General features: G+C 50.1%; 52 protein-coding genes, 2 pseudogenes and 1 riboswitch (1 of these 55 running past the window's edge). Of the genes and pseudogenes, 50 read left to right on the top strand and 4 right to left on the bottom strand.

The genetic code is table 11. From position 1 onward, the window contains the following. The 50 genes and pseudogenes from dxs to BLT15_RS07840 form a co-directional block, all read left to right on the top strand. Positions 1-1,089, top strand: partial view of a 1-deoxy-D-xylulose-5-phosphate synthase gene (gene dxs, locus BLT15_RS08085; RefSeq protein ID WP_089760544.1) — the 3' portion only. The gene continues 801 nt to the left of window position 1, outside the view; 1,089 of the gene's 1,890 nt are visible here — the last part of the coding sequence; its start codon lies beyond the left edge, outside the window; the stop codon is at positions 1,087-1,089. 1 nt (position 1,090) lies between these two features. Continuing rightward, positions 1,091-1,930 (top strand): TlyA family RNA methyltransferase, encoded by an 840-nt coding sequence (locus BLT15_RS08080; protein WP_089760542.1) that lies wholly within the window; start codon positions 1,091-1,093, stop codon positions 1,928-1,930. Next, positions 1,927-2,793, top strand: coding sequence for an NAD(+)/NADH kinase (locus BLT15_RS08075; protein ID WP_143423042.1), 867 nt, complete (start codon positions 1,927-1,929; stop codon positions 2,791-2,793). The genes BLT15_RS08080 and BLT15_RS08075 overlap by 4 nt, the downstream gene beginning before the upstream one ends. 92 nt (positions 2,794-2,885) lie before the next feature. Further along, a complete protein-coding gene (gene recN, locus BLT15_RS08070) occupies positions 2,886-4,595 on the top strand; it encodes a DNA repair protein RecN (protein ID WP_089760538.1) in 1,710 nt (569 codons plus the stop codon). A gap of 73 nt (positions 4,596-4,668) precedes the next feature. Next, on the top strand, positions 4,669-5,472 hold the full coding sequence (spo0A, locus tag BLT15_RS08065; RefSeq protein WP_089760536.1) for a sporulation transcription factor Spo0A: 804 nt from the start codon (positions 4,669-4,671) through the stop codon (positions 5,470-5,472). A gap of 60 nt (positions 5,473-5,532) precedes the next feature. After that, positions 5,533-6,354: a TrmB family transcriptional regulator gene (locus BLT15_RS08060; protein WP_089760535.1), complete on the top strand. Its 822-nt coding sequence runs from the start codon at positions 5,533-5,535 to the stop codon at positions 6,352-6,354. Between the two features lie 65 nt (positions 6,355-6,419). Beyond that, positions 6,420-7,655: an arginine deiminase gene (gene arcA, locus BLT15_RS08055; protein WP_089760533.1), complete on the top strand. Its 1,236-nt coding sequence runs from the start codon at positions 6,420-6,422 to the stop codon at positions 7,653-7,655. Positions 7,656-7,763: 108 nt separating this feature from the next. After that, on the top strand, positions 7,764-8,756 hold the full coding sequence (argF, locus tag BLT15_RS08050; protein WP_089760531.1) for an ornithine carbamoyltransferase: 993 nt from the start codon (positions 7,764-7,766) through the stop codon (positions 8,754-8,756). 225 nt (positions 8,757-8,981) lie between these two features. Further along, positions 8,982-10,751, top strand: coding sequence for a sigma-54 interaction domain-containing protein (locus BLT15_RS08045; RefSeq protein WP_089760528.1), 1,770 nt, complete (start codon positions 8,982-8,984; stop codon positions 10,749-10,751). 442 nt (positions 10,752-11,193) lie between these two features. Further along, on the top strand, positions 11,194-12,279 hold the full coding sequence (locus BLT15_RS08040; protein WP_089760579.1) for a Leu/Phe/Val dehydrogenase: 1,086 nt from the start codon (positions 11,194-11,196) through the stop codon (positions 12,277-12,279). A gap of 19 nt (positions 12,280-12,298) precedes the next feature. Further along, on the top strand, positions 12,299-13,252 hold the full coding sequence (locus BLT15_RS08035; RefSeq protein WP_089760527.1) for a bifunctional enoyl-CoA hydratase/phosphate acetyltransferase: 954 nt from the start codon (positions 12,299-12,301) through the stop codon (positions 13,250-13,252). Positions 13,253-13,310: 58 nt separating this feature from the next. Further along, a complete protein-coding gene (locus BLT15_RS08030) occupies positions 13,311-14,375 on the top strand; it encodes a Glu/Leu/Phe/Val family dehydrogenase (protein ID WP_089760525.1) in 1,065 nt (354 codons plus the stop codon). A 14-nt stretch (positions 14,376-14,389) separates the two neighbouring features. Further along, on the top strand, positions 14,390-15,478 hold the full coding sequence (gene buk / locus BLT15_RS08025; RefSeq protein ID WP_089760522.1) for a butyrate kinase: 1,089 nt from the start codon (positions 14,390-14,392) through the stop codon (positions 15,476-15,478). A 26-nt stretch (positions 15,479-15,504) separates the two neighbouring features. Further along, a complete protein-coding gene (locus tag BLT15_RS08020) occupies positions 15,505-15,726 on the top strand; it encodes a 4Fe-4S dicluster domain-containing protein (RefSeq protein ID WP_089760520.1) in 222 nt (73 codons plus the stop codon). Between the two features lie 48 nt (positions 15,727-15,774). Next, positions 15,775-16,836 carry a 3-methyl-2-oxobutanoate dehydrogenase subunit VorB gene (locus BLT15_RS08015; RefSeq protein ID WP_089760519.1) on the top strand — a complete coding sequence of 354 codons (1,062 nt, stop codon included), beginning with the start codon at positions 15,775-15,777 and terminating at the stop codon, positions 16,834-16,836. Position 16,837: 1 nt separating this feature from the next. Next, positions 16,838-17,584: a thiamine pyrophosphate-dependent enzyme gene (locus tag BLT15_RS08010; protein ID WP_089760517.1), complete on the top strand. Its 747-nt coding sequence runs from the start codon at positions 16,838-16,840 to the stop codon at positions 17,582-17,584. After that, on the top strand, positions 17,585-18,121 hold the full coding sequence (locus BLT15_RS08005) for a 2-oxoacid:ferredoxin oxidoreductase subunit gamma family protein (RefSeq protein WP_234985557.1): 537 nt from the start codon (positions 17,585-17,587) through the stop codon (positions 18,119-18,121). A 138-nt stretch (positions 18,122-18,259) separates the two neighbouring features. Further along, positions 18,260-19,336 (top strand): M20/M25/M40 family metallo-hydrolase, encoded by a 1,077-nt coding sequence (locus tag BLT15_RS08000; protein WP_089760515.1) that lies wholly within the window; start codon positions 18,260-18,262, stop codon positions 19,334-19,336. 6 nt (positions 19,337-19,342) lie between these two features. Further along, complete coding sequence (locus BLT15_RS07995; RefSeq protein WP_089760513.1) at positions 19,343-19,885, top strand: NUDIX domain-containing protein; 543 nt, start codon at positions 19,343-19,345, stop codon at positions 19,883-19,885. 230 nt (positions 19,886-20,115) lie between these two features. Beyond that, a complete protein-coding gene (locus BLT15_RS07990; protein WP_089760512.1) occupies positions 20,116-20,385 on the top strand; it encodes a DUF2089 domain-containing protein in 270 nt (89 codons plus the stop codon). Between the two features lie 193 nt (positions 20,386-20,578). After that, complete coding sequence (locus BLT15_RS07985) at positions 20,579-21,748, top strand: phosphopentomutase (protein WP_089760574.1); 1,170 nt, start codon at positions 20,579-20,581, stop codon at positions 21,746-21,748. Between the two features lie 40 nt (positions 21,749-21,788). After that, entirely contained in the window at positions 21,789-22,619 is an 831-nt protein-coding gene (locus tag BLT15_RS07980) for a purine-nucleoside phosphorylase (RefSeq protein WP_345788692.1), read from the top strand. After that, complete coding sequence (locus BLT15_RS07975) at positions 22,606-23,910, top strand: thymidine phosphorylase (protein ID WP_089760508.1); 1,305 nt, start codon at positions 22,606-22,608, stop codon at positions 23,908-23,910. The genes BLT15_RS07980 and BLT15_RS07975 overlap by 14 nt, the downstream gene beginning before the upstream one ends. Before the next feature lie 37 nt (positions 23,911-23,947). Continuing rightward, on the top strand, positions 23,948-26,563 hold the full coding sequence (locus BLT15_RS07970; RefSeq protein WP_089760506.1) for a CBS domain-containing protein: 2,616 nt from the start codon (positions 23,948-23,950) through the stop codon (positions 26,561-26,563). 5 nt (positions 26,564-26,568) lie between these two features. Continuing rightward, complete coding sequence (locus BLT15_RS07965) at positions 26,569-27,216, top strand: site-2 protease family protein (RefSeq protein WP_089760505.1); 648 nt, start codon at positions 26,569-26,571, stop codon at positions 27,214-27,216. A 21-nt stretch (positions 27,217-27,237) separates the two neighbouring features. Beyond that, complete coding sequence (locus tag BLT15_RS07960) at positions 27,238-27,972, top strand: segregation and condensation protein A (protein ID WP_159429871.1); 735 nt, start codon at positions 27,238-27,240, stop codon at positions 27,970-27,972. Then, positions 27,965-28,540, top strand: a complete 576-nt coding sequence (gene scpB, locus BLT15_RS07955) for an SMC-Scp complex subunit ScpB (RefSeq protein WP_089760501.1) — start codon at positions 27,965-27,967, stop codon at positions 28,538-28,540. Before BLT15_RS07960 ends, scpB begins: the two co-directional genes overlap by 8 nt. 7 nt (positions 28,541-28,547) lie before the next feature. Next, a complete protein-coding gene (locus tag BLT15_RS07950; RefSeq protein WP_089760572.1) occupies positions 28,548-29,309 on the top strand; it encodes a pseudouridine synthase in 762 nt (253 codons plus the stop codon). 78 nt (positions 29,310-29,387) lie between these two features. After that, positions 29,388-32,924, top strand: coding sequence for a chromosome segregation protein SMC (smc, locus tag BLT15_RS07945; protein ID WP_089760499.1), 3,537 nt, complete (start codon positions 29,388-29,390; stop codon positions 32,922-32,924). A gap of 13 nt (positions 32,925-32,937) precedes the next feature. Beyond that, positions 32,938-33,960, top strand: coding sequence for a signal recognition particle-docking protein FtsY (ftsY, locus tag BLT15_RS07940; protein WP_089760497.1), 1,023 nt, complete (start codon positions 32,938-32,940; stop codon positions 33,958-33,960). An 81-nt stretch (positions 33,961-34,041) separates the two neighbouring features. Further along, positions 34,042-34,434 (top strand): thioesterase family protein, encoded by a 393-nt coding sequence (locus tag BLT15_RS07935; protein ID WP_089760495.1) that lies wholly within the window; start codon positions 34,042-34,044, stop codon positions 34,432-34,434. 105 nt (positions 34,435-34,539) lie between these two features. Further along, on the top strand, positions 34,540-34,893 hold the full coding sequence (gene ylxM, locus BLT15_RS07930; protein WP_089760494.1) for a YlxM family DNA-binding protein: 354 nt from the start codon (positions 34,540-34,542) through the stop codon (positions 34,891-34,893). Positions 34,894-34,904: 11 nt separating this feature from the next. Further along, complete coding sequence (ffh, locus tag BLT15_RS07925; protein WP_089760492.1) at positions 34,905-36,254, top strand: signal recognition particle protein; 1,350 nt, start codon at positions 34,905-34,907, stop codon at positions 36,252-36,254. 35 nt (positions 36,255-36,289) lie between these two features. Next, a complete protein-coding gene (rpsP, locus tag BLT15_RS07920) occupies positions 36,290-36,556 on the top strand; it encodes a 30S ribosomal protein S16 (protein WP_089760490.1) in 267 nt (88 codons plus the stop codon). Between the two features lie 17 nt (positions 36,557-36,573). Then, on the top strand, positions 36,574-36,801 hold the full coding sequence (locus BLT15_RS07915) for a KH domain-containing protein (RefSeq protein ID WP_089760488.1): 228 nt from the start codon (positions 36,574-36,576) through the stop codon (positions 36,799-36,801). 30 nt (positions 36,802-36,831) lie between these two features. After that, positions 36,832-37,347: a ribosome maturation factor RimM gene (gene rimM / locus BLT15_RS07910; RefSeq protein WP_089760486.1), complete on the top strand. Its 516-nt coding sequence runs from the start codon at positions 36,832-36,834 to the stop codon at positions 37,345-37,347. Positions 37,348-37,375: 28 nt separating this feature from the next. Next, positions 37,376-38,161 carry a tRNA (guanosine(37)-N1)-methyltransferase TrmD gene (gene trmD / locus BLT15_RS07905; protein ID WP_089760484.1) on the top strand — a complete coding sequence of 262 codons (786 nt, stop codon included), beginning with the start codon at positions 37,376-37,378 and terminating at the stop codon, positions 38,159-38,161. Next, positions 38,142-38,738 (top strand): RNA methyltransferase, encoded by a 597-nt coding sequence (locus BLT15_RS07900; RefSeq protein ID WP_345788690.1) that lies wholly within the window; start codon positions 38,142-38,144, stop codon positions 38,736-38,738. Before trmD ends, BLT15_RS07900 begins: the two co-directional genes overlap by 20 nt. A 37-nt stretch (positions 38,739-38,775) precedes the next feature. Beyond that, positions 38,776-39,111 (top strand): annotated as a pseudogene (rplS, locus tag BLT15_RS07895) (50S ribosomal protein L19); the annotation flags it as partial. Between the two features lie 249 nt (positions 39,112-39,360). Further along, on the top strand, positions 39,361-40,233 hold the full coding sequence (gene ylqF / locus BLT15_RS07890; protein ID WP_089760480.1) for a ribosome biogenesis GTPase YlqF: 873 nt from the start codon (positions 39,361-39,363) through the stop codon (positions 40,231-40,233). Then, positions 40,223-41,083, top strand: a complete 861-nt coding sequence (locus tag BLT15_RS07885; protein ID WP_089760478.1) for a ribonuclease HII — start codon at positions 40,223-40,225, stop codon at positions 41,081-41,083. The genes ylqF and BLT15_RS07885 overlap by 11 nt, the downstream gene beginning before the upstream one ends. Before the next feature lie 174 nt (positions 41,084-41,257). After that, on the top strand, positions 41,258-42,229 hold the full coding sequence (locus BLT15_RS07880) for a threonine ammonia-lyase (RefSeq protein WP_089760476.1): 972 nt from the start codon (positions 41,258-41,260) through the stop codon (positions 42,227-42,229). Between the two features lie 97 nt (positions 42,230-42,326). Beyond that, the gene (locus tag BLT15_RS07875) at positions 42,327-42,683 is read left to right on the top strand and encodes a YraN family protein (protein WP_089760475.1); all 357 of its coding nucleotides are present in this window, start codon (positions 42,327-42,329) and stop codon (positions 42,681-42,683) included. A 9-nt stretch (positions 42,684-42,692) separates the two neighbouring features. Then, a complete protein-coding gene (locus BLT15_RS07870) occupies positions 42,693-44,225 on the top strand; it encodes a YifB family Mg chelatase-like AAA ATPase (RefSeq protein WP_089760473.1) in 1,533 nt (510 codons plus the stop codon). 45 nt (positions 44,226-44,270) lie between these two features. Beyond that, the gene (locus BLT15_RS07865; protein ID WP_089760472.1) at positions 44,271-46,067 is read left to right on the top strand and encodes an SLC13 family permease; all 1,797 of its coding nucleotides are present in this window, start codon (positions 44,271-44,273) and stop codon (positions 46,065-46,067) included. 260 nt (positions 46,068-46,327) lie between these two features. Continuing rightward, positions 46,328-48,049, top strand: a complete 1,722-nt coding sequence (locus BLT15_RS07860; protein WP_089760470.1) for a SulP family inorganic anion transporter — start codon at positions 46,328-46,330, stop codon at positions 48,047-48,049. A 113-nt stretch (positions 48,050-48,162) separates the two neighbouring features. Further along, entirely contained in the window at positions 48,163-48,636 is a 474-nt protein-coding gene (locus BLT15_RS07855) for a SulP family inorganic anion transporter (RefSeq protein WP_143423041.1), read from the top strand. 440 nt (positions 48,637-49,076) lie between these two features. Beyond that, the gene (locus tag BLT15_RS07850) at positions 49,077-50,936 is read left to right on the top strand and encodes an SLC13 family permease (RefSeq protein WP_089760568.1); all 1,860 of its coding nucleotides are present in this window, start codon (positions 49,077-49,079) and stop codon (positions 50,934-50,936) included. A 147-nt stretch (positions 50,937-51,083) separates the two neighbouring features. Further along, on the top strand, positions 51,084-52,205 hold the full coding sequence (gene hisC, locus BLT15_RS07845) for a histidinol-phosphate transaminase (RefSeq protein WP_159429870.1): 1,122 nt from the start codon (positions 51,084-51,086) through the stop codon (positions 52,203-52,205). A 6-nt stretch (positions 52,206-52,211) separates the two neighbouring features. Next, complete coding sequence (locus BLT15_RS07840) at positions 52,212-52,643, top strand: DUF3842 family protein (RefSeq protein ID WP_089760465.1); 432 nt, start codon at positions 52,212-52,214, stop codon at positions 52,641-52,643. Between the two features lie 557 nt (positions 52,644-53,200). On the opposite strand, the gene BLT15_RS07835 is transcribed toward BLT15_RS07840, so the two are convergent. The 4 genes and pseudogenes from BLT15_RS07835 to BLT15_RS07820 form a co-directional block, all read right to left on the bottom strand. Beyond that, complete coding sequence (locus BLT15_RS07835; protein ID WP_089760463.1) at positions 53,201-54,640, bottom strand: sodium/glutamate symporter; 1,440 nt, start codon at positions 54,638-54,640, stop codon at positions 53,201-53,203. Between the two features lie 61 nt (positions 54,641-54,701). Then, a pseudogene (locus BLT15_RS07830) lies at positions 54,702-55,208 on the bottom strand (tyrosine-type recombinase/integrase); the annotation flags it as partial. A 444-nt stretch (positions 55,209-55,652) separates the two neighbouring features. Further along, positions 55,653-56,141, bottom strand: a complete 489-nt coding sequence (locus BLT15_RS07825) for a type II secretion system protein (protein ID WP_200769718.1) — start codon at positions 56,139-56,141, stop codon at positions 55,653-55,655. A 19-nt stretch (positions 56,142-56,160) separates the two neighbouring features. Continuing rightward, a riboswitch (cyclic di-GMP riboswitch) is annotated at positions 56,161-56,248 on the bottom strand. A 487-nt stretch (positions 56,249-56,735) separates the two neighbouring features. Then, positions 56,736-57,671: transposase (locus tag BLT15_RS07820; protein WP_089760459.1), on the bottom strand; the 936-nt coding region annotated here is incomplete at its 5' end.

Below are 57,671 nucleotides of genomic sequence, written 5' to 3'. Positions count from 1 at the left end.
GATAAAATATCCGGTCCTGTTTTGATCCATGCAGCCACGGTCAAGGGTAAGGGTTATTGTCCGGCTGAAGATGAGCCCTGTGATTATCACGGTGTGAGTTCTTTCGAAATAGAGAGCGGAAGCCAGAATCGTTCGCGCGAAAACCCCACCTATAGCGATGTCTTTGGGGAAACCCTGTCCGAAATGGGCGAGACCGATATCAGAATAGTCGGAATTACAGCTGCAATGCCGGCCGGGACCGGGCTGGAAAAATTCGCCGACCGCTTTCCCAACCGCTTTTACGATGTCGGAATCGCCGAGCAGCATGCGCTCACTTTCGGTGCCGGACTGGCCCGGGGAGGAATGCGGCCGGTGGTTTCAATTTATTCCACTTTTCTACAGCGCGGATACGATCAGGTGATCCATGATATCTGCCTGCAGGAGCTGCCGGTTATAATCGGCATAGATCGCGCCGGCATTGTCGGGGGAGATGGAGAAACTCACCAGGGTCAATTCGATATCTCCTTTCTCCGGGCCATCCCCAATTTGACGATGATGGCTCCCAGAGATGAAGCCGAGCTTGCCCGCATGATGTGGACTGCTTATAAGCTGGAAAAGCCTGCGGCTATCAGGTATCCCCGGGGTGAGGGTGAAGGTGTCGATATTCCTGAAAGCCCGGATACGATCCCGACAGGAGAAGGAGAAAGACTGCGGGAGGGTGAAGATGTAGAGATAATAGCTCTGGGCTCTATGGTTTATCCCGCGCTGGCGGCTGCCGAACTCCTCGAAGAACAGGGAATATCTGCCGGTGTTTTCGACGCCAGATTTATCCAGCCGCTGGACGATAAAATTCTGGAAATCGTCTCCCAATCCAGTCTCCTGGTGACTGCCGAGGAAAATGCGGTGAGCGGTGGCTTTGGCAGCTTGATAGTCGAAAAGGCGGGCCAGGCCGATATAAATCTTCCCGATAGCTTCATAAATATCGGGCTGCCGGACGAATTCATCCCTCATGGAGACCAGCAAAAGATGCGGAGAAAATATGGGCTGGATGCTGAATCGATAGCCGGGAGAATATCCTCCCGGATAAAGGGAGATGGAGGGAGGATTTGAGATGAGCCAGAAAAAAGAGCGGCTTGATCTGCTGCTGGCCGAAAAAGGATATTTTTCCTCGCGCAGCAAAGCAAAAAGAGCTATCATGGCAGGAGAAGTATTAGTCAACCAAGAATTAATTGATAAGGCAGGCGAAAAAGTTCCCGTCGACGCCAAAATAGAGGTAGAATCAAAGCAGAGATTCGTCAGCCGCGGCGGCAGGAAGCTTCTCAGAGCTCTGGAATACTTTCAGGTCGATCCAGCCGGCAAAAAAGCTCTCGACATCGGGTCTTCGACCGGGGGATTTACCGATTGTCTTTTACAGCAGGGAGCCCGCAAAGTTTGTGCGGTCGACTCAGGCACCAATCAACTGGCCTGGAAGCTCAGGGATGACGACAGGGTCGAGGTGAGAGAGCAGACGAACTTCAGATATCTGTCTCCCCGGGATCTGGGGGCCAGGTTTGAACTGGTAGTGGTAGATGTATCTTTTATTTCTCTGACTCTCATACTTCCCGTCGCCGTCAGATTTATGGAGGACGGCGCCGAACTGATATCGCTGGTTAAACCTCAGTTTGAAGCCGGTCCGGAAAATGTCGAAACCGGGGGTGTGGTGCGGGATCCGAAAGTTCACAGAGAAGTCATAGAAAGAGTACAATCCTGCGCAGCCGAGCATAATATAAAAGTAGAGGGTTTAATCCATTCGCCGATAACCGGCGGTAAATCAAGCAACATTGAATATTTGCTCTACGGCAGGTACAGAGCTGATTTAGCGGAAGAAAAATCCGGTCAGGTGAATAAACTTTCCGGTGAAAAAATAGTTGAAGCCATCGACTCCGCGCACAGAGAATTAAAAGGGAGTTGATTTATATTCCTACTATCGGCATCATGGTCAATACGGGCAAGAAAAAAGCCATAGAACTGGGAAACCGTTTTCTGGAATTTCTCCAGGACAGATCCCTTCCCTATCTGGTTGAACCCGGATCTGCCGGCTGTTATAAAGGAGTCAACCGGGCTGGATCTTTCGAGGAAGTTCAAGAAAAAGTAGATTATCTATTTATTTTCGGAGGAGACGGTACTCTGCTCAGAGCCGCGGGCAAATTCTGCGGAACAGGCATTCCTCTTCTCGGCATAAACGTCGGCAGTCTGGGTTTTATGACTGTCATCGAAGCAGATTTTTTATATGAGGCAGCCGAAGAACTGCTCGCGGGTAATTTTACCATAACCAGCAGAATGATGATAGCCAGCAGCGTATATAGAGACGGAGAGAAGATTTACTGCAGCCACGGTCTCAACGATGCCGTCATTTCTCGGGGCGATAATCAAAATTTGCTGAGGCTAAATTTTTATATAGACGAAGAATTTATCGCCGAATATCAGGGTGATGGTATGATCGCCGCTACCCCTACCGGTTCGACAGCTTATTCTCTCTCGGCTGGTGGTCCGATAATCAATCCCGGTCTCGATGTCATGCTTCTGACACCGATTTGTCCTCACAATCTTTATATCCGCCCCATGGTGATCCGCAGCGATGAGCAGGTCAGAATCAAACCCCGCACCAAATCCGGCGGCATGAGGATAAGCACCGACGGGCGCAGCACCTGTAGTCTATCAAATAATGATGAGATCATCGTGGAAAGATCCGATAATGAAGTCAAAATGATCCATTTCCCCGATCGCAATTTTTATCGCATCCTGCGGGACAAGATGAAGCTGGGGAAGTTTTAACCCGGCTTCAGGTCTGTAAATCCGCTGCTCGTTTTCATTCTTCCGGTTTAAGGATAATTTTTATCCAAAATTCTCTGCAGAGGAGAGAGATTATGCTTGGGGATCTGGTGTTGAAGAATTTTGCCATTATTGAAGAGGCAAATATATCATTCTGTCAGGGTTTAAATATACTCACCGGTGAAACAGGGGCCGGCAAATCGATAATTATTAGGGCGCTAGAGATGCTTTTTGGAGGCAGAGCCGATTCTTCTGTTATCAAGGACGGAAAAAATGCTGCCTTCATCGAAGCCAATTATTTTACCCGCGATTCCGAAAAGATTGACAGTATAATTTCGGAGGCGGGAGTGGAGCCGGAGGATGAAGGGCTGATTATCTCCCGCGAGATCAGGCGCAGCGGCAGAAATCGCTGCCGGATCAACGGTCAGCTGGTCCCGCTCTGGCTTATCAGAGAAGTCGGCAGTAAGCTGGTAGATATACACGGTCAGCACGAACATCAAAGTCTGATCAGAAGCTCAAATCACCGCGATATCCTTGATCAATTTCTATCTGATGAGGGTTTTGAGCTGCGCCGGGAAATAGCTGACGGGTATGCAGAATTGAAAGATCTCACCGACCGTCGGGAGGAGCTCTCCCATCAGGCCAGCGACCGGGAGAGAAGACTTGATATAATAGATTATCAGCTGGAGGAGATCGATTCGGCAAACCTCGAGGAGGGCGAACTGGAAGAAGTCAAACAGGAGCTTTCACGTCTGAACCATCAGGAGGAGATACATTCTATCACGGGGGAAGCCGGTGAGCTGGTCAACGGCAGCGAATATGAGGAAGGAGCCCTGCTTGACAGCATGGGTGATCTTAAGGCAAAACTAAACAGCATCGCCGAATATGACAGCGAGCTGGCTGAACTTTCAGAGCTGGCCGAGGAAATATATTATTCTCTGCAGGATCTGGGCTATAGACTCAGGGATTATCATGAAGATCAGGTATTTGATCCTGGCCGGGTGCGCGAGCTGGAAGAGAGGCTTGATACCATCAACACCCTCAAAAGAAAATACGGGGAGAGCATAGAGGAAATTATCGCCTACCGGCAGGAGCTCGAGGAGGAAAGGCAGGAGCTGGAACAGCTGGAAGAGAGGTTAAAAGAGGTTGATTCGAGGATGGAAAATCTCAGAAAAAAGCTGATGGATAAAGCTCAGAAGCTTTCCCTTTTGAGGGAAAAGGCGGCTGAAAACCTGGAAAAAGAGATCGAGAACCAGCTGGAGGATCTGGCTCTCTCCGAAGCCAGGTTCAGCATCGAACTTCATTCACGGGAGGAGTTGAATAGCGCCGGTCTCGATGATGTACAGTTCAAAATAGCCGTCAATCCGGGTACCGAGTTGAAAAGGCTGGACAGAGTTGCTTCCGGCGGAGAATTGTCCCGGATAATGCTGGCCTTCAAAACTATCACAGCCGAAACTGAGAGTGTGGAGACGATCATATTTGACGAAATCGACGCCGGCGTGGGAGGGAAAACAGCCCTCAGGGTGGCCGATAAACTGGCTGCATTGAGCTTAAGACATCAGGTCATCAGCATAACCCATCTGCCTCAGCTGGCCAGCATGGCCGACAGGCATTTTTACATCGAAAAAGAGACTGACAGTGAAAAAGAGACAGTGGCCACAGAGGTCGAATCGCTGGACAAAGAGGAGAGAAAGACAGAGCTATCGAGGATGTTAAGCGGCAGAGAAGAGAGCAGCACCGGTTTCGAACACGCCGAGGAGATGCTTGCCAGGGCGGAGAGGATAAAAAGCGACAGAGGTGCTTAATTTTTTATTAAACAGATCGATTCGGATCAGTCCAGACGGATCTTTGCATAAGGTATAAGGGGGCAGCTTAAATATGAACGAAGTGATCGATATGCTGATGGTTGAGGACAACAGGAGGCTATGTCAGGTTTTTCAGGATTATTTTACCGACAGGGATGAGTTTAATGTGGTTGGTGTTGCTCACGACGGGGAAAAAGGGCTAAATATGATCAGAGAAAACAGCATTGATGTGCTTATTCTCGATCTTATTTTACCTCACATTGATGGTATCGGAGTTATGGAAAGACTGGACGCTGCCGAATTGAAAGATGATCTGACCGTTATCGTGGTCTCAGCTTTCATGAAGGAAAATGTAGCCGCCAGGCTCAGTCAGCTGGGGGTTGATTATTATGTTTTAAAGCCTTTTTCTTTTTCTGACCTGAAAAAAAGAATAAAAGAAATGGTGCAGTTGAATAATCAACAGGTGGAAAAAAAGCTGGCTGTTATCGATCTGAATGATGGTCAGCAGGATAACGATGAGAACGAGATTAATCTCGAGAAAAAGATCAGCGAAGTTCTTCATAATCTCGGTGTTCCGGCTCATATCAAAGGATATCTCTATTTAAAAGAGGCTATCGGTCTCGTGATTGAGGAAGTCGAGCTTTTGGGGGCTGTGACCAAAAAGTTATATCCACAGGTGGCCGAGGAATTCGACACCACCTCCAGCAGAGTTGAAAGAGCCATAAGACATGCCGTCGATGTCGTCTGGGAAAATGGCAACAGGGAGGAGCTGGAAAAATACTTTGCCAACAAACACGATGCGAGCGGAGATTGTCCCCCCAACTCTCAATTCATAGCCGAAATAGCCGAGAGGATGAGGTTTGAAGTAGATCAATAATTTAAATCATTTTAAAGCCAGACAATATCTGCGTTCGACAAACTGGAAGGAGAAGTTTTCATGACGGCCAGCAGCAGCGAAGAATTGATACTGGAAAAAATGTCCGAACTCGGCTTCAATAAATATGAGGCCAAAACTTATATGACACTTATCGAACATCAGGAGATAAGCGCCTATGAGATAAGCAAAAGATCAGGCGTCCCGCAGTCCAAAATTTACGAAACCGTCAATCGCCTGGTCGAGGAAGGGTTTGTCATATCCCAGGGGGAAAATCCCGTTTTATATTCAGCCCTGCCGCTGACCGAATTTATAAACCGGCACCGCACCCGCATCGAAAGCTCGCTCACGGTGCTGGAAGAAGAGCTCAAAAAGCAGCAGGAACAGCCGGAAGTGGATTATATGTGGCATTTAAAGGGGCGGCAGAGCTGCTTTGAAAAGGTGAGAGAGGTCATTGACGGAGCCGAAAAGAGGCTTTTAATCGAGGTCTGGGAGGAAGAACTGGACGAAATTTTTCCGCTTCTAAACTCGGCTGCTGAGAGCGGGGTCAATATTCTGCAGGTATATTATGGTGAAAGGGAGCAGCTGCCGGGCAGGGTATACCATCACCGCATGGAAGGGATGCAGGAAGAAGCCCGGGAAAAAGGCAGGTGGTTGACCGCCGTAGCCGACAGGCAGGAGGCTTTTTTCGGTTCTTTTGGCCAGCAGAAACCTGAAGCTGTCTGGACGCAAAACCAGGCTTTTATGATGATGGCTGAAAATTTCATAACCCATGATATTTTTATAGCAGAAATATATAACAGCATTCCCGAGCGTATCCAGGAGTTATTCGGCCCCAACCTGGAAAAACTCAGGGAGGAACTGGATATCTGGCCCTCCGTTTGATCGGTTTTTTGACGGCTGAGCGAAAAATTTTAACAGCGTCAGATATCCAGCTGGGGGGTTAGTCCATGAATTTTAGTCCGCTCGAGGTTTATTCGGAGATCGGTCCGCTCGAGAAAGTTCTCCTGCACAGACCCGGCCCGGAGCTGGAAAAATTAACTCCGGAAATGCTGGAGAGGCTTTTATTCGATGATATTCCTTTTCTCAGGGTAGCCCGGCGGGAACACGACGAGTTTGCCGGAGTTTTATCCCGCAGCGGCGTTGAGGTTTGTTATCTGGAGCAGCTTATGGCTGAATCGCTGATTGATTCCCGGGTTAGACAGAGATTTTTGGAACATTTTCTTGACGAAGCGGGAATTGTCAATCTCAGCCGCCGGGAAATGCTGCTGGATTTTTTGCAGGATTTCGATGATCTGGAACTGATAAAAACTCTTATGGCCGGTGTCCGCAAAGAGGAAATAGCGGGGTTAAAAAACAGATCTTTAGCCGATATGGTCGAGGCAGACCATCCTTTTCTGCTCGAGCCCATGCCCAATCTTTATTTTACCCGCGATCCCTTTGCCGTAATCGGCAGCGGTATAAGTTTAAATCGGATGAAATTTGCGACCCGCAACCGCGAAACCATATTTGCCGAGTACATATTCAACTTCCATCCTGATTTTCGTGAGCTCGATATTCCCCGCTGGTACAGCCGTTATGAGGAATCCACTCTGGAAGGCGGCGATCTTCTTGTTTTAAATGAAGAAGTGCTGGCCGCGGGTATTTCCGAGAGATCGAGTCCGGAGGCCATCGAAAAGTTTTCGCGCCGGGTTTTAAAATACGAGCGCTTCACAACAGTGCTGGCTTTTAAAATTCCCGCACGCCGGGCCTTTATGCACCTCGATACCGTCTTTACGATGGTCGATCACGATATTTTTACAATTCATGCCGAAATAGAAGGTCCTCTGCAGGTATATTCGCTGAGAATAGCAGAGGACGATGAGCTGAGAATAAGCGAGGAGAGGGCGGAACTTGAGGAAATTCTCAAAAATTATCTGGACCTCGAGGAGATAAAGCTTATCAGATGCGCCGATGGAGATCCCATAAACGGCAGGCGGGAGCAGTGGAATGATGGTTCCAATACCCTGGCGGTAGCGCCGGGTAAAGTGGTGGTATATTCTCGCAACTATGTCACCAACAGGCTTTTGAAGGAGAGCGGAGTTGAGGTTGAGGTTATTCCCAGTTCGGAACTTTCCCGCGGCCGGGGCGGACCCAGGTGCATGACGATGCCTCTTATCAGGGAAAATATCGAGTCCTGTCGCTAGATAAATTGTTCGCAGGTAATAGCTCAGGTCCAGGCAGCCAGGCGAAAAGAAATTATCCACAGCCAAAAATGTTCTTTTACATAAATTATATATTCTGGAGTGATTTTGATGCCAAAAAATTTAACCGGACGCAACTTTCTCAAACTGCTCGATTTCACCCCTGCTGAGATCGAATATCTTCTCGATTTATCCCGGGATCTCAAACGCAAAAAGCGGGCAGGTATAATGGGCAGGCAGCTCGAAGGTACAAACATAGCCCTGCTTTTTGAGAAACCATCCACCCGCACCCGCTGCTCATTTGCGGTGGCCGCCAGCGACGAGGGGGCCAGCACCGAGTTTCTGGGCAAAAACGATATCCAGCTGGGAAAAAAGGAGACCGTGGCCGATACAGCCAGGGTGCTGGGACGATATTTTGACGGAATTCAGTTTCGAGGATTCGAACACGAAAGCGTCGAAATTCTGGGCAGTGAGGCGGGAGTGCCGGTCTGGAATGGACTCACCGACAAATTCCATCCAACCCAGGTACTGGCAGATCTGATGACTCTGAGGGAAAACTTCGGCCGACTGAGAGACTTAAAACTTGTTTTCGCCGGTGATGGCCGCAACAACATGGCCAACTCACTCATGGTCGGTTCGGCGCTGATGGGCGTTGATTATGCGATCACTTCTCCTGAAGAACTCTGGCCGGATGATGAGCTGGTGGAGGAATGTCGGGAGATTGCCGAAGGTTCCGGGGCTGAAATCAGCATCGGAGATGAACCGGCAGAGGATGTGACCGGCGCCGATGCCATCTACACGGACGTCTGGATATCGATGGGCGAAGAGGCCCGCATGCGGGAAAGAATCGAGCTTTTAAGCCCCTATCAGGTCGATAGAGAGATGCTCGAGCAGACCGAAAACGACGATATCATCTTCCTTCACTGTCTGCCGGCCTATCACAATACCGATACCGAGATCGGACAGAAAGTTTACGAGGAATACGGACTGGAGGAGATGGAAGTCACCGATGAAGTTTTTGAAAGCAGGCATGCCAGAGTTTTTGACCAGGCCGAAAATAGAATGCATACCATCAAAGCTGTTATGGTAGCAACCATGACCTGATTGGAGAAGTTATATTCTAGCTTTTTCGATAATGGCCGCCCTCCGGGGCGGCTTTTATCGCTTAATCTGTGTGCTTCGTTGATGCCTGCAACCTTCTTGATGCTCTCGATCAGCAGATGCTCAAGAGTCTGTAAACTCATTAATTTTACTATACATCATCCTTATGATATCATAAAATCGGAAAATTCAGGCCTTAAAACCGCTCCGGTTGACAGGGGGTAAATTATGGCCGAATCCAAAAAAATCCTGAATCTCCAGGAAGAACTCGAGAGGTTGAGGAGAGAAAATTTAAAAAAAGATGTTATCATCAATTCCACCCATGATGGCATGATAGCTATCGACAGCGATTATCGGGTGGAGTTGTACAATCAGGCTGCTGAGAAAATTCTGCAGATCCCCCGCCAGGAAGTGCTCAACAGACATGTCAGAGATGTCATTCCCAACACCCGCCTCCATATTATCCTGGAAAGCGGCAGGGCTGAGCTGCAGAAAACCCAGGAAGTGGGCGATATAACCATAGTGACCAACAGAGTTCCGGTTAGAGATCAAAATGGCGAGATAATCGGAGCGGCGGCAGTTTTCCGCGACAAAACCGAGGTGGTGGAACTGGCCGAGGAGATCACCGACTTAAAGGAAGTCAGGAGCATGCTGAAAGCCATAATCAACTCCACTCAGGACGCCATCTCGGTGGTTGACAGTGATGGCCAGGGCATACTGATAAATCCGGCCTATACACGACTTACAGGTCTTACCGAGGAGGATGTGATCGGCAAACCGGCCGATGTAGATATTGCCGAGGGCGAGAGTATGCACTATCAGGTGCTGGAAACCGAAGAACCCGTGAGGGGAGAAAGGCTTAAGGTGGGGCCGCAGAAAAAAGAGGTCATAGTCGATGTAGCCCCTATAAAAGTTGATGGCGAACTCAAGGGAAGCGTGGGAGTAATTCACGATGTTTCCCAGATAAAACGGCTGACGAGGGAGCTGGACGAAGCCAAAAGGAAGCTGAGAGAACTCCAGGCCCGGTACAGTTTTGAGGATATCGTCGGCAGCAGCGACACCATGCGGGCTGTCATAAACAGGGCCAAAAAAGCCTCGCGCACTCCGGCCACCGTGCTTTTGCGAGGAGAAAGCGGCACGGGCAAAGAATTATTCGCCCACGCCATCCACAACAGGAGCGATCGCGGCGATTATAAATTTGTCAGGGTTAACTGCAATTCGCTGGCCGATAATCTTCTGGAAAGCGAACTTTTTGGCTATGAGGAAGGAGCTTTTACCGGAGCAAAAGAGGGTGGCAAAAAAGGACTGTTTGAGGAAGCTGACGGCGGAACAATATTTCTGGATGAGATCGGCAAGATCAGCAAAAACCTGCAGATCAAACTCCTCAGGGTTCTGCAGGAAAAGGAGATAATCCGGGTCGGCGGCACTCATCCACTCAACGTCGATGTGCGGATGATTATGGCCACCAATGTGAATCTGGAAAGAGCTGTACAGAAGGGCGAATTCAGAGAAGATCTCTACTACAGGCTCAATGTCTTTCCTCTGACCATCCCACCTCTGCGGGAAAGAAAGGAAGATATTCCCCCGCTGGTTCACAATATCATCAGAAAGTTCAATCAGGAGTACGGCCGGGCGGTTGAGGATTGCACATCTGAGGTGATCGAAAAGCTTACCGAATATCACTGGCCGGGTAATGTCAGAGAGCTGGAAAATGTTATCGGCCAGGCCATGATTCATATGCAGATGGAAGAAGAGATTATCAGGCCGGAACATCTGCCCGGACTGGAAATAAGAGATCAACCCCCGGAAGCAGCCACCGATAGAATTCCCTCCTCGCTGGAGGATCGCTCCCTCAAAGAAATTATGGACGAGACCGAGAAAAATTTAATCATCGAAGCTTTGAACAGCACCGAGGGCAGCCGCAAAAAAGCAGCCGAGAAACTCGGCATATCCGTTCGCAGTCTCTATTATAAGATGGATAAATACGGTATCGATTGACCGGGTTATCAGCCAGCCCATAATTTATAATTGAAAACCTGAAAGAACATGCCTGCAAGGATTTTCAGGTCTGCACATCTTTTCAGGTTTAATTACCGTTTATTCAGGCTTTTTCAGGCTTAAATACAGCCGATCGGAAGAACTTTGTCCCCTGTGATGGATTTTTGTAACAAAATTTTCCCTTCTCCAGCTTTTAACTCCCTTATGTCTGGACTTTTTTCCTGTTGTCCAGCAAATTTACCTCTGAAAGCTTATGGGTATTTTCTTTCCGGCCTTTTGGCATGAAGCTTGCATGCTAATTAAATGAGCAGCATCCAGGTCGACTTTTCCCGCGCAATTTTTTAAACACCTATTTGCCAGCTGAAGACAGGAAGATCCAATATTTATGGTCTTTCTCCATATTTTCAAGAATAAAAAATGTTTTTCATCCGGGGGGATTGCTGTGGGTATTTTTGAGAAGATGGAAGAAAATGACCAGGAACAGCTGATATTCGTGCAGGAGAACGAAAATGATCTGAAGGGAATTATAGGCATCAATAACACAATTTTGGGGCCAGCTCTGGGCGGCTGCAGAATGCTGGATTATGAAAGCGAGGAGCAGGCTGTTGAAGATGTGATCAGGTTGTCCCGGGGTATGACCTATAAGTCGGCTGTAGCCGGCGAGGACTTCGGCGGCGGCAAGACAGTTATCTGGGGCGATCCCGAAACACACCGCACCGAAGGTCTTTTTCGCGCCCTGGGCCGTTATATCGATGCTTTGAACGGTCGTTATATCACCGGGACCGATGTGGGCACTCAACCTGAAGACTTTGTCCTGATGAGAAAGGAGACCCCCTATGTGGGGGCGCTGCCGGAAGAGTACGGCGGCGGTGGAGACTCCTCTGTTCCCACAGCTTACGGGACATATCTCGGTCTCAAGGCCTGCTGTCAGTACCTTTATGGAGAGAAAAGCCTGGAGGGAAAGAAGATTGCAGTTCAGGGCCTGGGGAAGGTCGGTTTCAAACTGATTAAGCATCTGCAGGATGAAGGAGCAGAAGTTATCGGCACTGATGTCTCCAGCGAGAGGATAAAAAGAGCCTCGGGGCTGGGCGTCGAGATCGTCGAACCGGAGGAGATTTATGATGTTGACTGCGATATTTTCTCGCCCAATGCATTAGGGGCGGTGGTCAATGAGGATACCATCGAGAGGTTTAAGTGCGATATCATAGCGGGAGCTGCCAACAATGTCCTGGCTGAAGAGAATTTTGGCCATAAGTTGAGGGAAAAAGATATTCTCTACGCTCCCGATTTTGTCATCAATGCCGGCGGTATGATACTTGTCTGCGATGAGCTCGAACCCGACGGCTTTGATCAGGAGAGAATGATGAAAAAGACAGAGCGCATCTATGATCAGCTTTTGAATATCTTCGAACTGGCTGATGAAAGAGACATACCCACCGATCAGGCCGCCCGCAGGCTGGCCGAAAATAGGATGGAAAAAATTAAGGTTACCAGGACGATAGGCAAAGGAGAGCTAAACTTGGACTGATAAAAACAGGAGGTCATCAATGTCCGGGAATAACAAAAGCCAGATAAGGGATAAAATGTACGAGGATATGAATGAACTGATTCAGGAGGCAGCGGAGAAACCGGCAGCCCGCATGACAGTAGCGGCCGCCGGCGATAAAGTTGTGCTCGAAGCTGTGCTGAGAGCGGCCGAGAAAGGGATCATAGAACCGGTGCTAATCGGCGATGAGGAGAAGATTGCCGCGTTTTTGAGAGAGCTGGGAGCGGAACCCGGCTCCTTTGAGATCATCGGCGTCGACAGCAAAAAAAAGGCAGCCGATAATGCGGTTGAACGCGTGGCCCGGGGTGAGGCGGACTTCCCCATGAAGGGTCTTCTCGGCACCAGCCTGATTTTGAGATCTTTCCTCGACAGTCGATACGGTTTCAAAACGGACCGGCTTTTAAGCCTGGTGACGCTTATGGAGCTGAATAAATTCGGTCGAAAAATGGTGTTTTTATCCGATGCCGGCATGAATATATCGCCTTCGCTGGCTGAAAAAGCCGACATAATCAGAAACTCGGTCGAACTGGCCCGCAGAGCCGGGCTGGAAAACCCGCGGGTGGCTCCGCTGGCAGCGGTGGAAAAAGTCAATGATAATATGCCGGTTACCGAAGAAGCCGCTATTTTGAGCAAAATGTCCGATAGAGGTCAGCTGGCCGATTGTACTGTCGATGGACCTCTGGCCCTCGATAATGCAATTTCTAAAGAAGCCGCCGAACACAAAGGTATCGAGAGTCCGGTGGCGGGCAGGGCTGACATTTTATTAGTTCCCAATATCGAGGTCGGCAATGTGCTCTACAAAGCCCTGATTTATTACGGTGAAGTCAGAGCGGCCAGCGTGGTCATGGGGGCTGAGGTTCCGGCGGTCGTGTCCTCCCGGGCAGATTCAGCCGAAACAAAATTCAACTCTATCGCTCTGGCCAAGCTGGTGGCTCAAACTGAGGTCAAAAATTAGGCTCTTCCCCGAAACAGCTGATATGGAGAAGACCCAATAATTAAAGGAGGGGTCAAAAATGTCTCAGGTTTTCAACTGGATGGAAGAAAAAGATTATGAGCAGCTGGTCTTTAACTACGATAAAACCTCCGGCCTGAAGGCGATCATCTGCATACATGATACAACTCTGGGGCCGGCTTTAGGCGGCACCAGAATGCTGCAGTATGATACCGAGGATGAAGCCATAAAAGATGTCATGCGGCTGGCAGAGGGAATGACCTATAAAGCTGCCGCGGCTGGCCTGAATCTGGGCGGCGGTAAGGCTGTCATAATCGGTGATGCCGGAGAGGATAAAAGCGAGGAGCTCTGGAGGGCTTTTGGGCGCTATGTCCAGAGCCTGCAGGGAAGATATATCACCGCCGTGGATGTCAACACCAGCGTCGACGACATGGCCATTGTCAATCAGGAGACCGATCATGTGGTGGGACTTCCCAGCATCAGCGGCGACCCATCTCCGGTAACCGCCTTTGGAGTCATCCAGGCCATGAAGGCCAGCGCCGAGGAGGTTTACGGCAGCACCGATTTATCCGGTAAAACTGTGGCCGTTCAGGGCGTGGGCAGCGTCGGTTATTATCTCTGTCAGAACCTCTTTGAGGCCGGAGCAGAGCTGGTTGTTACCGATATCGATGAAGATAAGGCCAAAAAAGTCCAGGAGGAATTTCAGGCTGAGGCGGTCGATCCGGAAGAAATTTATGGAGTGGACTGCGATATATTCTCTCCCTCCGCGCTGGGCGGGGTTATAAACGATGAGACCATTCCGGAACTCAGATGTGATATAGTCTGTGGCGGGGCCAACAATATACTGGCAGAGGATCGCCACAGCAGCATACTCGATGATAAGGATATACTCTATGCTCCTGATTATGTCAGCAATGCCGGCGGTCTCATCAACGTCTACCATGAAATGAAAGGTTATGATCGAGAAGAAGCTCTGGATACGGCGGCCGGGATATATGATAGAATGCGCAAAATATTTAAGATCAGCAGTCGCGATAATATACCAACCCATAAAGCTGCGGACATCATGGCCGAAGAAAGAATCGAAAGAATAAAAAATGTCCGCTGCAATCACATCACCAGATAAAGGCAGGGATTGTTATGAACGACGAGCAAAAAATTCTGGCAGTAAACCCCGGTTCGACATCCAGCAAGATAGCTTTTTTTGCTGGTGACAGTTCCGGCGTGCGGGAGATTATGAGCCGAACTATCGAGCATGATAGTCAGGAACTGGAAAGTTTTGACTCGGTGGTAGAGCAAAAAGATCTGCGGCTTGAATACATCACAGATTTTATCGAAGAATCGGAGATAGAGCTCGAAAACCTCGCTGCAGTCGTCGGTCGGGGAGGGCTTTTGAAGCCGATACCCGGCGGCACCTATGCAGTCAACGAGGCCATGCTTTCCGACTTGAAATCCGGTCGACAGGGAGAACACGCCAGCAATCTGGGCGGCATTCTCGCCTATGAGCTGGCCGAAAAATCCGGGGCAGAACCCTATATTGTCGATCCCGTGGTTGTGGACGAGATGAAGCCTGTAGCCCGTATTTCAGGCATGCCCGAACTGGAAAGACGCAGCATTTTTCACGCCCTAAATCAGAAAGCGGTGGCCAGAAAGTATGCAGCCGAAAAGAACAAAAATTATGATGAGATCACTATCATCGCAGCCCATCTGGGCGGAGGTATTTCGGTCGGGCTGCACGAAAAGGGGAAGGTCACAGACGTGAACAACGCTCTGGCCGGCGAAGGCCCCTTCACCCCCAACAGAGCCGGGACGCTTCCGGCGCTGGATCTGGCCATGTTCTGCCTTTCCAGCGGGCTCGATGAAACGGAAATGAAGCAGAAGCTGACCGGAGAATCCGGAGTGATGGGTTATCTGGGCACCAACGACATGAAAGAGGTTGAAAAAAGAGCAGCCGAAGGAGATGATGAGGCAAAGCTGGTATTTGATGCCATGGTTTATCAGGTGGCCAAGGAGATAGCTTCGCTGGCCCCGGCTGCCGAAGAGCCGGTCGAAGCAATTTTGCTCACCGGCGGCATAGCTCATTCTTCAGATTTTGTCAGCGGGGTCGAAGAACGGGTTGAATTTATAGCTCCCGTTCACCTTTATCCCGGAGAAGAGGAGATGAAATCGCTGGCTGAAGGAGCCAATCGGGTGTTAATGGGACAGGAATCCGCCCGCCAGTACGAATAAATAATCCTTCGAGGAGGAATTTAGCCGTGGAGAATAAAAAAGTTGTGATCGATGATGAATGCTGTAAAGGCTGTGAGCTCTGCACAGATGTCTGTCCGGTCGAAATTATCAGCATGGCCGAAGACCGCATCAACAACCAGGGTTATCATCCCGCGGAAGTCGATGATGAAGATCAGGAGGATTGCACCAGCTGCACTCTCTGCTACCAGATATGTCCCGATGTCTGCATTGAAATTTATAAGGAATAACAGCAGTTAAGCTAAAAAGAATTTATAGAATATGAGGGAGGGTAAAAAATGTCAGAAAAGCTTTTGATGAAAGGAAACGAAGCTGTAGCCGAAGCGGCGATCAAGGCCGGCTGTCGATATTTTTTCGGTTATCCGATAACTCCTCAAAATGACATACCTGAATACATGTCCCGCCGGATGCCCGAGGTAGGCGGCGAATATCTGCAGGCCGAGAGCGAAGTGGCGGCCATCAACATGGTTCACGGAGCGGCAGGTGCCGGTGCCCGGGTGATGACCTCCTCATCCAGCCCCGGTATAAGTTTAAAAGCTGAGGGAATTTCTTACCTGGTGGGCTCGCAGCTGCCGTCGGTGATAGTGAATATGATGCGGGGTGGTCCCGGATTGGGCGGCATACAGCCCTCGCAGTCCGATTATTTTCAGGCCACCAAAGGACTGGCCCACGGCGATATAAAGCTGGGGGTGCTGGCTCCTTATTCAGTGCAGGAGCTGGTCGATTTAACCTATGTCGCCTTCGAGATGGCCGATAAATATCGCAATCCCATGATGATTTTAGGAGATGGAATGATAGGACAGATGATGGAGCCGGTGGAATTCGAGGAAGAAATTGATCCGGATAATCTGCCCAGAAAGGAATGGGCGACCGATGGAACCTCCGGCCGTGATCGCAACAAAATAACCTCGCTCTCGCTCGATGCTTCGGTGCTTGAGGATCTCAATATTAAAATTCAGGAAAAGTACAGCCGGATGCGCGAAGAAGAGGTCCGCTACGACGAGTATAAAACCGAAGATGCCGATATTATTCTGGTGGCCTTTGGCACAACCGCCCGCATCTGTATCAGCGCCATCGATAAGGTGCGGGAAGAAGAAGGCATCAGGGCCGGATTATTTCGCCCTGTAACGCTTTTCCCCTATCCCGAGGATAGGCTCGAAGAGCTCAGCCACGATGCTGAAGAATTTCTAACCGTAGAGATGAACGCAGGTCAGATGTTAGAAGATGTGAAAAGAATCGCCGGGAAGCGCAGGCCGGTTGAATTTTACGGCCGCTGCGGAGGCGTAATTCCTGGAATCGAAGAGATCGCCGATAAGATAAAGGAAATGAGGGGTGAATAATATGGAAAAAGTAGCAGGCAGACCTGAATCTCTTACCGATGAGAATTTTCATTACTGTCCGGGCTGCACTCACGGTATAACCCATCGCCTGGTGGCCGAAGTTCTGGACGAGTTCGATGTCAGAGAGGAGACCATCGGCATAGCCCCGGTCGGTTGTTCCGTTCTGGCCTATGATTATTTTGATTGTGATTTCCAGGTTGCGGCCCACGGACGGGCGCCGGCGGTGGCCACCGGTGTAAAAAGAGTTCATCCCGATAAAACTGTCTTCACCTATCAGGGAGATGGTGATCTGGCTTCTATAGGTACAGCCGAAACAGTGCATGCTGCCAATCGGGGCGAGAACATCACCATAATCTTTATCAACAACGCTATTTACGGTATGACCGGTGGACAGATGGCCCCTACCACGCTGGAAAATCAGAAGACGACCACAACTCAGACCGGCCGCAATAAGGAAAAAACCGGCAATCCCATCAGGATGACCGAAATGCTGGCCGAACTGGATGGGCCGGCCTATCTAGCCCGCGTATCGATGCATGATTCCAAAAATATAAGAAAATCCAGAAAAGCCATCAAAAAAGCCTTCCGTCTGCAGCACGAGAAAAAAGGGTTTACCATGGTGGAAGTTCTCTCCACCTGCCCCACCAACTGGGGAGCAGACCCCAAAAAGGCCATGAAGTGGCTGGAAGAAAATATGCTGCCCAAATATGAACTGGGCATCTTCAAAGATATCGAGGAGGTGGAGTAATTGAAAGAGGAAATCGTAATGGCCGGTTTTGGCGGTCAGGGTGTTATGACCATCGGCCAGCTTCTCTCCTATTCCGGCATGAAGGAGGATAAAGAGGTTTCCTGGATGCCTTCATACGGTCCGGAGATGAGGGGAGGAACGGCCAACTGCACAGTCATAGTCAGCGATGAGATGATTCCCTCCCCCCTGACCGACCATCCCGATTCCGTGATCGTGATGAATCTTCCCTCTCAGAATAAATTTGCTCCCCGGGTCAGGGAAAATGGCCTGGTGGTCACCAACTCCTCCCTTATAGAAAAGGAAGTCGAGAGAGATGAACTCAACGTGATCAAAGTTCCGGCCAACGAGATAGCAGACGATATCGGCAGCGGCAAAATAGCCAATATGGTCATGCTGGGGGCCTATATAGCCGAAAAAGAAATCGTCTCGCTCGCCACTATAAAGGAAAATCTGGAGGACGTTTTTCCCGAGAGATATCATGATCTCATCCCCTTGAATCAGGAAGCTCTAGATCGGGGTTATAATTTGAAAGGTTAAGCTTATTTCCGCGGAAAATTATTCAGTTTTCCCCCGCCCTGCTCAGGGCGGGATTTTTTATCTCATGACCCGGGGGTTACAGGCAGGATATTGCCGACAAGTCGATAATCTATAATTATAGCAGAGGTGAACTAAGCCATGCAAAAAGGTAATGCTGAAAAAATTTTCAAAGAATTGACCGCCCGCAGGTGTGCCCCCCGCCGGGAAGGCGAGCTGGCCCAAAAAATCGTTTCCGAGCTGAACGATCTAAACCTGGAAGTCAAAACTGATGGCGCCGGTGAAAAGATCGGCGGCACCACGGACAATCTGATCATAGAGACCGACACCCGGGCGCCCAAAGATACCCTGCTGGTTGCTCATATCGACGCGGTAAAATCGAAAAAGACAGAACCCATCAGAAGCGACGGTTTTATCAAAAATAGAGCTGAAGGGGCGCTGGGAGCCGATGATCTGGTCGGAGTTTCGGTTATTCTGGCTTTGCTGCGGGCCAGCGGAGGTCATCTGCCTTCCGATCTGGGAATAATTTTTACCGTGGCCGAGGAAATCGGTCTTCTGGGAGCTTCGCTGCTGCCCGGGGAATACGTTAAAAGATACGATCACGCCATAGTTATGGACGGCGAGGCCCCGGCCGGAACCATCTTCTATGAAGAGCCTGCAGCCGGTTTTTTTGCCTTCACGCTCACCAAAAGAAATGGTGGAGAAGAGATGACCGCCCGGCAGAAGATGCTTCTGCGCAGGATCAGGCATTACTGGGAAAAAAATGATCTCTGCGTTGTTTCGCACCTGATCTCCGGCCCCCTGCCGGTCTGGGAGTTTTTTCAGGAGGAAATTCTGATCGTCGGCATCCGGGGAGAAGAGATTTCCCGGATAAATTCGCTCTGGCAGAGAAGGATCAAGGAGCTTCAGCGTCATTTCGGCATCAAAAGATCCGATTTCGTCTCTCGTGTCCTCCATTTTTGCTCCGGTTATAACTTTGAGAGCATACCTCCCTGGCTTTCCAGCCTGAAAAGCTCTCTTCAGAGCACCGGTCTGGATGTCGAATTTCAAAAAAGCAGTCATATCAGCGAGGCCAATAAGATGAGCCAGTTTGGACTGGAGTCGGTCAACCTGGGAATGGGTTACAGTCACGGTCATACATCCCGGGAGAAGCTGGATATCTCTTCGTTAAAGGCTCTGGAAAAAGCGCTGTATTTTTATACGAAAGGAAGTGAATGATATATTATGGATGAAAATAAACTGGAAGAAAAGGGAATTGTCAGTCAGATGGAGTTCGACGGCAGCATCATGAAAGTAAAAAAAGATGAGGTCGAGCTGCCGGACGGCAGCAGGTCAAAGCGGGAGATAGTGGAACATCCCGGCGGCGTTACCATCCTGCCCATAACACCTGCGGGCAATATCTCCTTGATCGAGCAGTATCGCTATGCCGCCGGCGAGGTTCTTCTGGAACTGCCGGCCGGACGATTGGAGCCCGGCGAAGACCCTGAAGAATGCGGCCGGCGCGAGCTCAAAGAGGAGACGGGATATATAGCTGAAAATCTCGAACATCTTTTTTCTTTTTACACCACCCCCGGTTACAGCACCGAATGCCTGCATCTTTTCCTGGCCGAGAATCTGCAGAAGGGAGAACAGGAGCTGGATGAGGGAGAATTTGTCAGGATGGCCGAAGTCGAACCGGATAAGATCAAAGATCTTGTTTTTTCCGGCAGGATTAAGGACAGCAAAACAGCTGTCGGTCTTCTGGCCTTTTTGCAGCTGCAGGATTGATCTGACCTGCCTTTTTTGTTTTCGAAAGTTCGATATACTCTAGATGAATAAATTCAAATATATGATTAAATATATTAACCACAAACTTGACATTTTTCATATAATATAATATAATTTTCATCAAAGAGCATAAGAAAAGACATAATAAGCATCGGAATAAAAAAGAGACAGATGGGATATCAGCTCCTGTAAATTAATATAGCATCTCAAGTCAGCGGGGTGTAAAGATTATGATCGGAAATTGTCCGGTTTGTGGAAAAGAGATGAATGTAACCGCACTCGATTGCAGTAACTGCGATACCACCATCACGGGCAGCTTTTCGCGGGACAAATTCTCCCGATTGAACGAAAAACAGCTGAAATTTGTCGAGGTTTTTATCAAATCGCGGGGCAACATCAAGGAAGTCGAGAGGGAGATGGGGATCTCCTATCCCACCGTCCGCAGTCGGCTGGATGAGGTTGTCGATGTCCTGCAGGACGGGTCCGGGGAAAGCTCCTGAGGCTAAAAATTTTTTCGCCGGCGCAAATTTCAGCAGCATCAGATCAAAGGCCCCTTTTCCTCAGGGAAAGGGCTTTTTATTATGAGTTTCTTTTTATTATGAGTTTAAGGTTTTTCCCTTTCTATAAAAAGCCTTATTCTGATAATAAAAAAATCGGCAGTAAAAAACAGGAGGTTTATATGTGGCTGAAAAAATAGACAGAACCATCATCATAGTGCTCGACAGCGTCGGTATCGGCGCGCTGCCCGATGCCGACCAGTACGGCGATGCCGGAGCTGACACCCTGGGCAATCTGGCCCGGGCTGTGGGCGGCCTCGATCTTCCCGGTCTGAGCCAACTGGGGCTGGGCAGGGTCAAGCCGGTTCCCTATCTGGATGATAATATTTCGGCCCGGGGAGTTTTTGGCAGGATGGCCGAAGCTTCGGTGGGCAAGGACACCACCACCGGCCACTGGGAGCTGGCAGGATTGATCTCGGAAAGACCTTTTCCCACCTATCCCGATGGCTTTCCCGAAGAGGTGATAAAACTTTTCAAGGAGGCTATCGGACGCGATATTCTCGGCAACAAACCCGCTTCAGGCACCGTCATCATCGAGGAGCTGGCCGAAGAACATCTGGCCACGGGTCGGCCTATAGTTTATACTTCGGCTGACAGCGTTTTTCAGATAGCAGCCCACGAGGATATCATTCCCGTGGAAAAGCTTTATGAGATGTGCGAAAAAGCTCGCGAGATTCTCACCGGCGAACATGGAGTTGCCCGGGTGATCGCCCGGCCTTTCGTGGGCGAACCGGGAGAGCTGGAAAGAACCGATCGCCGCAAGGATTTTTCGCTGCCGCCCCCGGGTAAAACGCTTTTAAACAGCTTTGTCCAGGCCCATAAGGAGGTTGTGGGTATCGGCAAGATCATCGATATCTTTGCCGGCGACGGCGTAACAGAATCCGATCACACCATAAATAATATCAAATGCACCGAAGCGGTAATCGATTACATGGATGAGGTTGATTCCGGGCTGATCTTCGCCAATCTGGTCGAATTTGACATGCTTTACGGTCACCGCCGGGATCCGGAGGGTTATTATCAGGCCCTGAAGGATTTCGACGAGAGACTTCCCGATATTTTAGCCAGGCTGAAAAGCAATGATATGCTGGTCATTACCGCCGATCACGGCTGTGATCCCACCTATGAGGGTACCGATCACACGCGAGAATTTTTGCCGCTTTTGCTGGCAGGTGAAAAACTCAAAGCAAATTATGACCTGGGTACCCGCAGCAGCTTTGCCGATATGGCTGCCACCATAGCCGATCTGCACGGCCTTCCCGCCCCTGAAGACGGACGCAGTTTTGCCGGAGAAATTTTGAGCTGAACTATTAAAAAATCAGGAGGTAGTATATATGTCCGCAGAAATCATGGATCAAATCGATGAAGCCGTAAAAGCAGTGGAAAAAGATCTGGAAGAAGAACCGGAGTTTGCCCTGATTCTCGGTTCCGGACTGGGTGTTCTGGCCGATGAGATAGAAGATCCCGTCGTTGTTTCCTACGAAGATATACCTAATTTTCCTGTCTCCACCGTCGAGGGCCACGCCGGCCAGCTCGTCTGCGGCACTCTCGAGGGCCGGCAGGTTGTCACCATGCAGGGCAGATTTCACTATTATGAAGGTTACAGCATGCAGGAGATAGCTCTGCCGGTCAGAGTGATGTCCGAACTGGGCTGTGAGGGTCTGATAGTGACCAATGCCGCCGGTGGGATCAATCGCGATTATGATGCGGGAGATTTTATGGTCATCAGCGATCATATCAACATGACCGGCGATAACCCGCTTCGCGGAGAAAATCCCGACGAGCTCGGCCCCCGTTTTCCCGATATGACACAGGCCTATGATTCTACCTGGCAGGATCTGGCCGAAGATGTTGCCAGCGAGCAGGGAATTAAAACCCGCCGGGGCGTATATGCCGGCATGGTCGGTCCCAGCTACGAAACACCGGCAGAGATCAGAATGCTCGAAACAATGGGAGCAGATGCGGTCGGCATGTCCACCGTTCCCGAGGTTATCACGGCCAATCATATAGGTCTCAGAGTTTTGGGAATATCCTGCATAACCAACATGGCGGCCGGCATTCTCCCCAAACCTCTGAGTCATGAAGATGTTGTCGAGATAGCCGATCAGGTCAGGCCGGATTTCATCAAACTCGTGCGTGCTATTCTGCAGGAGTTCGGTAAACATGAAGATGTATGACATAATCCATAATAAAAGAGAGGGCAAAAAACACTCCGCTGAAGAAATATCCCATCTTATCGAGGGCTATGTCAGTGAGGAGATTCCCGATTATCAGGTTTCGGCCTGGGCTATGGCCGTTTATTTCCAGGGAATGGACGCTGAAGAGACAGCTTTTCTCACCGAAGCGGTTGTCAACTCCGGGGATAGGATAGATCTTTCCCCTCTTTCCGGTACCACAGTCGATAAGCACAGCACCGGCGGTGTCGGCGATACCACCACCCTGGTGCTGGTTCCCCTGGTCGCTGCCGCTGGAGTTCCCGTCCCCAAAATGTCCGGAAGAGGGCTGGGACACACCGGCGGAACCATAGACAAACTGGAGTCGATCCCCGGTCTGGAAGTTGAGATGAGCCGCCGGGAATTCCTGGACCAGGTGGAAAAAGTGGGAGCGGCAGTAGTTGGTCAGACTGCCAACCTCACTCCGGCCGATAAGAAGCTTTACTCGCTTCGCGATGTCACGGCCACAGTGGATTCTCCCCCCCTTATAGCCAGCAGCATCATGGGCAAGAAAATAGCTGGCGGAGCAGACAGCATCGTGCTCGATGTCAAAACCGGCAGCGGCGCCTTTATGCAGAAAATCGAGGCGGCGCGAAAGCTGGCCGAGCTCATGGTCGGCATAGGTAAAGAGCTGGACCGAAAGACGCTGGCCCTGCTCACCGATATGAGCCAGCCTTTAGGCCGGATGGTCGGCAATTCACTCGAGGTAAAAGAAGCCATAAAGACCCTCTCCGGCGAAGGACCGGAGGATTTAGAAAAACTTTGCCTTGAACTGGGAGCTGCCATGCTCAAAGCCGGTGGATACAGCCCCGATCTGGATGAGGCTCAAAGCCGGCTTCAAGACCAGCTCAACTCAGGAAATGCCCGCCAAAAGCTGGCCGAGATTATCGCAGCTCAGGGGGGCGAGGCCGGGGTGGTCGAAGATACCGGGCTTCTGCCTTCAGCGGAAAATGTAGAAAGCTATCGCTCTCCTGCGGGAGGATATATCGCAGACATCGATGCCCGCCGGATAGGCAGGGCAGCCATGCTTTTGGGCGCGGGCAGAGAAACCAAAGAGGACGAGATAGATTATTCAGCCGGTATAGAACTCATGGTCAGCCGGGGCGATCCTGTAGATGAAGATCAAATGCTGGCCAGATTGCATCACGGCAAAAAAGCCGATCTAGAGGAAGCTGAAAAACTTCTCAAAGGCGCTTTTTCGATCAGCGGTCAGCCGCCGGCGAACTTTGATTTTATCATCGATCTGATCGAGTGAGAATGCGGGCGGGGCCAACCGGGAGGCAGCAGAGAATATGGAGATAATAGTTTCGCATGATCATACTGATCTCGATGGACTGGCTGCCATGATAGCAGCCCGCTCGCTATATAGCAGGGCAAAGCCTGTGCTTGTAGGTCGTCTGAGCTCGCTGGCCCGCGATCTTATGGCCCTCTATCGGGGTGCGCTCGAAGTTTATGAGCTTGCGGATATCGATCCTGATGAGGTGACGAGGGTTATAGTCGTGGATACCGCCGACATAAACAGGCTGGGGGATCTCGGCGATCATATAGATCTAAATAAGGTAGAGGTGATCGTCTACGACCATCATCCCCATGACAGCAGCAGTTCGGACTGGATAGATCTGGACATGAGCGAGAATGTGGGTTCTTCCACCACAATTATTGTCAACCGGCTCATCCGCGAGGGAAAAGAGCCGAATCCGGTCGAGGCCACTCTTTTCGCTCTGGGAATTTACGCTGATACCGGCAATTTCACCCATATGAGCACCACTGCCGCCGATCTCAAAGCAGCGGCCCATCTTCTGGATTCTGGAGCCAGAACCAGAATTATCAATCAGTTTTTGGAGGAAAGACTGGACGAAGAACAGCAGCGGGCTTTAGAAAAGCTGCTCAAAGGTCGGCAGGAGCTGAATATAAACGGCACCGGTGTGTCGATTTTTTCCGCCGATTTTTCCCGTTATATAATGGGGCTTAACAAGGTTACCCGCCGCATAAAAAACCTCTACGATCTGGCCAGCATATTTGTGGTGGCCGGCGGCGAGGATAAGGTCGATCTTATCGGCCGCAGCAGCGATGAAGCAGTCGACATCGGACAGATATGCAGCCATTTTCAGGGCGGCGGCCACCCGGGAGCCGGTTCGGCCCGGCTGGATATGTCGCTGGATAGAGCAAAACAGGAACTGATAGAAGTACTGCAGACAGAGATAACCCGCATGAACTGCGTGAGATCGATCATGTCCTCGCCTGTCCGCACCATAAATTCTGAAGCCACCGTGGCTGAAGCCGGCGAGATGATGGAAAAGTACGGTCACAGCGGTCTTATAGTCGTGGATGAAGAGGATGAAGTTGTCGGCATTTTTTCCCGGCGCGATCTGGAAAAGATCATGGAGCATGATCTCATGAATGCTCCGGTCAGGGGGTATATGTCCGATGACGTCGTAACTATCTCGCCTGAGGCAACCATCCGCGATGCCCAGGAACTGATGGTCAAATACGATATCGGCAGGCTGCCGGTCATGGAAGATGAGAAGATGGTCGGCATTGTCACCAGAACCGACGTGCTGGCCTCCTATTACGAAGATGCTTCTCCTCACCATTTCCAGAACCGTTACGGCACCAGCATGGTGGAAATATCCGAGCGCCGGGAGAATGCTGCCAATCTTTTGGATGGGCTTCCCGCCGGGATTCAGAAAATACTGCAGACCTGTTCTCTGCTTTCCGAAAAACTCGATATTCCCGTATATCTGGTCGGGGGCATGGTCCGGGATATGCTCCTGGGCAGGGAAAATCGCGATATAGATCTGGTGATCGAAGGCGAGATCAAATCTTTTCTTCAGGAGCTGGCCGATGAGTTAGAGGCGGAATATCAGTTTCACGAGCGCTTTCAGACCGGCACCCTCACTTTAAGCGGGGAATACAACCTCGATTTAGCCCGGGCCCGTTCCGAGTTTTATCCCAGCCCCGGTGCCCGTCCTCAGGTCGAACAGGCCGGTCTTTTGGAGGATCTTTTCCGCCGTGATTTTACCATAAATGCCATGGCAGTTGAGCTATCCCGGGAGAAATACGGCCTTCTATATGATTTTTTTGGAGCCTGTGCTGATCTCGACAGAAAATATATCAGAGCTTTGCACAGGTTCAGTTTTCTCGATGATCCCACCCGCATAATACGCGGTTTGAAGTACGCTCTCGAGCTCGATTTTCATATCGAAGAGGAGACAGAAAAGTTGATGGATGAAGCTTTAAAGCGAGGAGATTTCTCCCGGCTTAAGCTAAACCGCGTATTCCAGGAGCTCAAGGATTTAGTCCGAAGTTATCATAATCATCAGCGTTTTGCCGCGCTCATGCACAGGCTGCCGGCTTTCAAGCTTCTGGCCTACGATTTCGAGTTTGACCGGGAAAGATGGGAAAGCTGGGAGGATCTCAGCGAAAGTCTTGAATATTTGTGCTCCAGAGACTATAATATAAAGGAATGGGGAGTAAAACTTGCTTTTTTGCTCGAAAATATGCCGTTCGCCTACCGGGACAGGCTTTCCCTATCCGAGGAGGTAGCAGACCTGCTCGATTTTTTGGCCGGGATCGACGATTTTATCGCGGAGCTTGAGCGCGATGATGATCCCGTCTCGCTCAATGAAAATCTCTCCAGACTGTCCCCGGAAAAGCTGGCCCTGCTTTATTTTTTGGCTCCCGACCAAAAATTTCGGGAGACTCTCGAATACTTCGTAGAGGAGCTGGCCGGTGCCGGTCTATCAATAGATGGCAACGATATGCTTGAGCTGGGTCTGGACCCAGGCCCTGCTGTCCAGGAAGTTCTCGATCAGGTCTGGGCCGAATATCTGCAGGGAGGAGTTGCAGGCCGGGAGGAACAGCTCAAGCTGGCTGCCAGGCTTATCCGCGAACGGAATGGAGGTTAAGAAAGTTGAACATGATATTTGAGCTGATTCTGGTGATTCCTATATTGCTCCTGTCGCTTTCGATACATGAATTCAGTCACGGAATGGCTTCATATAAAAAAGGTGATCCCACGCCCAAAATGCAGGGAAGGTTGACCTTAAATCCGCTCTCTCACCTCGATCCTATGGGAGCTTTGGTTCTGCTTTTAACCCGCAGGTTCGGCTGGGCCAAACCGGTCCCGATCAACCCCCGTTATTACAGCAATCCCCGCCGCGATATGATGGTAGTCAGCGTGGCCGGTCCGGCTTCGAACTTCGCTCTGGCACTGATCTTTGCTCTCGCCCTTAATCTTGTCGGCATTTTCGCTTCCGGCCCGCTGGCCATGAGAATGTACGGTCAGTCCGGCGGTCTTTTGATGATAACGGTGCAGTTTCTCTATCTGGCCGTGATAATAAACGTCAGCCTGGGTATATTCAATCTGCTGCCGGTGCCGCCTCTGGACGGCTCGAAAATCCTGCGCGGGGTGCTGCCGCCTTCCTACGATCGATATCTGAATCAGCTGGAGGGCCCTCTGGGCATGATGCTTCTGCTGGTTTTAGCCTTCACCGGCATTCTGGGAGCCATCATCGGACCGATAGTCCAGATGGTTTTGGGGTTGATGGTGTTTGTATAGAGAAAAGCAGGGGGTATGGCCATGGCTTATGAGGTCGAAACCGATAATTTCAGCGGTCCTCTGGATCTGCTTTACCGTCTGATCAAGGATAAGGAGATCGAGATCAATGAGATATCCCTGGCCAGGGTGGCCGATCAGTATCTGGCCTATCTGCGCGCCAGCGATGAGTTCGATCTGGAGGAAGCCAGCCATTTTACCCGGATAGGGGCAGAACTTCTGGAGATAAAAGCCAGAAGTCTGCTTCCTTCCCGATCCTCCGGGGAAAAAGAGGAAGAAAACCCCCTGGTGGCCCGGCTGAAGGAACACAGGCTGGTCAAAGAATTGGCCGGTGAGCTCGATGAATTGAGATCCGGCAGCGGTGTCTACTTCTCCCGTCATCTCAAAGGAGATATCCGGGAGAACCTGCAGCTGCATATCGAATCCGGGCCGCAGGAGCTGTATGAACTGGTTGATGTGGCCTTAAAATCATTCGCCCGCCGCCGGCGGGAGAGAAGAAAAAAGAATAAACTCGTCAATCTGACCCGGGAGAGCATCACCGTTCAGGAAAAAATCAATGAGATGCTCGAAATCATGGAGAAAAGCGATGAGAAATATTTTCTATCCGATTTTGTCACCGGAGGAAGAATGGAAGCCGCGGTAGCGCTTCTGGCTCTGCTCGAGCTCTCATTCAGGGACGCTGTAAAACTGAAACAGAAGCGCAGGTTCGGCAGAATTGCTGTAATTCCCAGGGAAGGTGATCATAAGAAGTATGGATAATAAACTGCAGCCTCTGATAGAAGCAGTGCTTTTTTCCGCCCGTGAACCGATATCGGCCGATCGCATAGCCGAAGAGTTAAACCTGGACAAAAACAGGGTGCTGGAGGAGATCGACTCGCTCGCCGAACATTATCGCCGGGAAGAACACGGTTTGCGGGTGCAAGAATTTTCCGGAGGTTATCTTTTGAGCACCAGCGAGGAGCTCACCGGCAGACTGGAGGAGGTGCTGACCCGGCAGAGACGGGTCAGCCTGAGCGAGGCAGCCCGGGAGACGCTGGCCATAATCGCCTATTTTCAGCCGATTACCCGCTCAGAAATCGAGGAGATCCGGGGAGTGAGCGCCGAGGCCACACTCAATACCCTGCAGAAGCATGATCTGATCTCCGAGCAGGGCAGAAGAGAAAGCCCCGGCCGCCCGATAGAGTACGGCACCACCGACAGTTTTCTTTACTATTTCGGCATCAGCGATCTCTCCCGGCTGCCCCGGCGCGAAGAGGTAAGGGAGAAGATGCTCGAGCCGGGAGAAAAATCTGATCCGACTTCAGAACAGCAGCAGGAGGGAAGCTGAAGTGAAGATGAGGCTGCAGAAATTTATGGCCCGATCCGGTGTCGCCTCCCGGCGGCGTTCGGAGGAGATCATAGCCGCGGGCCGGGTCGAGGTAAACGGCGAGACCGTGACCGAGATGGGGGTCAAAATCGATCCAACCACCGATACTGTCCGGGTGGATGGAGAGAAGCTCAGCCGGGAGGAGCTAAAGTATATCAAGCTCAACAAGCCGACCGGCGTCATTTCCTCGGCCGATGATCCCCGCGGCCGCAAAACCGTTGTCGATTATGTCGATCATCTGCCCCAGAGGCTTTATCCCGTCGGAAGGCTTGATTATGATTCCCGGGGCCTTATTCTCCTCACCAATGACGGTGATCTGACCCATATCCTGACCCATCCTTCCTTCACCGTGACCAAAGTATATCGGGTTGAGATCGCGGGTATATTGACCAGCGAGAGTCTGACCAGGCTGGAGACAGGGATCGAACTGGAGGATGGCCCGACCGCGCCCGCCCGCCTGAGCCAGGTGAAATATAAAGGTGGCAGCACCGTCTTCAAACTCGCTCTGCACGAGGGCAGAAACCGGCAGATCAGGAGGATGTGTAAAGCAGTCGGCCACGAAGTTCAGGATCTGGTCCGATTGAGGATTGGTCCGCTGGCTTTGAAGGATTTGGCCGGGGGCAGCTGGCGTGAGCTCTCTGCTGAGGAAATAAATGAGCTGAATAATCTGAAAAAAGAAAAGCTGGCAGAAGCAGAGAGAGATAAAAATTCCCAGGAAGATGAGCTGTAAAGAAGCTGTAAATCGACCGCCTATCCCGGGATTATCAGGGATGGGTTTTTGTTCTGTTTTGAGGCAGGAGGTATATTTATGCTCGATAAGCTTTATCTGCGTGGTTTTAAATCCTTTGCCGAACCGGTAACGGTGGATTTTTCTGACAGCAGAATAACCACGATCGTGGGTCCCAACGGCAGCGGCAAGAGCAATATTGTCGATGCCATCCGCTGGGTCATGGGCGAACAAAGCCCCAGCGCCCTGCGCGGAAGCAGGATGTCCGATGTTATATTTTCCGGCACCGATGAAAGGCAGGCCCGTTCGGAGGCTGAAGTCAGAATCGTGCTCAATAACGAGTTCGGCAGGCTCGACATAGATGAAGATCAGGTCACACTTTCCCGCCTTGTCGACCAGGAGGGCAGGAGCGATTATTACATAAACGGCGAAGCTTCCCGGCTCAGGGATTTTCAGGAGCTTTTAGACGATACCGGCCTCAATCAGGAGCCCTATTCGGTGGTGGGTCAAAACCGGGTCGAGGCCATTCTGGGCAGCAGTCCGGAAAAACTGCGCGGCATGTTCGAGGAGGCGGCCGGAATAAGCCGCCACCGCCGGCGCAAAGAGGAGGCTGAAAGGCGTCTTGAGAGGACCGAGCAGGATTTGACCAGGGTGGAAGATCTGATCAACGAGCTTAAAACCCGCCTTAAACCTCTGGAAAAGGAAGCGGAAAAAGCCCGGGAATATAAGAGGATTTACAGCCGCATGAAAAATCTCGAAGCCTCCTATCTGGCCGCTACCTACCGGAAAAACAGAAAGCAGCTGGAAGCTCTCGAGGAAAAAAGCATAAAACATAATGAGAAAAAACAGGAGATCGGCTCCCGGCTGGAACAGTTCAAAGATACGAGAGAGGAAATCAAGGTCGAAAAGGAGAAACTCGAGGATGAGCGAGAGGAGCTGGCGGGCGAGATCTTTCAGACCAAAAGCAGAATCCAGGAGATAGATAACAACCTGGAGATTCTCGATGAACGGGAGAAAAATTTAGCAGAACGGCTGAAGGCGGTAAAACGGCGTCTGGACGGGACCGAAAGACGAAAAAAAGAGCAGCGCCGGGAGCTGGAAGAGCTGAGGGAACGTCAAAAAAAGCTCAAAGAAGAGCTGGCCGAAGAAAGTCATCGACAGCAGGAAATTTTGGCCGCCCGGGATAGACTGCTGCGGGAAAAAAGCTTTGTAAAGGCCCGCCTGGAAAAGGATATAAAATTATCAGCTCCGAAAAGAAAAGAAGATCTGGGTCAGAGCAGGGCTGTCTGCAGGGAAAGAATCCGGACCATCGAGGAGCGCATCCGTTCTCTGGAAAGAAAGCTGAACAGCAGTGAGAAAAAAGCCCAAAAACTTTTGCAGGAAATCGGTGAACTCGATCCCCGCCTTACAGCCCTGCGTCGCCGGTATCTTCAGGTCAAAAAGATCGAAGTGGGGCTGGCAGAAAGGCTGGAGAATCTCCGCAGGAGAAAAGATGATCTGACCGGTGAGCTGGAAAAATTGAGATCGGATTATGCCCGCTGCCGCTCACGCTGGCAGGCCCGGCGCCGGGTGGAGAGGAAAGCTGAAGGCTATTACCGCGGCGTGCGCGAGGTGATAAAGGCCGATCTTAAGGGTATTATCGGTCCTGTGGCCAGGCTGATCGAGGCCCCGGCTGAATATGAAAAAGCCCTTACCGTCGGCCTGGGCAGCCGCATGCAGCAGGTGGTGGTAGAAGATACAGATGTCGCCAGAAAAGCCATCGCCTATCTCAGGAAAAATGAATCCGGTCGGGCTACTTTTCTGCCCCTGGACAGAATCGAAGGCCGGTCAATTTTTCCCGAAGAGCTAGGCCTGGCTGGCTTTGAGGGTCTGACAGCGGCAGCTCACCAGGTGGTCGATTATCCCGAATACCTGGAAGATATAGTTCATTATCTTCTCGGACGGGTTTTTATAGCGGACAATATGAAGGCTGCTGTCAACATCTCCCGCCGGACAAATTCGGGGCTGCGGGTAGTAACGCTTAAAGGCAGCATCGTCAATCCCGGAGGCAGCATGACCGGAGGAACCCAGCAGCAGCAGAAAAGTCATCTGCTCAGCCGCTCCCGGGAAAAAAGAGAACTGGCCCGAAAAGCGGCCGCCCTGCGCCAGAAGATGAAAGAAAAACGGTCTGAGATTGAAATAACAGAGGAAAATATAGCTGATATTGCCGGGTTTCGAAGAGGGCGAGAGAAGCTAGCTGCGGCTTTAAAGGAAAAGGGCGAAAAAATTAAAGCAGAGCTTCGCTCCTGCCGACAGGAACATACCGGCCTTAAAGAGGAGATAGAAGAGCTTTTCAAGGAGCGCCTCTTTTTGGGAGCCGACCGCATAAGTCTCAATAACCGGCTGGAGCTCATCGGAGCCAGAATGGAACGCGCCCGCTCCCGCCAGAGGAGAAGGAAAAACATCCGCAATACCTTTAAGTCCCGCCGCGATCACCTGCAGCAAAAACGAGAAGAGATAGATAATCTTCAGCAAAAAACGGAGCTGAAGCTGGCTGGATATCGCGAAAAAATTGCCTCGCTTGCAGAGCAGGGCGATGAAAAAGCTGAAAAAATTGAGGATCTCGATGAGAGGCTGGCCGGGCTTAAAGAAGAGCTGCAGGAATTAAAAGAGAGCGAGGAGGATATCGAAGCGCGAAGAGAGAAGCTGAAAAATAAGCGGAAAAATTCGGCTTCCAGCCTCCAGTCCTGCCAGAAGCGGCAGGAGGAGCTGGAAAAAAATCTGCAGGAACACCGACAGAATTTGAGCCGGCTGGAAAAGAGGATCGAAAATTTTCAGCAGGAGAAAGAGGAGATAGAGGAGAAAATCAACTCGCTCAAGCTGAAGCGGGGAAAGATAGAATCCCAGCAGGAACGCATCCGCGGCCGTCTGGAAGATAAATACGAGCTGGAAGTTGAGAAAGCTTTAAAGGAATTTTCTACCGGTCAGGACTGCGAGGCCCCCCGGGCTGAGATCAAGGAACTGGAAAGCCGGCTCAAAGAGTTGGGCGAGGTCAATACCGGGGCCATCGAGGAATACGAGCGTTTGAGCGAGCGCTGTGAATTTCTCGAGGAGGAGCGTCAGGACCTGCAGGAAGCCCGCAGCTCGATCAAAGGGGTCATCTCCAGTCTGGAAGAGGAGATGGGCGAGCTGTTTCTGACCACCTTTGCCGAGGTAAACGAAGAGTTCGAAAAAATATTCCCCCGGCTTTTCGGCGGCGGAGAGGCTGCCCTGCAGCTCACCGATCGGAATAATCCCCTGACCACCGGTGTCAGCATCAAAGCCCGTCCGCCCGGGAAAAATCTTTCCAGCCTTTCGCTGCTCTCCGGAGGGGAAAAAGCGCTCACAGCTATAGCTCTGATCTTCGCCTTTCTGGAGGTTGAGCCCAGCCCTGTTTATGTGCTGGACGAGATCGATTCCTCTCTGGACGATGCCAATCTCGACATGTTCGCCGGTTATATCAGGGATTATTCCCGCGAAAGTCAGTTTATAACCGTCACCCATCGCAAGAGATTGATGACGGCAGCGGATACGGTTTACGGTATAACCATGGAAGAGGACGGAGTTTCACAGCTGGTATCGCTTCAATATGATGAATAGGAGGTAATCTGTCATGTTCAATTTTTTCGGCAGCGATGATGAAGAGGATAAAACGGAAGAGAGCGAGCAGAATTCAGCAGAGGTCGAGGATGACATTCTCCAGGAAGAGGAGGATGAGCGCAGCCTTTTCGGGCGGCTTAAGGATGGCCTGAAAAAATCCCGCCGGGGTTTTGTCGATAAACTCGGCAGTATCTTCACCGGCCGCAGCGCCATAGATGAGGAACTGTATGAAGAGCTGGAGGAGACCCTGATCAGAGCCGATGTGGGAGTACAGACGACGATGGATCTCATCTCGGAGCTTAAAGATTATCAAAAGGAAGAAGAAATCGAGGAGCCGGAAGAGCTTTACGAGGTTTTTCAGGATCGCATCAGGGAGATACTCCAGGGCGGAGATGATATACTTGTGCCCTGGGACGGGCTTGAGGTTTTGATGGTGGTCGGCGTCAACGGTTCCGGAAAGACCACCACCATAGCCAAACTGGCCAACAGATATAAAAACAAGGGCAATGAGGTGCTTTTAGCGGCCGGCGACACCTTCAGAGCCGGTGCTATCGAACAGATAGAAACCTGGGGCAGGCGCCTGGGCATAGATGTCATCTCCCAGCAGGAGGGCGCTGATGCAGCAGCTGTGGCTTACGATGCCGTTCAGGCAGCCCGTTCGCGTGAGACCGATCTTCTGATAGTCGATACCGCCGGGCGGCTTCATACCCAGAAAAACCTCATGCAGGAACTGGAGAAGGTGCGCAGAGTAATCGGTCGGGAGGCCGGCGAAGAGAACGTGGAGGTTCTTCTGGTGCTCGATGCCACCACCGGTCAGAATGCGCTGCACCAGGCCGAAAAATTCGATGAAGCCGTCGATGTCGACGGGATAGCCCTGACCAAGCTCGACGGCACGGCCAGCGGCGGGATAGTAGTGGCCGTCAGAAATGAACTGGGGCTGCCGATCAGATTTATCGGAGTGGGAGAGCAGGCGGCTGATCTGCAGAATTTTGATCCTGACTCCTTCGTGGAGGCACTTTTTACCGAGGAGGACTGAAAGCTGGGGCAGATAATCCGAGCGAAAGCCTGATTCAGCTCGAAAAACCAGGAAAAAATCAATAACCAGGAGGAGAAAACGATGGAATTTGAACTCGAAGCTGGCAGCAAAAACAAAATCACCCGGAAAGTGGCTGAAGAGATGACGGCCGATAATTTCGGCAGCGGCGGAGTTGAAGTGCTGGCCACTCCGGTCATGGTGGGCTTTATGGAAAACGCCGCTTTAGGCGCGGTCGATTCTCATCTGCCCGAAGGTTATGCCACAGTCGGCTATCACCTCGATATAAAACATCTGTCTCCGACTCCGGTGGGCATGGAGGTTGAAGTTGCCGCCGAACTTGTCGAGGTCGATGATCGTCAGCTAACCTTTGAGGTCAAAGCCAAAGATGAAAGCGATATCATCGGCGAGGGCCGACATATTCGCATGGTTATAGAGAAAGAGAAGTTTATGGAGCAGGCCGGACAAAAAACTTAACACTCATGATTACTACAACGGTGGAAAATAGCCCTTGACAGAGATGCTCTCATACCTTATACTATTCCTGTGTGGCTGGTGTAAAGCTAAACTACTTGACAGCAGGTGATTGCAGTGCTGGAAAAGACGGTAACATTGAGTCAGCTCTTCGATTTTTACGGTGGGCTTTTAACCCCGCGTCAGCAGGAGATCATGAGATATTATTTCTATGATGATTTTTCATTGGGGGAGATAGCCGAAAATCTGGATATCAGCCGTCAGGGAGTACATGATCATCTGCAGAGAGCTGAAAAGCAGCTGCGCGAATTTGAAGAAATTTTAGGGCTTTTGGAGAGCTATCACGATCTGCAGGAGGAGACCGATTATCTTCTGGAGAAATTAAAAGGCGAAAAGCCCATCGTTAGGGAAGAACGCCGAGACCTGATAGAGGCAGTAAAAAGGATTAAAAACTGCCTATAGGGGGATTAAATATGGTTTTTGAAGGACTGGCAGAAAAACTTCAGGATACTTTTGACAAACTGAGAGGCAAGGGCAAACTTTCCGAGGAGGACGTAAAATCGGCCTTAAAGGAAGTGCGCATGTCCCTGCTCGAAGCTGATGTCAACTACAGGGTTGTTAAGGATTTCATCAACAATATCGAGGAGAGAGCAGTTGGCGAAGAGGTGATGGAAAGTCTGACGCCGGCCCAGCAGGTCATAAAGATCGTCAAAGAAGAGCTCACTGAACTTATGGGCGGCGAACATCAGGAGATAACATTTGCCGACAGCCCGCCAACGGTCATCATGCTGGTCGGACTGCAGGGTTCAGGTAAGACGACTTCGGCCGGTAAACTGGCCAATCACTTCAAAAAGGAAGGCAAAAGTCCGCTTTTGGTGGCAGCCGATGTCTATCGACCGGCCGCCATAGACCAGCTGGAACAGCTGGGCAAACAGCTGGACGTCGATGTCTTCCAGATGGGAGATGAAAACGATCCGGTCGATATAGTCAAGGGAGCTGTCTCTTCGGCCAGATCTCATGATAACGATATAGTTATCGTGGACACAGCCGGACGTCTGCATATAGACGAGGAGCTCATGGATGAATTAAGCCGGATCAAGGGGGCTGTCGATCCCGAGGAGATCATGCTGGTCGTCGATGCCATGACCGGTCAGGATGCGGTAAATGTGGCCGAAAGATTCACCGAACAGCTCGATATAGACGGTATGTTCATGACCAAGCTCGACGGCGATGCGCGCGGTGGAGCAGCCCTCTCTATTCGAGAAGTTACCGGTCGTCCGATAAAATATGCGGGAGTCGGCGAAAAGCTCAATCAGCTGGAAACATTTCATCCCGACCGCATGGCTTCGCGCATACTGGGCATGGGAGATATGCTCAGTCTGATAGAAAGAGCGGAGGAATCCTTCGATGAGGAGCAGGCTAAAGAACTCGAGGAGAAACTGCGCGAGGATGAATTCACCCTGGAAGATTTTCTCGATCAGATGGACCAGGTGAGAAACATGGGGCCCATCGACGAGATTATGGGTATGATACCCGGCATGGGAGCTGCCAATAAGCTCAAAGATATTCAGGTAGAAGAGGAGCAGCTCGATAAAATTCAGGCCATTATTCAGTCCATGACCGAGGAAGAAAGAAGAGATCCTGATATCATTGACGGCAGCCGCCGGCGGCGGATTGCCAGCGGCAGCGGCACCGAAATTCAGGATGTAAACCGCCTGCTCAAACAGTTCCGTCAGACCAGAAAGATGATGAAGCAGCTCAATAAGAAAAAAGATAAGCTCTCGGGCGGCGGTCTGCCTGGAGGCTTAAATCTACCATTTTAGTAATTATATAGTAATTGGATGGAGGTGAAATTACTATGTCAGTAAAAATCAGATTGAAAAGAATAGGCAAAAAACGTCAGGCTTCTTTCCGGGTGGTGGTCTCTGATTCCAGCAATGCCCCCACCGGCAGTTTTCTGGAGGAGCTGGGCACGTATGACCCCAGACAGCAGCCTTCGCAGGTAGAGATAGACGAGGACAAAGCGCTGGAATGGCTGGAAAATGGAGCCAAACCCTCCAACACAGTCCGCAGCCTGCTTAAGGATACCGGTGTCTGGGCTGAGTTCATCGGCGAAGAAAATTAATCGAAGGAGGGCTGCCAGTGAAAGAGATGCTCGAGATTATCGCCCGCAGCATTGTCGATAACCCCGATGAGGTCGCGGTCGAGGAAAAATCGGGAAAAAAAAGCATCCGCCTCAAACTGCGTGTGGCCGAGGAGGATGTCGGCAAGGTAATCGGCAAACAGGGTCGGATAGCCCGGGCCATCCGCAGGGTTATCAACGCCGCGGCCACCAAAGCCGATAAGAAGGTAAAGGTGGATATTAATTGATCAACCGATATACTGGAGGATTTTTCTTAAATGGATGACGAATTGATACTCCTGGGACAGATTGTGCGCTATCAGGGCAACAAAGGTCATGTCCGGGTAGAACCTCTGACCAACAATATCGATAGGTTCTTTCAGTTAGAGGATGTTGTGGTGGAAAAATCTCCCGGCAACAGCCGGTACGAGATAGAATCCACCCGCACTCAGAACGATTTTGTCGTGCTCAAGCTGGCCGGAGTTGATGATATAGAGGCAGCCGAGGAGCTCAAAGGCAGCTATATCAGCATTTACGAGTCGGAGCTGCCCCGGCTTTCCGAAGATGAATATTATATTTACCGGCTCGAAGGTTTTACCGTCGTCACCAGCGGCGGCCGCAAGCTCGGGGAACTGATGGAGGTCTGGACTGACAGCGGCACGGATGTCTTCGTTGTCAGGAACGATGACCGGGAGGAATATTTGATTCCCGCCGCCCGGGAGATTATCAGCGAGATAGACCAGGAAAAAAGAAGGATTACGGTCGAACCGATCCCCGGGCTTTTAGAGCTTTGAGCAGAGTTTTTTGGAAGGAGCTTAAAGGATGTACTTCGATATTCTGACGATTTTCCCCGACCTTTTTCCGGGACCTCTGGCCGAAAGCATCACCGGTCGGGCCCTGAAAGAGGAGCTGATTGACATAAATCCTGTGGATATCCGCGATTTTACTCAGGACAAACACGGCAATGTCGATGATTATCCCTACGGCGGCGGAGCCGGCATGGTCATGAAACCGGAGCCCATCTACCGGGCCCATAGAGCCTGTGCGGCGCTGAGAGGTGAGCTGCCGGAGACGGTGATGCTCACACCGCAGGGTGAGACCTTTGATCAGGATATGGCCCTTGAGCTCAGTCAGCTGGAGGGGCTGGTTTTGATCTGTGGGCATTACGAAGGCATCGATGAAAGGGTGCGGGAGCTTGTTGTCGATCGGGAAATATCTCTGGGAGATTATGTTCTCACCGGCGGCGAACTGCCGGCCATGATAGTTATAGATGCTATAGCCAGGATGATTCCCGGGGTGGTAGGCGATGAACGCTCACCACGTCAGGATTCTTTTTATCAGGACAGACTGGATTATCCCCAGTACACCCGGCCGCGGGAGTTCAAGGATCTGCGCGTCCCTGAAGTCTTATTGAGCGGCCATCATTCCCGCATCGAGCGCTGGCGCAAAAAGAAAGCTCTGAAAAGAACGCTGGCGCGCCGGCCGGATCTTCTGGAAGATGCCGATCTGATCGAGGAAGAACAGGAGCTTTTAGAGGAGATCAAAGAGGAAAACGCCGCCAGCATGAAAGAAGAAGGCGGCGGGGTCGGTGATAATATTGACCGCTGAAGCTGCCGATGTATATATCTCTCTGATTCACCATCCAGTTTACAACAAAAATGGCCAAAAAATAACTACGACAGTTACCAATCTCGATCTGCACGATATATCAAGGGCTGCCCGGACCTATCAGGTCAAAAAATATTACGTCGTCAATCGCGTCAAATCACAGCGCGATCTGGTCCGGCGTATGCGCGATTACTGGACCAGCGATCACGGCTCCGATTACAATCCGAGTCGTCATGAAGCTTTTCAGGTGCTCGATATTGTAGAAAGCTTCGAAGAAGTACTAAAGGATATCGAAAATGAGGCGGGCGAAAGACCCATAACCGTCACCACTTCAGCTCAGGAGCACGAGGAGGGCGATTCTCTGAGCTTTGCCCGGCTGCGATCGCGCCTGAAGGAGGACAGCCGGCCCTACCTGCTGCTTTTTGGCACCGGCTGGGGGCTCACCGAAGAGATAATATCCGGCTGCGATTTTCTGCTGGAGCCGGTGGAAGGTCCCGGTGATTTCAACCATCTTTCCGTCCGCACCGCAGCCGCCATCATTATGGATAGATTGCTGGGAGAACGCTGGTGGAAATGATGAGAAAAATTTTTACAGAGGAAAGGAGGAAAAAAACATGGATATTTTTGAGCACATAGATCAGGAGGAAAAACGCGACGATGTTCCCGATTTTTCACCCGGCGACACCGTCAAATTACTGATCAAATCCGGAGATTCCAGCCGCAGAGCCCAGCCCTTTGAGGGCATTGTTATCAGCCGAAGGGGCAGCGGCAGTCAGGAGACTTTCACCGTGCGCAAAATCTCACACGGAGTTGGCGTGGAAAGAACCTTCCCGGTTCATTCCCCCAGCCTGGAAAAAATAGAGGTCTTAAAGCGCGGTGATGTCAACAGAGCCAAGCTCTTTTACCTCAGAGAGAGAAAAGGTAAAAAAGCCCGGGTCAGAGAAAAAAGAGGACCTCGACCATTGCAGGGTGAAGAGCTCAGCGAAGAGCCGGCCGGATCAGCCGAGGAGATCGAGGAGTCAGCCGCAGTCACTGAAGAAGCAGAGGAAACAGGCGCGGAGCCGGCGGAAGACTCCGAGTAGGATAATAAAGTCTCTTCAATATTTAAAAATTAGGGGTGGAGGAGAGATCCTCTCGCCCTTTTTTAATTTTTCTTTATCCAATTTTTCATCAAAGCCGGCAGAATAGAGGTGATAGTTATGTCCAGAAAGATAAACTGGTATCCCGGGCATATGGAAAAGGCCCGTCGTAAAATAAGGGAAAAGCTCAAACTGGTCGACCTGGTTTTAGAGATCCGGGATGCCCGCATACCGGCTGCCAGCGGCAATCCTCAGCTGGTTGATCTGCTGGAGAAACAGGAGCAGCTGGTGGTCTTAAACAAAAAAGATCTGGCCGATGAGGCCGCCAGCGAGCGCTGGATTGAGGTGCTTTCCGATAAATATCCGGCCGCCCTGGCCTGCAGCGCAAAAACAGGTGATAATCTGGGGTTGATAGACAAAAAGCTGGATGAGGTCCATCAGAAGCTGCGGCAAAAAAGCCGGCAGAAAGGACGGGAGGGCCGGGAGCTTAGGGCCATGGTTCTGGGGATTCCCAACAGCGGCAAATCGACGATCATCAACAGGCTTTCCAGCCGGGGCAGCGCCGGCACCGGCAAAAAGCCCGGCGTCACCCGGGGACAGAGCTGGATTAATATAGCCGGGGATAAAAAACTTATGGACACTCCCGGGCTTCTCTGGCCCGATATCGAGGACCGTGAACAGGGATTGAAGCTGGCCATATGCGGGTCGGTGCGAATGAAAGTGGTCGACAGCGAGCTTCTGGCCTGTCGGCTTCTGGATTACCTGCGAGAGCTAAATCCGGCCGGACTCGAGAGCAGGTACGATGTGGAGATAAGTCCCCATCAGCACAGTTACGATCTTCTGGCCGAGATAGGCCGGCAGCGGGGATGTCTGCAAAGCGGAGGCAAAGTCGACAGAAATCGGGCCGCGGAGATAGTGGTGCGCGAATTTCAGGAGGCCAGGCTGGGCCGGGTTACCCTGGAAAAGCAGGGGGATTACAGCGATGAAGCTTGAACCGGAGGATTATACTATAAAGCAGTTGAAAGATAAGCTGGCCGATGTCGAGCCTGAGGCCGAGCTGATAAAAATTCTGCGTCAGGACAGCAGAACCGGGGTCAGGGATCTGGCTGCAAAAATGTCCCGGCAGATCGAAAAGCAGGAGCAGCTGAAAAATCTCTGGCATGAGCGGAGCAGAATCGCCGGCGAGCTCAGAGACCGGGGCTTTGAAGCTATATGCGGCCTGGATGAAGCCGGCCGGGGAGCGCTGGCCGGGCCGGTAGCAGCAGCTGCGGTGATCCTGCCCGAGGACTGTTATATCGCCGGACTCGATGACTCCAAACAGTTAAAGCCGGAGCGGAGGATCGAGCTGGCGGCCGAGATCAGGGTCAGCGCCCGGGCCTGGGCGGTCGGTATGGTAAGCCCTGAAGTGATAGACGAGATCGGTATTCTGCCCTCTGTAAAGCGGGCCATGATCAATGCTTTAAAGAAGCTGGATTTAGAACCGGATTATCTGCTCATCGACGGGAGAATATCTCTCAAAGAACTAAAGACCCACCAGAAGGCGCTGGAGAAGGGCGATGGACGGGTGAATTGCATAGCCGCCGCTTCGATCCTGGCCAAGGTCATGCGCGATGCCGTCATGAAGTCTCTTGACGATATATATTCCGGCTATAAGTTTGCCGGCAATATGGGATATGGCACCTCCCATCACCGCCGGGCAATTGAGTGTCTGGGACCCAGCCGCCTGCACCGCCGATCCTTCGGCGGTGTTAGAAGAGATGAGGCCGAAAATCCGAAAAAGCCCAAAAGACAAAAACTTCCCTTTTCCGATTCTCCTGCATCCGGGCAGGAATCTGGCCGCTGAGCGGAGAAATATATATTACACCCTTATCCACCCTGATTTATAATCATCGAGCACCCTCCAGTCCCTGTGAGGGTGTTTTTTTCGGAGGATTAAGCGAAATTACGATCAATTTGGTCGATTTTATGGCACTTCATTATTAATGGCACTTCATCAATGGAAAGGAACTGATCGCGCATGAGCAAAAAGCCGGTAACCTATCAGGATGTAAAAGCTGCCAGAAGGAGAATTCAATCTCGCATATACCGCACACCGCTCACCCATTCCCACAGACTCAGCACCGACCATACCAGTTATTATCTGAAGCTGGAAAGCCAGCAGATCACCAACAGCTTCAAGGTGCGGGGAACTTTGAACAAACTCTCGGCCCTGGCCGAGAAAAAGGGCAGAAAAAAGGTGGCCGCCGTATCATCGGGCAATCACGGGGCCGGTCTCAGCTATGCTGCCAGCATCATGCCCGATTTTGAAGTCGTTATTTTTGTGCCGACCTCAACTCCGGCCGCCAAGATAGACAAGATGCAGTATTACGGGGCCGATGTCAGGCGCGAGGGCGAAAATTTTAACCGGACCCGGCGGATAGCCTTCGATTTCTGTCGGCAAAACGAACATCTGATGGTAGATCCCGACTCGGATATCGAGGTTATAGCCGGTCAGGGAACCATCGTTCAGGAAGTGCTGGATCAAAATCCGGCCGTCGACACCATCATAGTTCCGGTGGGGGGCGGCGGTTTGATCACGGGAATCGCGGTAGCTGCCCGGCAGCTGCGCCCCGATATCACAATCGTGGGAGTACAGACCTCGGCCTGTCCGGCCTTCGTGCGGGCGATAGAGGAGGATACTTTTTACGAGACATATCCCATCGAGGAAAGCATCTGTGATGGTCTGGTAGGAGGTGTCGGTGAAATTCCCTTTCAGATGGCCGATGACTGCATCGATGAGATGATGGAGGTGAGCGAGGAGAGGATCAGAAAAGCAGTCCCCTTTATTATCGGCGAGGAAAAAGCGGTCGCTGAACCGGCCGGGGCCGCCGGGGTGGCAGCCGTCAGAGAAAATCCCTACCGCTTCAGCGGAGATGAAATAGCAATCATCATCTCGGGCGGCAATATAGATGCCGGGCTGATTAAAGAGCTTTTCAACGAGGTTTACTAAATTTATATAATTTTTTAGCTTAGAAGCAGGTAAATCTCCCTGGAAGGAGAAATATTCCTTATAATGGAAAAATTAATTATTCCAGGGAGGAGATAAAATGCATGCCGATCACCGCAGATATCTGGGAGAGATAGGGGAGAAACAGGCGGCAGAATATCTAAAAGAGAAGGGTCATTTTATACTGGCCACCAATTTTACCACCCGGCTGGGTGAGATTGATATTGTCACAAAAAGCGGCGAAGATTTGGTATTCGTGGAGGTCAGGACGGCTTTGTCGGATAAGTACGGACCGCCTCAGTATTCTATAACCGCTGCCAAAAAGCAGCGGATAAGAAAGGTGGCCCGCCTGTATATGTCGCGGCGGGCCAAAGACGTGAGCTGTCGTTTTGATGTGATCACCCTGACCGGGGACTGGAACGATTTCAGGATAAACCATATCCCCGGAGCCTTTTGAGGGATTTTTATGCCAGTATCCCTGATTTCAGGTTCAATTCTGGGAGTTTCGGCCTTTGACGTCGAAGTGGAGATCGACATACAGCGCGGTCTGCCGGCCTTTCGGGTGGTGGGGCTGCCGGATCGGGCCCTGCAGGAGGCCAGAGAGAGGGTGAGGTCGGCCCTTAAAAACAGCGGTCTTGGCTATCCCGACAGAAGGATCACCATAAATCTGGCTCCGGCCGACCGGCGCAAACAGGGTCCGCAGTTTGATCTTTCGATAGCGCTGGGGCTTTTAGCCGCTCAGGGAAGTCTGAGCCGGGAGGCGATAAAAAGCTCTTTCATCGTCGGCGAGCTGGCTCTGGACGGAGAGGTCAGATCGGTGCGGGGAATATTGCCCCTGCTGGATCTGGCCGCCGAGCTCGAACTCGATCGCTTTATATTTCCCGCCGAAAACAAAGAGGAGATCATCTTCGAGCCGGAAATCGAGCTCTGGCCGGTGACCGATCTTAATAGCGCGGTAGATATTTTAAAAAGGACAGATGGGCATAAGGATAAGCGGGACAGATTACAGCCCTGGCAGCCGGGAAAGATCGGCCCGGGCGATAAAGAAGAGACCTATCATTTTCAGCGTATCCCCATTCAGGGGCAGAGGTCAGCCCGTAGGGCGGCAGCAGTGGCCGCAGCAGGCAGACACAACCTCATGTTTTTCGGCCCGCCTGGTTCGGGCAAGACGACGATAGCGCGCTCGATTCCCGATCTCATGCCCCCTCTTTCTTCCGAAGAGAGGCGGGAGATTATGCTCATAGCCAGCGCCGCCGGCGAGAAAATACCTGCTGGACGACCCTGGCGCGATCCCCATCATTCTATAACTCCGGCCGGTCTGGGGGGAGGCGGACGCTCGCCCACCCCCGGCGAGGTGACTTTAGCTCATAGAGGCGTTTTATTTCTGGACGAACTGCCCGAATTCGACCGCAGAGTGCTCGAACTTCTGCGCCAGCCGTTGCAGGATGGATATATCCATCTGGTCAGACACGAGTACAATCTGCGGATGCCGGCCGATTTTATGCTGGTTGCGGCTTTAAATCCCTGTCCCTGTGGCTTTTTCGGTCAGAGCTCGCAGAACTGTCGATGCAGCAGAAACCAGATAATATCCTACCGCAGCAGGCTTTCCGGTCCACTTCTGGACAGAATAGCCATGCAGGTCGAGGTGCCAGCCCTGAGCACCGATGAGATCGTCTATACCAGCCCGGATGAATCTCTCGATGCCCGCCTGAAAAAAGCGGTGCTGCGGGCCAGAAATTTTCAAAAATCCCGCAACGATGGTCATTTCAATTCTCAGCTGGCCGGTGATAAAATCGCCGATATCTGCCGGCTGGGCAGCAGTGAAAAGAAATTTTTGGCCGAAGCTTTAAACCGGCTTGAGATCAGCAAAAGAGGTTACGATATAATTCTTCGGCTGGCCCGGACGATAGCCGATATGGAAAAAACAGATAAGGTCGAAAGCTCTCACCTGGCCGAGGCTTTGCAGTACCGGGGGCTTTCCCGCCCGGTCAGAGCCTGATAATTTCAGCGAAAAGTTACGGCAAAGAATTCTGGAGGTAAATTTATGGAAACCGGAGTGCTGATTGTTTTCACCCTGATGATCTTTCTCATAACCATGTTTATAATAGAGCCTATAAGCATCGACCTCATTGCGCTTTCCGTGCCGGTGCTTCTCGTCATACTTCAGCCCTGGACGGGCGTTACTCCCGAGCAGGCCATATCCGGTTTTTCCAGCTCGGCCACCATCACCATCGGGGCTATGTTCGTGATCAGCACGGGCGTGGAGAGAAGCGGTGTGGTTCACGTGATGGGCGAGAAGATCATGAGCATGACGGGTGATGACAGAAGAAGACAGCTGATATTGATAATTTTCATATCCGGTTTTGTGGCCGGCCTTATCAACAACACGCCGGTGGTGGCTCTTTTCATTCCGATGGTTATGTCCATAGCGAACAAATCAAGCATGTCTCCTTCTAAATACCTGATACCGCTTTCCTATGCGGCCATGATGGGCGGTATGCTCACGCTGATAGGTACTTCTTCCAACATAGTGGCCAACGATATAGTCAGCGATCATCTTGGGCGGGGCTATTCCATGTTCGAATTCACCCATCTGGCCCTTATCGCCTTTGTGATAGGTTCCGTCTATCTGATATTCTTCGCCAGCCGCTTTATTCCTCCCCGGATAGATCCTGAGGAAGAACTGACCGAGGAGTTTAAGATAGACAGATATCTGACCGAGGTTGTGATCAAGGAGGATTCCAGCATTGTGGGCATGACGGTAGAGGAAGCGCTGGAAAGCTTAGATTACGATATCGATATAGTCCAGCTCATCCGGGATGACCAGAAATTTTTCGAACCGCTGAACAACAAGATTATCCAGGCAGGCGATCACTTTGTCATCACCTCCGATCATGAGAGTTTGATCCAGGTGATCAAGGGCCGGGCACTGCGCATTCTATCCCGCACCCATTTTTCCCAGGAGGAGCTGGAGGCCAGACAGGAAAACCAGAAGCTGGTCAAACTGGTGGTGCCGCATGGTTCGTTTCTGGCCGGACAGACTCTGAGGGATGTAAACTTCCTGGAGAGATATCAGACCACTGCTCTGGCCATAAGACAGGAAGAGGAAATTCAGCACACCAAGCTGGAGGACATAATTCTGCAGCCAGGAGCTGTGCTGCTGCTCACAGCCGGCCCCGAGACGCTGCAGAGGCTGAGGACCAACCGCAACTTCATCATTTCCGGAGGGATAGATTATTCCGGTTACCGAACCGATAAAATAAAGATCTCGCTGAGCATACTTTTTGCGGTCATCGCTCTGGCCGCCCTCAACGTTCTGCCCATCGTTATCTCCGCTTTAGGCGGTGTGGTGGCTATGGTTCTGACAGGTTCGCTCAAGCCGCTCGAGGTTTACGATGCGGTCAACTGGAATGTCATCTTCCTGCTCTCGGGTCTGATACCGCTGGGTGTTGCCATGGATAATACCGGCACGGCCGAATTCGCCGCCGAGCAGATCATGCGTCTTGAGGGAATTCTGGCCCCCGTGACCATACTGATTCTTTTTTATCTGATGACGGTAGGAATAGCCAACCTGGTGGGCAATAACGTAAGCGTTATACTGATGCTGCCCATAGCCATCGATGCGGCCGGCAAGCTGGGTTTAAATCCCTTAGCCTTCGCCCTGACGGTGACCTTTGCCGCCAGCTCGGCCTTCCTCACGCCGATCGGCTATCAGACCAATCTCATGGTTTACGGCCCGGGCGGCTATAGATTTTTTGATTTCTTCAAAGTTGGTCTGCCGCTGCAGATAATTATGTCCTTTCTGATACCGGTGTTAATCGCGCTGTTCTGGGGGCTTTAATATTTAAGCTCATTTTCCCAAACCGTTGTTTAAAAAATGCTATATATGCTGGAAAGATGTATCTGTTCAGCTTTTTACTGCAAGCTGTAAAATTAAAGTTAACAGAAAATTTTCCTCGGTTTAAGCTTAGATTTCGGGCAAATAAAGAATATACAAAATGATGATTGCAATTCTTCCTAATACCTGTTAAAATGACGTAAGTGGATGTGAGAAATGGATTGTCGGTGCCGGTTTTTGTCCAGTTTACTGAGGAGAATTCGATGAAGCTGAGAGAAAGAATTTCTTTTATTCCCAAAAATAAGAAACATGCCAGAGATGACCTTATGGCCGGATTGTCAGTAGCAGCTCTGGCGCTGCCGCAGAATATGGCCTACGCACTGATCGCCGGCCTGGATCCGATATTCGGTCTGTATACCTCGATAGTCGCCATGCTGGCGGCGACATTCGTCGGATCTTCCAATTATCTTATCGTCGGCCCCACCAATATCATGGCGCTGGCGGTGGCCAGCAGTCTGGCCGGCATCGAGACCGGCTATCTGGAAGCGGTTTTGTTGTTCACCTTTATGGTGGGAGTATTTCAGCTGCTTTTGACTTTTTTACGGCTGGGAGAACTGATCAATTTTGTCTCCCGCTCGGTAGTGGACGGCCTGACGGCCGGAGTATCTCTGCTTATCATAGCCGGCCAGCTTGGTAATCTCACCGGTATAGAATACGAATCGGGCAGCAATCTCCTTCTGGAAATAGTGAGTTTTGCCGCCGCCTTCAACGGCGTCAATCTCCATGCGCTGATCGTGGGTGCAGTTACCATGGGGATTATAATTATATTGAAGACTTTCAAACCCGCTCTGCCGGCCTATCTGCTGGCCATATCTGTCTCCGTGCTTATCGTTTTTATCGGCGGCTGGCAGGATTATATGCCGGTGGTGGAAAGATTTCCGGGAGGTCTGCCCGGATTTACCCCGGTCAGTATCACCGGATTTGATCTGGGTTTTGTCCGCAGCTACTGGTCTGCCGCTCTTTCTGTGGCCGTACTGGGCTTTATCCACGTGCTGGGCGCCCTCAAGTCGATGGAGGCCCATACCGGCGAGGAACAGGACTTTAACCGGGTGTTTTTCGGCCAGGGAGTTATCAATATAATCTGCTCTTTTTTCAGCGGCTTTGCAGTAACCGGCTCTTTTACCAAAAGTTTTGCCAATCTGCAGGCCGGCGCCAGAAGCCGGCTTTCGGAGCTGGTAGCAGCTCTGACCATGATTGTATTTATCACTCTCTTTCGCCCGGTGGGAGAATATATCCCCATAGCCGGGCTGGCAGGTCTGGTCATCATGGTGGCGGTAAAGATGGTCGATTTCGGCGAGATCAGGGATTGTTTCATCAATAAATTCGACGCCCTGATATTTTTAGCGACCTTTTTGATGACCATTCTGGCCCCGCGGATAGATTATGCAATCTACTTCGGTATGATAATATCCTTTATTTTGATATTAAAGGAGACAAGCCAGGTCAAATACTCCCATATAGATTACGAAGAGGAAAACGGGGATTTTATCGAGAAAAAACCCGAGGAGGATAACGGGGGAGAGAACGAAGAATACACCGTCATAAATTTAGCCGGCAATATTGTTTTCAGCGCCTCTGACAATTTCAAGGAGAAACTGGATGTGAGTTTCCAGGAGGAACAGAAATTCGTTCTGCGCATGCGCGAGGTCGAGAGCATAGACCTGACCTCGCTCAAGGAGCTGGAGAAATTTATCGACAGGGTGCAGGAGCACGGCGGTGTCGTCATAGTCTGCGGTCTCAATGAGGAGATCAAGAAGCTTTTTGAAAATTATCAACTCGATGCCAAGATAGGCGATGATAATGTCTTTGAGACGCACGACAGTCTTTTGGCTTCGACAGAATCAGCCATAGAACAGGCCAATGACACCGAGCTGCCCTGCGATCAGAATGAAAGCGGCGATGAGGATGATTGCTGTAATAGTTAAATATGAACGAATTTAAAGCCCCGGAAAATTGTAATTGTCTGCAGGCAGGCAAAAAAATTTAAATAAGATAAAGAAAATGAGTTCCGGGGTTGAATCCGGGCTCTTTTTTTTATATGGAATCCGCCGATGATCTCCCGTTTTTGCCCGATAATGTCGGAGAGGTTAAAGATGACCTGCTGGCCGGTTTTTCGGTGGCCGCCCTGGCTCTGTCCCAGAACATGGCCTGCGCTTTGATCGCCGGGCTCGATTCCATTTACGGACTTTACACATCGATAGTGGCCATAGCCAGCAGCCTATCCGGAGTCGAGATCGATTACTTCCAGGCGGTCCTGCCCTTCACCTTTATGGTCGGCGCCTTCCAGCTGATGCTGGTCGTGCTGCGCCTGGGCGAGCTGGTCTATTACGTCTCTCGCTCGGTTATAAACGGTCTTACTGCCGGTCTGCCCGATTTTACTCCCGTCGGATTCAGCCCGGGATATATGTCCGATTATTTTCCCGTCACCCTCACCATCGTCCTGTTTATCACTCTTTTCCGCCCGGTGGGTATATACCGATACTGGTCCTGGCCGGGCTGGTCATCATGGTAGCTGTAAGGATGGTCGATTTAGAGGAGATCAAGGACAGCTGCCGCCACCGAGGCAGCCATAAATAAGGCAGAGGATATCGATCTGCCCTATGATACGGATAAAAGAGAGGAAGAGTCTGAAGGAGAACGATGTGAACCGGCCTCCGGCCCTTGCTGCAGGGCAGTGCGTTGGAGTTTAACCGGAGCTGAAAGCTGATTGCAGTGTAACGGGCGCCGTGTTATAATTATTAGGGGATGGCACTGAATTTTTGAGTAGAGCAGGTCAAATTTAGGCAGCTTTTGCGGCATATATATAAAAAAGATGGATGTGTCGGAGGTTGTTGCTTTAATATGTTCGATTTTTTACATTTGCTGGATTTTAGAGAGACAGGACCTACATATAAACTGGTATATAAATTAATGGCAGTTATTTTTCTCTCGTCGCTGCTGATAATAACGCTTATGCCCGGGGCAGTTCAGGCCGAAGAGCCCGATGTCGGAGCCGGGCCAGGCGAGGAAGCTGCTCTCGATATTGACATCATAGTGATGATAGCCTATATTATAATTATTCTGGTTCTTTTTATTCTGGAACCGATCCGGCTCGATCTGATAGCGGTGTTAATTCCCGTGGGACTGGTCTTTTTAAATCCCTGGACCGGCATAGGCAGCGAGGAAGCTTTGAGTGGCTTTTCCAACAGCGCCACCATCACCGTCCTGGCCATGTTCATTTTGAGCGAGGGAATTCAAAAAAGCGGCCTGGTGCAGATAATCGGCGATAAAATTTCCCGGATCACCGGCGGCGATGAGGTCAAACAGATCGGCGTCATCTCCTCGCTTTCCGGAACGCTTGCCGGCTTTATCAACAACACGCCGGTCGTTGCCATTTTTATACCTATGGTCACCGATCTGGCCCGCAGCACCAATATCTCCCCTTCAAAACTTTTGATCCCCCTTTCTTACGCTTCAACCATGGGCGGAATGCTGACTTTGATAGGCACCGCCACCAATCTTTTGGCCAGCGATATCTCGGACAGATTGATCGACCGGCCCTTTAACATGTTCGAATTCACCCATCTGGGCGTGCTGGTTTTGATAACCGGGGTAATTTATTTCGTTACCATCGGCCGTAAATTGCTACCTGATCATATCAAGCCCGAAGAGGGGCTGGTCGAAGAGTACGAAATGGAGGAGTTTATGGCCGAGGTTATAGTGGAGAAAAATTCGCCGCTGGTGGGAAAAAGCGTGGGAGAAACATTGAGGGAATCCGAGCTGGATATGGATCTGATGATGATTACCAGAGGAGGAGAACAGTTTATTGAACCGCTGCAGGCCAAGAGCATCCGTCAGGGTGATCGCCTGGTCATTCGCAGCTCCCGGGATACTCTTATGCAGCTGATGAATCGCGAGGGACTGCGCTTTCGGGCCGATTATCAGGTGAGCGAGGATCAGCTGGAAGAACCTCCCCGGGGTCAAAAACTCGTGGAAGTTGTCATTCCCAATGGTTCTTACTTTGCCGACCAATCTCTGGCCGATGTTAACTTTTCGGAGAGATATGACACCTGTGTGATGGCGGTTCGCCGCGGCAGCGAGCTTTCTCATTCGAGCCTGGATGATATAGTATTACACCCGGGCGATGTTCTGCTGCTTCTGGTCAACGATCCCACCCTGAAAAGACTGCGCCGGCGCCGCGATGTTATCGTGGCCCGGGAAATGGAAAAAGAGGATTATCGCCGGGAGAAGATTCCCCTTGCAGTTGCTATACTGGCCGGAGTGGTGGCCTTCGGGGTCACCGGGATTGTTCCGATCGTGATTTCGGCCCTGGCCGGGGTGCTGATCATGGTCGTCACCGGCTGTGTCGAACCCACCGAAATTTACGAGGCTGTTAACTGGGAGATAATATTTTTGATGGCCGGATTAATACCTCTGGGTACGGCCATGGAACTGACAGGGACTGCCGATTATATTGCCGGCCAATTTTTGCTGCTGGCAGGAGGTCTGCCTCCACTGGGTATTCTGGCTCTTTTTTATCTCTTTACCTCGCTGGTTACAAACGTCATCAGCAACCGGGGCAGCGTTGTCATGATGGTTCCGGTGGCAGTTGACGCGGCCTTAAGAATGGGAGCGGCGCCCTTTCCCTTCGTGCTGGCCGTGACCTTTGGAGCCAGCACCGCCTATCTAACTCCGGTCGGCAACCAGGTGCACCTGATGGTTTACGGTCCCGGCGGCTATGATTTCATGGATTATTTCAAGGTGGGGCTGCCCCTGCAGCTGCTGCTGGCGGCGGTAGTCTCGCTGGGAATATTCTTTTTCTGGGGGATTTAAACTCTATTTTCCTCCTGACGGCCCGGTTCCGGCAGGGTTAACTGCATTTGCTGTATTTGTTGACAGCTCTGAAAATAAGGGATATAATATTTAGCAAATAGTTTTAACAATTTGTCGCGCTAAACGAAAAAAGGAGGTAGAATGAATTTGCGAGCAGATATTTTCGAGCAGATCAATCAATCGATAGGCAGGATGAGCAAATACAAGCCGGGAGCGGGTAAGGAGGAGATAGCCGATGAGTACGGCCTGGATGAGATTATAAAACTTTCCTCCAACGAGAATCCGCTGGGATGTGCTGATGAGGTCCGGCAGGCCCTAAACGAAAAGCAGTTTCATTATGCCCGCTATCCCGACGGAGAATGCCGGGCGCTGAGGGAGAAACTGGCTGAATTTTACAATCTGGATTTTGAAAATGTAATCGTCGGGAACGGCTCCGATCAGATCATCGATCTGGCCGCCGAGCTTGTGACCGAGCCGGGGGATGAGATTTTGATGGGCGATCCCACCTTTGCCAAATATCAGCTCACCTGTCATGCGCTGGGCGTTAAACCGGTGAAAGTGGAGCTCGATGAGAATTTTCGCCATGATCTCAAGGCCATGCAGGAGGCCATCACCGAGAGGACGCGGGTGATTTTCATCTGCGATCCCAACAATCCCACCGGCACCACGGTTTCGGAAGGAGAGTTAAAAGATTTTCTGGACGAGATTCGCGATGATATCCTGGTTGTGATCGATCAGGCCTACTGCGAGTACGTGACCGCCGATGATTATTTCGGGGGAATCGACAGCCTGAAGGATTATCCCAATCTGCTGGTCTTGAGGACATTTTCCAAAATATACGGACTGGCTGCTTTAAGGGTCGGCTACGGGCTGGGGAACAGTGAGATAATCGAGCATCTGCACAGGATAAGAAATCCCTTCAACGTCAACGCGGTAGCCCAGCTGGCCGCAGCCCGGGCCCTGGAATGTCAGAAGCATGTCGAAAAATGCCGGGAGATGAATGCCGGGCAACGCCGGCTTTTTGCCGAAAAATTTGAGGAGTTCGGTCTGGAGTATGTTGACAGCCAGGCCAACTTCATGATCGTCGATACCGGTCTTTCCTCCGGAGAAGCCTTCGAACATTTTGCCCGTCGGGGAGTCGTGGTCCGCTCGGTCAAATCCTTCGGCCTGGACCGCTGGATACGTTTTACCCTGCCGCCGGCGGATAAAAGCGAGAAGGTTCTAAAGGCTTTTTCCGAGCTGCCGGCGCTCCTCGAAAAGGGGGTATGATAAATTTTGCAGCTTGCAGTGATTGACGGAATGGGCGGCGGCCTGGGGGCTCAGCTGACCGAAAAGCTGGATGGCGCCATCGGAGATGAAGTCGAAATAATCGCGCTGGGAACCAATGCCCAGGCCACCGGCCGCATGCTCGAGGCCGGCGCCGATAGGGGGGCCAGCCGCGACAATGCCATAATTCACATGAGCGGGCGGGTGGATATTATCGCCGGCCCGCTGGGTATTATGATACCCAACTCCATGATGGGGGAGATAAGCCCCGCCGTGGCCGAAGCCGTTGCTAAAAGCGGGGCCAAAAAATTTATATTATCGATACAGCAGCCCCACTTTGAACTGGTAGGCCGCAAAAGCAATAGCCTGGATGAGCTGCTCGATGAACTGACCGAAGAGATAGCCGGGTATGTTGAAGGTGAAAGCGGTGAGAGTAAATGAACTCGCTCGACTTCCGGGAGAAATGAAAAGGGGAAATAGGTGGGCGGTTTGAAAGGGCGATGAGTTATACAGTACCTGAGTGAAAAAGCATGGTGGAGTATGTCTTGAAAGTTTAATCATCATATATTTATTTTAGATTACCAGGTGTAAGAAGCTCCAATCTTTTATTCAAGCCGAATTAGAATAGCCAGAATGATAGAACAGAAAAATCATAATCAACTCGGCTGATCAAAAGGCCCGTCATCTACATCTTCATAAATCTTACCGTTTTCCCCTATCACAATATTGCTGGGATCATAACTGCTTCCGTTGCCCTTGCCGCCGCCAATATCGCCGGCATTTGCCGAAGGAAATATTTTTTCCTATGCTAATAATATTATAATACAATCAGGTTAATTTGCAAAGAATGAGACTATTGGAGTTCAGGATGTCGTTTACAGGGTTGAATGCACAATTTTTGTTCTAATTTGTAGGGGGAGTAACCCTGGCAGCGATAATGATTAACTATTCTTTTGAAAGACTTCAAAAACCACCAAACATAATCAAAATTGCCTTTATTAAACAAAAAGAGAAAATCTTTCGCCTTTTTGCTTCGCTGCCCGGGCCAGCCGCGAAACTAACGAACGACCCTGCCCCCAATAACCCAGCATTTTTGCTAAAATACAATTCAGTATGATGACTCCCAGACTGAGTAAAAAGATGAATTCGATACCCCACATTTGAGCTACAATCGGCATGAAAGCTAATAAACTGAACATGATGGGAGCATGAAAGGCATGTCTGTAGGAAAAATGTTCAAGGACTGGAGTTTCAAACTGAGGGTCGACAATTCGTAAAAGCAGCATTCCTATAGGGACATTACCCATGGCTTGTCCGTAATCGACCAGCATCCTTTCAGCCCAATAATCAGGCATGATCAACGGGGCAACTGACAGCGCTATAAAAAGCGTCCATATAATCCCGGCGGCTATGATGAGGGCCATCGGTATAGAGGACTGTAGGACAAGAGGGATATCCAACGAGGCAAACACAGACAGAATGCAGAATTCAAGTGCCAGGTTCTGCAATCTTTTCGTTAGTCCCCGATCAACAATATGACCATACCCCAGCTTGCTGATAATTCCCTGCAACAGCATACCGCAAAGCATAGCAAAGGGAAACAGCGGAGCAAAACTGAAAAACTGCCCTATGCCCCCGGGGATCATACCGAGAGCTGTGATAAACCCCCAACCTCCGAACATGGTAACACCGAATAAACAAAAGACAAGGGCTATCGGCTCAATCGCCTGGGGGACAGTCGTAAGATTTCCGGCTGATTCAAAATCTTCTTCGCGATAAAGGCCACGACGAATATAATCGGGAATGTCTTCAGGTTTATCAGCTATTTTTGTCTGATCTCGACGTACAAGCCAGTTGATGATCCCGACTCCCAGTATACATCCCCCTATAATCCCCATAACACCGGCGGCAATTCCTAGTTGAACACCTTCTGGATACCAGCCCAATTCTTTGAAAGTCGATGTATAACCAACAGCGACGGTGGCCCCTCCGTCAAAACCAATGGGGATTAGGGTTCCAAAGGCATCGGGTAAATCGTAAAATCTATTGATAATAAGAATCATGGCGAGGCTGGGAAGCATCAGCTGTCCCCAGGATAGAAGCTGGCCGTGAATAATTTGGGGCCCAGCTTTTCGGAATGAACGCCGCGGGTTCGGTATTTTTCTGCCGATAAACATTCCGGCAAAAACGAAGTTAAGCAAAAAGATCGATATTTCCCCAAAATTGCCGTATATATCCTGAATAATTTGTGGAAATGTGAGATAGTTCGCCCAGGTAAAAGGGCTTACTAAAATAGCAACGATTCCTCCTATCGCTGCTGCCGGGAGTAAAAGATACTGCAATATTTGGAATCGAAGTCGGATTAATTTTCCAACCCCCAGAAAAAAAGACAATAACGCAACATGAAACATAGCTATGATAAAAGGCTGATATTCCAATCTTTTCCTCCTTTTCTGTGTGTAAACAAGCAAGCAGCGGCACGAAAACCGGCTCAACTTTTTAAAATTTGAAAAAAACTCTGTGGATTCTACTATCGTAATGGATGAGTATGTTAAAAATAGCCTTTAATTCAGCCACATCTATATCTTCATTATTTTTATGGCGATGGGTGAAGCCTGGAGAACCATGATTAAATAATTTTTGCAGCATGGCCACGTCTTTCTGTTCCTTGTAATGATGATATCCGAAAGTTTTTCGCAAAGAATGAGTGCCTATTTTCTCAATTTCCAGCTTATCTGCCGCTTTTCTCAAAATTCGATAGGCCTGCATCCGGGTGTTAGGCTGATTATCACTCTGGCGGCACTTATATAAATACTCCTCATCATCTTTGCCACTAATATATTTGTCCAAGTCTTTTTTAAGCTGGCCGTTGATCATTTGTTTTTTAGTTTTACACGTCTTTTCCTCGGTTATCTCTATGTGTGGTCTATCCTTTATGTCATTCACCCGTAGCTGAAGCAGGTCCCCTGTTCTAAAACCGGTATTAATCCCCAAGCTAAATAAAAGATAATCTCGGCTCTGCCCTCTTCATTTTTGCTGCCCCTCTCATCTCTTGCTATGATCATTATAATACATTCAGTATAATAAACCAAAATAATATGTTCCTCTAATCATATTTCTATTCTAATAAAACTGTTCTCCTGCTTGATGAATAAGCAATAATATCATATTGAATAACTGTAACATAATAGACACTGTGTTGTATCGATGCTGTCAATCAGGGCTGTTTGACCGAGAAATCTGGAGAAAATCGGAGAAATTAAAAGTTCTGTTCTGAGATTGACCAACTATATGAAGAAAAGTGAATATAGTTCTAATCTGCTCTGAGAGGTATTTAGAATATGTGAGAGGTAATAAGTAGCTTAGAGAAGGAATAATTGCTTAGAAATAAAAAAGCCCCCGAGATGGGGGCAGCTTACTAAATTCCTTATATGATTTTATAGATTTGGTTTAAAATCCAGGCCTATCCTCTTGCCACTCCGTATTGCCATCTTGGTCGATGTATACAACATTGTCGTCTCCAAATTCATCCTCCTGAAAGACTAGGTATATATAATAATCGTCATTGTCGGCATCCTCATCGTCTTGGTTGAACCAAACTTCCTCACTTGCAAGACCCTCATCCTCTTCTCCTTCATAATATTCATCAACGAGTCCTTGAGCCGTCTCCGTCAGGCCCTGGAATCTTGGATTTAATGATTCAGATAAATCTCCCTCATCTTCATAAGGAAATTGCTGATGACGGGCATAATAAGATTCAGTGAGACTTCTCACGCTGCTAAGCTCACCTTCAATTCTTCCTTGCTCAGCATCGCCAATCATACCTGCAACGTTGGGAAAAGTAAATGCAGCTAGCACTCCCAAAATACCGAGAACAACCATAAGCTCAACTAAAGTAAAACCGCGCTGTCCTCTCATAACATTTTTAATTCTGCTCATTATTTTTCCTCCTTTTATGGTTTTTCCTGGTCGGTTTCACCACTGGCTTACTGACATCTCATAGGTGACCAGATTTCCGATGCCAGCTCTTCGCCTCCAGGAGGAATTATAAGTTAGTAATGTGATTAGATTTATGTGCAGCCCCCGATAATAGGGTTTTTATAATCACAGAGCTTATAATCCTCTGTCATAGCCTGATAATAAACTTTCAATTTCAAAATCCTAAGTTACTCGCTCATAACTGTGTTGCATTCAGGTTTTTTTTCAAATCCTATATTAAAAAGGACAATTGTATCTAAGCCAGAAATAATTTTTTCAAAGCCCTTTATAGTACTTTCTTACTACAACAACATAACATATTTTAAATAAATTGTAAAGGAAATTTAGCATAAAGCTTTTTTCGGTAGGTCCAATTTTCCTTTTTTAAATCTGATGATTCGTCGTTTTAAACCCAGAGTTTTTAAATAATGATCCGATACCAGGCTCTTTATATCCTTTCCGGAATAAGTTTTGTTTTTTGCCGGTAAATCAGACATACTTCTTCCTTCCAGGTTGTTTTTAATTTTTAAATTACTGATTCCAGGCAGTTATTTTTCAAGCAGCCTGTACCAAACTGCGAATTTTATTTCTCTGCCCTTCTTTAATTCTTCCTACTGCCATAGCCAGCATTATTAAAAGAGATAATCCTGTCTTTAATTTCATCTTCTTTAATCCCCGCACAGTATGCTCGCTGAAACCTAAAGGACCTTCCAATCTACTGTTTACCCTTTCCACTGCTGATCTCTTATTGGAAATTCTCTCCCATTTGTAGCTGGAGCGAGCAACCGGGGTAAATCTTCTTTTGTCCTCGCTCAATGAAATTCTTATGCTCGAAGAAACTGAACACTCTTTTTTGCCTTTACAATCACATCCATAGTGCCGGGCGGGACAGCGGTATTTTAACGTTTCTCTTTTCTTTTCAAATCCCCCATAGGCCATCTCTCTTCTTACTCCCGTGGCTGGATCATAACAGTATACGCTGGCTTTATAATCATAAACAATATTATTCCAGCCGGGCAAAATTCTCGTACCCTCTCCCTCCCACATATTGCGTATATCTATTATCGGTTTTATTTCGTGTTCATCATAGAGCTTCTTGCTTAACTTGCCGTCATCATAGCCTTTGTCACCTAACAAATGACGGCAGTTTTCCATAAGTTCTGAATGTTTTTCCGCGGTGTCCTCTACAAGTTTGTGAGCCTGAGGCTCTTCTCCAGCAGAAGCTTGAGTAACGGTGAAATTTATCGGCAGTTCATATTCTGCATCTATCAAAAGATGTATTTTGTAGCCAAACCAGCTCTTTAACTCTTCATATGTATTTCCATCTTCATCCTCGCATTCATACTTTTTTACGCCCCAATTGGCCTCAAGATCGCTGCGCCTATCACCTTTTCTCTTTTTCAGTTCTTCTTTATCATAATCATGAGGATTGGCAAAACTCTCTACGGCTTTGCCGTCTACTGCCATAACCTCTCCAAAATCATCTATTAA

This window comes from Halarsenatibacter silvermanii (genome assembly GCF_900103135.1).
Classification (GTDB): Bacteria; Bacillota; Halanaerobiia; order Halanaerobiales; family Halarsenatibacteraceae; genus Halarsenatibacter; species Halarsenatibacter silvermanii.
The sequence above is the reverse complement of the archived record's forward strand: the minus strand, read 5'-3'. Positions and strand labels throughout refer to the sequence as shown.

Coding starts and splice junctions, on each gene's coding strand:
- BLT15_RS08010 (WP_089760517.1), top strand. CDS start 16,838: ATGGAAAAAGTAGCAGGCAGACCTGAATCTCTTACCGATGAGAATTTT.
- BLT15_RS07880 (WP_089760476.1), top strand. CDS start 41,258: ATGAGCAAAAAGCCGGTAACCTATCAGGATGTAAAAGCTGCCAGAAGG.
- BLT15_RS07870 (WP_089760473.1), top strand. CDS start 42,693: ATGCCAGTATCCCTGATTTCAGGTTCAATTCTGGGAGTTTCGGCCTTT.
- BLT15_RS07825 (WP_200769718.1), bottom strand. CDS start 56,141: ATGAGCAGAATTAAAAATGTTATGAGAGGACAGCGCGGTTTTACTTTA.
- argF (WP_089760531.1), top strand. CDS start 7,764: ATGCCAAAAAATTTAACCGGACGCAACTTTCTCAAACTGCTCGATTTC.
- buk (WP_089760522.1), top strand. CDS start 14,390: ATGAACGACGAGCAAAAAATTCTGGCAGTAAACCCCGGTTCGACATCC.
- BLT15_RS07975 (WP_089760508.1), top strand. CDS start 22,606: ATGAAGATGTATGACATAATCCATAATAAAAGAGAGGGCAAAAAACAC.
- BLT15_RS07990 (WP_089760512.1), top strand. CDS start 20,116: ATGATCGGAAATTGTCCGGTTTGTGGAAAAGAGATGAATGTAACCGCA.
- BLT15_RS08030 (WP_089760525.1), top strand. CDS start 13,311: ATGTCTCAGGTTTTCAACTGGATGGAAGAAAAAGATTATGAGCAGCTG.
- BLT15_RS07855 (WP_143423041.1), top strand. CDS start 48,163: ATGGAATCCGCCGATGATCTCCCGTTTTTGCCCGATAATGTCGGAGAG.
- BLT15_RS07885 (WP_089760478.1), top strand. CDS start 40,223: ATGAAGCTTGAACCGGAGGATTATACTATAAAGCAGTTGAAAGATAAG.
- scpB (WP_089760501.1), top strand. CDS start 27,965: ATGGATAATAAACTGCAGCCTCTGATAGAAGCAGTGCTTTTTTCCGCC.
- ffh (WP_089760492.1), top strand. CDS start 34,905: ATGGTTTTTGAAGGACTGGCAGAAAAACTTCAGGATACTTTTGACAAA.
- ftsY (WP_089760497.1), top strand. CDS start 32,938: ATGTTCAATTTTTTCGGCAGCGATGATGAAGAGGATAAAACGGAAGAG.
- ylqF (WP_089760480.1), top strand. CDS start 39,361: ATGTCCAGAAAGATAAACTGGTATCCCGGGCATATGGAAAAGGCCCGT.
- BLT15_RS08060 (WP_089760535.1), top strand. CDS start 5,533: ATGACGGCCAGCAGCAGCGAAGAATTGATACTGGAAAAAATGTCCGAA.
- BLT15_RS07950 (WP_089760572.1), top strand. CDS start 28,548: ATGAGGCTGCAGAAATTTATGGCCCGATCCGGTGTCGCCTCCCGGCGG.
- BLT15_RS08045 (WP_089760528.1), top strand. CDS start 8,982: ATGGCCGAATCCAAAAAAATCCTGAATCTCCAGGAAGAACTCGAGAGG.
- smc (WP_089760499.1), top strand. CDS start 29,388: ATGCTCGATAAGCTTTATCTGCGTGGTTTTAAATCCTTTGCCGAACCG.
- BLT15_RS07865 (WP_089760472.1), top strand. CDS start 44,271: ATGGAAACCGGAGTGCTGATTGTTTTCACCCTGATGATCTTTCTCATA.
- BLT15_RS07935 (WP_089760495.1), top strand. CDS start 34,042: ATGGAATTTGAACTCGAAGCTGGCAGCAAAAACAAAATCACCCGGAAA.
- rpsP (WP_089760490.1), top strand. CDS start 36,290: ATGTCAGTAAAAATCAGATTGAAAAGAATAGGCAAAAAACGTCAGGCT.
- BLT15_RS07960 (WP_159429871.1), top strand. CDS start 27,238: ATGGCTTATGAGGTCGAAACCGATAATTTCAGCGGTCCTCTGGATCTG.
- BLT15_RS07875 (WP_089760475.1), top strand. CDS start 42,327: ATGCATGCCGATCACCGCAGATATCTGGGAGAGATAGGGGAGAAACAG.
- BLT15_RS07860 (WP_089760470.1), top strand. CDS start 46,328: ATGAAGCTGAGAGAAAGAATTTCTTTTATTCCCAAAAATAAGAAACAT.
- BLT15_RS08000 (WP_089760515.1), top strand. CDS start 18,260: ATGCAAAAAGGTAATGCTGAAAAAATTTTCAAAGAATTGACCGCCCGC.
- BLT15_RS07850 (WP_089760568.1), top strand. CDS start 49,077: ATGCCCGGGGCAGTTCAGGCCGAAGAGCCCGATGTCGGAGCCGGGCCA.
- BLT15_RS08015 (WP_089760519.1), top strand. CDS start 15,775: ATGTCAGAAAAGCTTTTGATGAAAGGAAACGAAGCTGTAGCCGAAGCG.
- arcA (WP_089760533.1), top strand. CDS start 6,420: ATGAATTTTAGTCCGCTCGAGGTTTATTCGGAGATCGGTCCGCTCGAG.
- rimM (WP_089760486.1), top strand. CDS start 36,832: ATGGATGACGAATTGATACTCCTGGGACAGATTGTGCGCTATCAGGGC.
- spo0A (WP_089760536.1), top strand. CDS start 4,669: ATGAACGAAGTGATCGATATGCTGATGGTTGAGGACAACAGGAGGCTA.
- BLT15_RS08035 (WP_089760527.1), top strand. CDS start 12,299: ATGTCCGGGAATAACAAAAGCCAGATAAGGGATAAAATGTACGAGGAT.
- BLT15_RS08080 (WP_089760542.1), top strand. CDS start 1,091: ATGAGCCAGAAAAAAGAGCGGCTTGATCTGCTGCTGGCCGAAAAAGGA.
- recN (WP_089760538.1), top strand. CDS start 2,886: ATGCTTGGGGATCTGGTGTTGAAGAATTTTGCCATTATTGAAGAGGCA.
- trmD (WP_089760484.1), top strand. CDS start 37,376: ATGTACTTCGATATTCTGACGATTTTCCCCGACCTTTTTCCGGGACCT.
- BLT15_RS07970 (WP_089760506.1), top strand. CDS start 23,948: ATGGAGATAATAGTTTCGCATGATCATACTGATCTCGATGGACTGGCT.
- BLT15_RS07995 (WP_089760513.1), top strand. CDS start 19,343: ATGGATGAAAATAAACTGGAAGAAAAGGGAATTGTCAGTCAGATGGAG.